Raw genomic sequence first — 54,398 nt, 5'->3', positions numbered from 1 at the left:
GGAGACCGGTGGCCGTCGCCGCGCCGACCTCCCGGGCGGCTCGTCCCCGGCAGGCGCGGCACGAGCCGAGCGCTACGAGCTGGCGGCCTTCTCGCCGTTGAACAGCCGTTCCCGGACCCGCTCCTCCTCGGTGACCTCGATCCGGCGCACCGCGTACCGGAGCATCGGCGGCGCCATCAACGAGGTGACCACGGCGACCAGCACCACGATCGTGTAGCCGGCGGTGGTCAGCACCCCCAGGCGCAGGCCCACCATCGCCACGACGACCTCGATGACGCCGCGCGCGTTCAGCCCGGCGCCGAGCGCCAACCCCTCCCAGTGGCTGAGCTTGCTCAGCCGCGCGCCCAGGTAGGCGCCGACGAACTTGCCCAGCACGGCGATGACCAGCACCACCAGGGCGGCCAGCAGCACCGGGGGCTTGGCCAGCTCCGTCAGGTCCATCCGCAGCCCGGCGGTGGCGAAGAAGATCGGGGCCAGCACGCCCATCACGAACGTGCGCAGCGGCGCGATCTTCTGCCGGTCCAGCAACCCGGAACTGCTGAGCAGCACGCCGCAGATGAACGTGCCCAGGATCGGCTCCAGGCCCAGGGCGTGGGTGCCGGCGGCGGAGGCGAAGAACAGCAGGGCGACCACGGCGACCGTGACCGCCGGGTCGGACGATTTGTTCGCCCAGGTCAGCCCCACCTTCACCACCGGCCGGCCGAGCACCAGGGCGACCACCAGCACGGCCGCCAGGCTGCCGATGGTCAACGCGACGTGACCCGCGCGCATCCCCGCGGTGGCCATGGCCGACACCACCGACAGCAGCGACCAGCCGACGACGTCGTCCACCGCGGCGGCGCTGACCGTGAGCTGCCCGATGTTGCGGTGCAGCAGCTTCATCTCCAGCAGCGTCTTGGCGATCACCGGGATGGCGCTGACGCACATCGCCACGCCCAGGAACAGCGCGAACACCAGCCGCTCGGTGTCGCCGGCCAGGAGGGACGCGGGCAGCACCATGCCCACCGCCACGCCCAGCGCCAACGGGATGAACAGCCCGCCGGCGCTCACCCAGGCCGCCGTGCGCCCCTTGCGGCGCACCAACCCCATGTCGACGTGCATGCCGGTGAACCCGACCAGCATCAGCACGCCGATCTGCCCGACCGCGTCCAGCAGGTGGATCTGCTCGGCGTCGGCCGGGAACAGCCAGTTCGACAGCGGCGGGATCGCGTGCGCGAGCAGCGAGGGACCGAGGAGGACGCCGGCCGCCAGCTCGCCCACCACGGCGGGCAGGTTGAACCGGGACGCGAGCTTGCCCAGCGCGAAGGCGACGCCCAGGAGCACCGTCAGCTGGAGCAGGAAGATGAGCATCGGGTGTGCCGCGATCGGTGTCGGCGGCACCGCCAGGACGGTCATGGTCGGACTACCTCCCCAGTAGGAGCGCGAGAACCCCGAGCTTTCGCCATCACGGGGAGGTGCCGATAGCGAAAATGTGACATCGCCTCGTCCTGCCGAAGCGGCCGGCCGGTGCGGCCTTGACGGCCCCGTCCGGAGCGTGGCCGTCCGGAGCGGGGCCGCCTACGTGGCCTGGCTCGGGCGGCGGTGCAGGAGGCCGAACCTGGCCCACATCGCCTCCGCCGCCTCGATCGACGCGGCGGTGCGCGCCGGGTCCACGGCGGCCAGCTGGGCGACCACGGCCTGCGCGACGGCCATGCCCGCGGTGAGGGAGGGGAAGAACGCGACGCCCTCGGCCGGGACCATCAGCATGGCCTCGGCGGCGGCGGCGAGGGCGGGGCTGGCCGCGTCGGTCACCGCGAACACCCGCGCGCCGCGCGAGCGGGCCTCGTTGGCGGCGAGGACCGTGCTCTCGTACAGCCGCCAGAAGCTGATCGCGACGAGCACGTCGTCGGGGCCGGTGGACGCGACCGCGTTGGCCAGGTCGGCGTCGTTCGCGGACACCGCCACCACGTCGTAGCCGGCCAGCCGCGCGTTGTGGGCGAAGGCGGTGCCCACCGCCGCGTAGCTGCCCGCCGCGATGACCACCGTGCGCCGGGCCGCCGCGACGGCGTGCGCGATCGTCACGACCACGCCCTCGTCGAGCCGCCGGTGCAGCAGCGCGAGGCCGTCGAGGTCGCGGCGCACCGACGCCGAGCCGGGTGAGCCGACGCCGTGGTGCTCGGCGGCCACCTGCGGCGCGCTCAGCGACGACAGGTAGCGGGCGCGCAGCTCCTGCTGGAGCGCGGGCCACCCGGCGAAGCCGAGGGCCTGGGCGGTCCGGGTCACCGTCGCCACGTTCACGCCCGCCAGCTGCGCCAGCTCGGCGGTCGACCCGAACGACGCGCGCCTGGGCTGCGAGAGCAGCACCTCCAGCAGCGCGGCGGCCTTGGGCCGGAGACCGCGCTCGGGCACGCGCCCCCGCAACCAGTCCTCGAAGCCGTCGGCAGCACGGTCCGTCATGTCGCCCCTCCCCGCACGGCGGACACGGTACGCGGTCGCCCCACGTCAAAGATGCAACGACTATTGCGCTTCGCTGAATATGCACTATACGTTGCCTGCCATCCACCCGCTGGTCACGACCCCGAAGGGCGCTCCATGACCTTGTTGGCTCGCTTGGACCGGCTCCCCCTGAGCCGTCCGCACTACGGCCTCCTGCTGATCGGCGGGCTCGGCTACACCTTCGACGGCATGGACTCGGCCGTCGTCGCGTTCCTGCTGCCCAGCGCGCAGCAGGTCTGGGGCCTGGACAACGGCCAGCTCGGCCTCATCGGGTCCGCGACCCCGTTCGGCTTCCTGTTCGGCGCGGCCGTCGCGGGCCTGCTCGGCGACCGCGTCGGCCGCAAGAAGGTCATGATGTACGCGCTGGCCTTCTACGCCGTGTTCTCGGTGGTCGCGGCCTTCTCGCCCAACTACGAGACGTTCCTGGTGGCCCGCGTGCTGGCCGGCGCCGGCGCGGGCGCGGAGAGCGCCATCATCGCGCCGTTCCTGTCCGAGTTCGTCCCCGCCAAGCGGCGCGGCTGGTTCGTCGGCGCGCTGGCCGGGTTCTTCTCGTTCGGCTTCGTGATGGCGGCGCTGATCGGCCGGTTCGTCGTGCCGGTCTCCGAGGACGGCTGGCGCATCGCGCAGCTGATCACCGCGCTGCCGATCGTGATGCTGCTGTGGTGGCGGCGCTCGCTGCCGGAGTCGCCGAGGTTCCTGCTCCAGCAGGGTCGCCACGCCGAGGCGGAGCGGGTCGTCGTCGACCTGGAGCGCCGGGTCCAGAAGGCCACCGGCGAGCCGCTGCCGCCCGTCCCCGAGACGACGGCGCGACCGGTCACCGGGACGCCGAAGGTCACGTTCGGGCGCGCGCTGAAGTTCATGTGGAGCCCCGCGATGGCCAGGCGCACCGCCGTGATCTGGCTGGTCTGGTTCGTCATCACGTTCTCGTACTACGGCTTCTTCTCCTGGATCCCCACCCTGCTGGTCCAGCAGGGCATCACGGTGACCAAGAGCTTCGAGTTCTCGATCATCATCTACCTGGCGCAGATCCCCGGCTACTTCTCCGCCGCCTGGCTGTCGGAGAGGCTGGACCGCAAGAACACCATCGCGATCTACCTGACGGGCTCGGCGATCAGCGCGTTCTGGCTGTCCCAGATGGGGACCCCGCTGACCATCACGGTCGCGGGCGCGGTGCTCTCGTTCTTCCTCAACGGCACCTACGCGGGCGTCTACTCCTACACGCCCGAGGTGTTCCCGACCTGGATCAGGGCCACCGGCACCGGCCTGTCCAGCGCGTTCGGCCGGGTGGGCAGCATCCTCGCGCCCACCATCATCGGCCTGACCGCGGCGAGCCTCGGGTTCGCGGGCGTGTTCGGCATGACCACGGCGGTGCTCGTCGTCGGCGTGGTGTGCGTGCTGGTGTTCGGCCTGTCCACGGCCGGGCGCTCCCTGGAGGACCTGACCGAGCGGGGCGACCCCGCCGAGACCGCGAAGGAGATGGCGAAGTGACCGACCTGGCCGTGCTGGAGGAGAGGGTGCGGGACAGCGTGGGCGTGCGGTTGTTCACCGTGCTGGCCTGGGTGCCCGAACGGCGGGCGCTGCGCCGCGTGCACAGCAGCCACCCCGACCGCTATCCCGTCGGCGGGGAGAAGACCGTCGAGGTCGCCGCCGCGTGGCTGGAGCGCTGCGTCGAGGGCGCGGAGCCGTTCCTCGGCCGCGACGCCGCCGCGGTGCGCGAGGTGTTCGCCGACCACGAGCTGATCGCGGACCTGGGCTGCGGCTCGATCGTCAACGTGCCGGTGGTCGACGAGCGGGACGGGCGGGTGCTCGGTGTGCTCAACATCCTCGACGCCGAGGGCGCCTACGACGACGGGTCGGTCGCCGCCGCGCGGGCCCTGGCGCCGCTCGCCGTGCCGGCGCTGCGCGAGGCCGTCGGGGGTGCCCGATGAGCCTGCTCGTGCGCGACGCGCTGGTCCTCGACCCGGCCACCGGCGAGTACGCCGAGGGCGACCTGCGCTGCGAGGACGGCCGGGTCGTCGAGGCGGGGCCGAACCTGACCGCGCCCGGTGCCCGGGTGCTCGACGCGGGCGGGGCGGTGGTCGTGCCCGGCCTGGTCGACGCGCACGTCCACGTCACCGCCTCCACCGCCGACCTCGGCGCCCTCACCTCGCTGTCGCCGTCCTACGTCGCGGCGCACAGCGCCCGCACCCTGTCTGCGATGCTCGACCGCGGGTTCACCACCGTCCGCGACGCCTCCGGGGCCGACTGGGGCCTGTCGCTGGCGCAGGCCGAGGGCGTCCTGCGCGGGCCGCGCCTGCTGTTCTGCGGCAAGGCGCTGAGCCAGACCGGCGGCCACGGCGACGTGCGCGGTCCCGGCACGGCCGTGCACGACTCGCACCAGTGCTGCGCCGGGCTCGGCCGCGTCGCCGACGGCGTCGACGCGGTGCGCACCGCCGCCCGCGACGAGCTGCGCAAGGGCGCGCACCACATCAAGGTGATGGCCGGCGGCGGCGTCAGCTCGCCGACCGACCGGATCGACTCGACCCAGTACTCCGTGGAGGAGCTGCGCGCGGCCGTGCAGGAGGCGGAGGCCGCCAACCGCTACGTCGCCGCGCACGCCTACACCGCCCGCGCGATCAACCGGGCGCTGGAGGTCGGCGTGCGGTCGGTCGAGCACGGCAACCTGCTCGACGACACCAGCGTCGAGCTGTTCCGCGCGCACGACGCGTTCCTCGTGCCGACCCTCGTCACCTACTGGGCGCTCAAGGAGGAGGGCCGGGAGTTCGGCCTGTCCGAGGCGAGCTGGCGCAAGGTCGACGAGGTCCTCACCGCCGGGCTGGAGGGCCTGGAGCGCGCGGCGCGCGGCGGCGTGAAGCTCGTCTACGGCAGCGACCTGCTCGGCGGGATGCAGCGGCACCAGGCCCACGAGTTCCGCCTGCGCCGCGAGGTGCAGGGCGCGCTCGACGTGCTCCGCTCGGCGACCGTCACCGCGGCCGACCTGCTCGGCCTGACCGGCGAGGTCGGCACCCTGGCGCCGGGCGCGCACGCCGACCTCCTCGTCCTCGACGGCGACCCACTGGAGGACATCGGCGTGCTGGCGAAGCCCGGCGGCGTCCGCCACGTCGTGCAGGCGGGGGTGGTGGTGTCCGGCTCAGGCGGCTGACGGCACCGCCAGGGCCGAGCGCAGCTCCGCGCACAGCTCGGCGAGGGCCTGGGGCGCGCTGCGGCAGGCGTTCGGGAAGCTCAGGTAGCCGTGGGGCATCCCGACGTAGGTCGTGGCGCGCACGGGCACGCCGGCCGACTCCAGGGCGGCGGCGTAGCGCAGGCCGTCGTCGCGGATCGGGTCGTGCTCGGCGACCTGCACCAGCGCCCGGGGCAGCCCGGAGTGGTCCGGCGCGTGCAGCGGCGAGACGTAGGGCTGCGCCGGGTCCGCCGAACCGAGGTAGTGGTCCCGGAAGGCGAAGACGTCGTCCCTGGTCAGGATCGGGGCGTGCGCGTTCTCGTCGATCGACGGGCTGGAGCCGGTCAGGTCGGTCGCCGGGTAGAGCAGCCCCTGGAAGGCCAGGGCGGGGCCGGAGCGGTCGCGGGCCATCAGGGCGACGACGGCGGCGAGGTTCCCGCCCGCGCTGTCGCCCACCACGGCCACCCGCGCCGGGTCCGCGCCGAACTCCCCGGCGCGGGCCACGACGTCGACCAGGGCCGCGTAGCAGTCCTCCGCCGCCGCGGGCCACGGGTGGGTGGGCGCCAGCCGGTAGTCGACCGACACGACGACCGCGCCCACGGCCGCCGCGACGCTGCTGCACAGCCAGTCCGCGGTCTCCAGCGCGCCGAAGACCCAGCCGCCGCCGTGGAAGTTCACCACCAGCGGCAACGGGTCCGCGGTGCGGCGGGCGGGCCGGTAGGAGCGGACGGCCACGGTGCCCGCCTCGCCGGCCGCCCGGCCGTCGGTGAGCACGACACCGGGCGCCACCGCGCCGAGGAGCAGGTCGGTCACCGGGTTGTGGGTCATCTTCCGGCCCTGGGCGCGGGTGATCCGCTCGACGCTCATGCCCGTGACGGACGTCCGCTTCAGGGCCCGCCCCAGCAGCCGCACCCGTAGATCCATCTTCGCCATGCGCCCACTCTCGCACCAGGTCCGGGAGGCCCGCGCGACGAGGTGGTCGGGCGATGAGGTGGTCAGGCGTCGTGCCGGCCCGGCGACACGATCCCGTGCTCGTAGGCGTACACGACGGCGTGGGTGCGGTCGCGCAGGCCGAGCTTGTTGAGCACCCGCGAGACGTGCGTCTTCACCGTGGTCTCCCCCAGGTGCAGCGACCGCGCGATCTCCGCGTTGCTCGCGCCGCGCGCCAGCTCCACCAGCACCTCGTACTCGCGGTCGGTCAGCTCGGCCGGCCGGTGGCCGGGACCGGGCGCGGCGGGCCCGGCGGGTTCGTTGAAGCGGGCGATGACGCGGCGGGTGACCTCGGGCGAGAGCAGGGCGTCGCCGCGCGCCACGATGCGCACCGACTCGACCAGGTCCTCCGGCGAGGCGTTCTTCAGCAGGAACCCGCTCGCCCCGGCGCGCAGCGCCTCGAACAGGTAGTCCTCCCGGTCGAACGTGGTCAGGATGACGACCTTGGCGGTGCTGTCGGAGGCGAGGATGCGCCGGGTCGCCTCCAGCCCGTCCACGCGCGGCATCTGCACGTCCATCAGCACCACGTCGGGGCGCAGCCGTTCGACCAGCTCCACGGCCTCGCCGCCGTCGCGGGCCTCGCCGACGACCTCGATGCCGTCCTCCGTGCCCAGGATGACCCGGAAGCCCGCGCGGACGAGGTCCTGGTCGTCGGCGAGGACGACGCGCAGCGGCGGGGTGGTCGGGTCGGCGGTCACGCGTGCTCCTCGGCGGGGACGGGGTCGGTGGGGACGGGGTCGGACGTGGGCAGGGTGGCGCGGACGAGGTACCCGGCGCCGCGGCGCGGCCCGGCTTCGAGCCGGCCCCCGTGCACGGCGACGCGCTCGCGCATCCCCAGCAGGCCGAACCCGCCGCTCGCGGGGCCGCCGCCGCGGCCGTCGTCGGCGACCTCCACCTCGACGGCGCGGTCCAGGTAGCGGACGCGGACGTCCACCTCGCGGGCGTGCGCGTGCTTGACCACGTTCGTCAGCGCCTCCTGCACCACCCGGTACGCCGAGAGCGCGACGGCGGCGGGCACCGGCCGCACCTCGCCGAACGTGCGGTGCTCGACCTCCAGCCCGGCGGCGCGGGCGTTGGCGACCAGCTCGGGCAGCCGGGTCAGATCCGGTGCGGCGCGCTCGCCCTCGGCGCCGTCGTCGGCACCGGCCCGCAGCACGCCCAGCAGGCCGCGCAGCTCGCCGATGGACCCGCGCGCGGTCTCCTCGACCTGCTTGAGGGCCTCCCGGGCGAGGTCGGGGTCCTTGTCGAGCACGCGGCGCGCCGCGGCGGCCTGGATGCCCATGACGGACACGTGGTGCGCCACCACGTCGTGCAGGTCGCGGGCGATGCGCACGCGTTCGGCGATCAGCGCGCCGCGCGTGTTCTGCTCCTGCGACAACCGCAGCTGCTCGGCGCGGTGCTCCAGCTCGGCCTGCCGGCGCGCGGACACCCACGCCAGGTCGCCCACGACGTAGGCGCCCACGAAGAACACCAGGTTGAACGCGAGGCCGTAGAGCACGGAGGCCAGCACCGGGTCCAGCGGACCGGCCGCGTCGGAGAACGGGCGGGGCGGTCCGATCAGGAACTCCACCAGCCAGAACCCGAGCCAGAGGAACATCACCACGACGACGCCCACGCGCGACCAGCGCGCCACCACCCGGTCGGGCACCCACGCGCCCGCCGTGCAGATCGCGAGGAACAGGGCGACGGACGGCACGATGTTGTCGGCGGTCTGCCTGGCCTGGGCGGCGATGAACAGCGCGCCGACAACCAGCAGCACGACCAGCGGGTAACGCCGGCGCACCACCAGCGGCGCGGTGACCGCCACCGTCCACAGCAGCTGCTCGCCGAGCGAGGGCGGCGACTCGAACGCGAACGCGCCCATGCTGCTGACCAGTACCGTCATGCCCAGTCCGCCGAGCACGACGCCCAGCCCGAGCCACACGTCACGCCGCTGCTCGGCGGGGCCGGGGCGCGGGCGGCGCCACTCGGACCACCGGGGCTCCCCGCCGGTCGCGGTTGCCATGCGCACAACCTAACAACCGGTGTCGCCCGGGGCGGCCGGCGGCCAGGGATGGCGGCGGCGGTGGCGGCCAGGGCGGGCGGTATCCAGGGCGGGCGGCGGCCAAGGCGGGCGGCGGTCGGGGGTGGCCAGGGGTGGCGGCAGCCGGGACAGGCGGCGGCTGGCGGTGGCGGCGGCTGGCGGTGGCCAGGATGACGGCGGCCAGGGGTGACGGCGGCCGGGGCAGGCGGCGGCGGGCGTGGGCGCGATGATGGTGGCGTGCGCAGGCGCGTGTTGCTCTGGTCGGCCGCGGTCGTCACCATCGTGGTCGTGGTCCTCGGTGGCGCGTTCGCGTTCCAGCGCAAGCTCGTGTTCCTGCCGTCCGGCGCGGCGGGCGGGCCGCCGACCGGCGCGCACGAGGTGGTGCTGACCACCGGTGACGGGCTGCGGTTGACGGCCTGGCACTTCCCCGTCGCGGACGCGCGGGCCGCCGTGCTGGTCGCGCCGGGCAACGCGGGCAACCGGTCGCTGCGGGTGCCGCTGGCGCGGGCGCTGACGGCGCGCGGCCTGTCCGTGCTGCTGCTGGAGTACCGGGGCTTCGGCGGCAACCCGGGGTCGCCGACCGAGGAGGGGCTGGCGCTGGACGTGCGGGCGGCGCGGGACTTCCTGGTGCGCTCGACCGGCGCGCCGCTGGTGTACTTCGGGGAGAGCCTGGGGTCGGCGGTGGTCGCGGAGCTGGCCGTCGAGCACCCGCCCGCCGGGGTGGTGCTGCGGTCGCCGTTCACGGACCTGGCGGCGGTGGGTCGGCGGCACTACCCGTTCCTGCCGGTGCGGTGGCTGCTGCTGGACGAGTTCCGCACGGTCGACCACGTGGCCCGCACGTCCGCCCCGGTCACCGTGCTCTGCGGGGACGCGGACTCCGTGGTGCCGCCGGAGCAGAGCCGCGCGGTGGCCGCGGCGGCGGGCGGGCGCGCGGTCGTGGTGCCGGGCGCGGACCACAACGACCGGGTGCTGCTGGACGGCCCCGAGGTCGTGCGGGCGGTGCTGGCCTTCACCGGGTGACGGCGCGGGTCAGCGCGGCCGGGGTCCCGGCGCCCAGGTCGTGGTGAACGCGCCCCACAGCAGGGGCGAGCACGTCGGGTCGCCGGTCTCCTCCCACCGGGTCGCCAGGTCGCGCTGCCACGCGTTGAGCGCGGCGGCCGGGGCGTCGGCGCGGTGGGCCAGGTCGACCGCCCGGATGGTCGGCGGCAGCACCGGCGTCGGCGGGAAGCCCGGCACGAGGCGGCGCAGCCCCTCGTCCGTGGGCAGCGTCCAGCGGGTCGCGGTGACGTGCTCGGCACCGCCGTGGACCATCGCCGTGACCAGCCCGGACGGTTCGGCGAAGCGCAGGTCGCCGCCGCTCTCGCAGGCGATCAGGGCCACCCGGTTGGGGATGCGCCACGGCCGGGGCGGGCCGGGGCGGTGGCCGAGGGCGACGTCCGCGGCGGTCAGCGGCCGGTGGTCGCCGAGGACCGCGGCGCGGCCGGTCGTCGCGGCGGTGCACGACAGGTGCAGGCGGGCGTCGAGGCCGTGGCCGCCGGTGGTGACGTGGCCGACGTAGGTGAAGCGGGCGGCGGTGGCGAGGGCGGCCTCCAACCGGTCGCGGTCCACCTCGACCTCGCGGGGCGCGCCGAGCACCGAGCCGAGGGCCGAGTCGTCGGGGAAGCCCGGCACCTTCGGGTCGACGACCTCCACCACCGCGCCCGCCGGGTCGAACGGGGACACCGCGCGGCCGGGGTCGTTGGCCACCGTCACCGGCGGCAGCACGGAGATGTCGAGGTCGTGCACGGCGCGGCGGCCCTCGTCCACGCGCAGCGCCTCCCACGGCACCAGGGCGGTGGACGGCGACGGGCGCACGCGCAGGTGCGGCCGGACGCCCCGCGCCAGCAGGGGGTTCAGCTCGTCGGCCAGCTGCCGGGGCACCAGCGCGGCGGCGAGCCGGGTGGTCAGGTCGGCCTCGCGGGCGCGGTCCGGCAGGTCGGCGAGGGCGCGGCGCAGCGCGTCGAGCGCGCTCTCCCCCGGCAGCGGCGACGGCACGGCCGCCGCCCACTCCGCCAGCACGCCGGCGACCCGTTCGCGCGGCAGGACCAGCACGCGGGGTTCGGCGGGCAGGTGCTCCCAGCGCCACGACAGGTACAGGTCGTCGGCGTCGACGTACTTGAGCTGCACGGTCACCACGACGCCACCGCCCGGTCCGCGCGCACCGGGAACCCGTACCGCTCGGCCGCCACGTCGATCCAGCGGTCGAGCGCGGACGGCGTCGCCGGGTCCACCCGCACCCTGGGCGGCAGCGCGAAGCCGAGGGGGGCGAACGCCGGGTCGTCGCCACCGGGGAACCCGGAGGCCGCGTACGGCAGGTGGTCCGCGACCGGCGGCGGCACGGGCAGCGAGACCAGCTCACCGCGCTCCACCGGCACGCCCGACGCGCCCAGCGACACCGACCCCGCCACGTGGTCGACGTACTCGGCGGCCAGCGCCACGTCCTCGACGGCCCGGATCGCCAGGAACGCCGACCTCGTCGCGGGCGCGGAGGCCAGCGCCGCCCACCGCTCGCGCAGCGGACCGTGCGGGAAGCGCTGCCGCACGGCCTCGGCGGCCAGGGCGGCGGGCAGCGCCAGGTCCAGCGCCCGTCCGGCCAGCGCCCGCCGCTCCTCCCCCGCCGCGGCCGCCGCGCGGCGCACCAGGGCGTCCGCGCGCCACCACGCCGCGCCGAGCGCCACGTGCCACAGCCCGGCCGACTCGCACACCGCGGCGGCCTCCGCGTAGCGGGACTCGGCCTCGGCGAACCGGCCCAGCGCCTCCAGCGCCGCGCCGCGCACCTGCTGGACGGCCACCACCTCCAGCGGCGTGGCGTCCGCGCCGAGCAGGTCGGCGGCGCGGTCGAGCAGCGCCAGCGCGTCGTGCGGCCGGCCGCGCAGCAGTGCCACCGCGCCCCGCCCATGCAAGCAGACCGCGCGCAGGCGGGGGCTGTCGGCCACCTGCTCGGCCTCGCCGTACAGGGCGTCCGCGCGGTCGGCGTCGGCGGACAGGTAGGCCACCCGCCCGGCGCTCACCAGCGCGGTCACCTCGCCGTCGAGGTCACCGCCGGCGGCGCACAGCTCGCGCGCCAGGGTCAGGTGCTCCAGCGCGCCGGCGAGGTCCCCCGTGCCGCTCGCGACCTCGGCCAGGGTGCGGTGCGTGAACGCGGCGAACAGCGGTGCCTGCGCGTACGCGAGGTCCAGGGCGCGCCGCCCCTCCGCCTCGGCCTCCGCGTACCACCCGCCGGTGGCCAGCACGAGGGCGCGCACGGCCCGGACGACCACCTCCTGGTGGCCCAGCTCCAGGGCCTCGTCCAGGTCGGCCAGCGCCTCCGCCGCCCTGGCCCGCCCGTGCAGCCACCGCGCCCGCGCCACGAGCGCCCCGACCAGGACGGACGACGTGCTGTAGGCGTCACCGACCAGCGCCGTCGCCGCCCGGCCCGCGTCCACCGCCGCGGTGGCCCAGCGGTGCGGGTCGGTCAGGTTCGCCAGGTTCCCGGCCACGCCCGCCCGGCACACCAGGGCTTCGGCGTCGTCGGACACCAGGGTCTCGCGGTAGGCGGCCTCGAAGACCCCGATCGCCCCGGCCACGTCGCCGGAGGCGGCGAGCACCGTGCCCCGGGCGTTCAGCTCGACGGCGCGCGCCCAGCGCTCGTCGGTCAGCCCCGCGCCGGGGGCGTCCGCCAGCCGCCGGTACTCCTCGGCCCGCGCGCCGTCACCGGCCTGCTCGGCGAGCAGCGCCAGGGTGGCGTACAGGTTCGCGACCAGGTGCGGCGCGTGCCGGGAGGCGAGCCGCACGGCCTCCTCCGCCTCCCGGAGCGCCTCGGTCGTCCGCCCGGCCGCGGCCAGCAGCACCACGCGGGTGTCGCGCAGCACGGCTTCCCCCTCGGGGTCGGCGGTCGCCAGCGCCCGTTCGACGTCCCGCCACGCCTCGTCCCACCGGTCCAGGGACCGCAGGACGTCGGCGCGCGCGGCGACCAGGTCGGCCCGCCCCGGTTCCCGCGCCAGGGCCTCGGTCAGCAGGTCGAGGGCGTGCCGCGGGTCGCCGAGCGCCTCCACGACGTGGGCGAGGTTGAGCAGCACGTCGGCGCGCCCGTCGGGCGGGACGGCGTCGAGGGCCGCGGCGAGCGCCGTGCGGGCACCTTCCAGGTCCCCCTGCGCCGCCAGCCCCACGCCGCGGTCGTTCAGGTCCTCCCAGGACGTCACCGGGCGGCCCGCTCGGTGAGCGTCGCGGTCGGCGAGCCGAGCCGGGAGCGGGCGTAGGCGAGGATCGCGGCCCGGCGCTCCCCGGCGTCGGGCGCGGGCGGCGCGGGTTGGGCGAAGTCCGGTGCGTAGACGGTCAGCACCCGCCGTTCGGGCGGCAGCAGCAGCGCGGTGGAGGGCACCGGCGAGGACCCCGTGACGCGGCCCAGGTCGTCGGTGGCGTCGAGCGGCACGTCGAACAGGTCGAACCGCGCCGCCAGCCTCGACCCGGGACCGCCGGTGGGGGCGGCGAGGACGCTGACGTCCAGGAAGGTGCCGCCCTGCCGCCGCACGACGGCCCACTCGGCGGGCGCGGCGGCGTCCACCGCCCCCGCCGGCACCAGCATCCAGTCCACTGCGGACAGTCCGGACAGGACCGTCACGCCGCCCCGGTAGCCGGTGCCGCCCGCCGCGAGCGCGTAGGACGAGCGGGTCGGCGCGGGTTCGGGCACGACGCCGAAGTCCTCGGCCAGCGCGGCGACCCGTGCCGCCAGCACCGGGTCGGGCACCTCCCCCACGACCTCCGCCACCGCCCGCGCCGTCGCGTCCGGGTCGTCCAGCAGGTGCTCGACGGCGGAGGTGGCGACGGCGCGCTCGGCGGCCAGCAGCACCGGGTCCAGCGGCGGCACCCCGGCCGGGAGCGACGCGGGCCACCACGCCCGCGCCCACTCCAGCTGGGCGAGGACCCGGCACGCGTCGCGGACCCGCCAGTCGCCGTCCGCCGGCACGTCCACCTCGTCCGCGCCGGCGAGCACCGCCCCGGCCGCGTCGCCGTAGACCTCCCACAGCCAGTCGGCGGCACGCCCCGGGTCGTCGACCCGCGCGGCGGGCGGCCCGTCCGCCAGCACGTCCCACGCCAGCAGCGCGCCGGCCGCCTCCACCAGCGCGGTGCGCTCGGGCAGCACCGGCCAGTCGCCGACCACCAGGACCCGCTCCCGCGTCACCCTCACGCCCCGGCCCCCCGCTCCAGGACCGACCTCAGCCGGTCGCGCTGGTCCAGCACCACCGACCGCAGCACGCCGTCGAGCACGTCCCACACCTCGTCGGCGGTCACCGGGTCGTGCCGCAGCTCGCGCCCGTGCACCCGCACCCACAGCCGCCGCAGGTACGCCTCGCGCACCGCGTGCACGTCGGCGCGCACCTCCGGCGGCACGTCCAGCGGCGCCCGCAGCGCCCGCCGCACGTACGCCTCCCGCTCCCAGCGCAGCCGCAGCCTGGCCGCCGCGCCGCCCGGTGGGCCCGTCGGGTCGCCCGCCAGGTCGGCCGACGCCTCCCGGCCCAGCACCATCGCCACCCGGCTCTCCTCGTCCGCGAGCTGCCACGCGCCCGCCGACCGGCCGATCTCCCGCCGCACGAGCGCGGGCACGTCGTCCAGCCCGGCCCGCGACGCGGCGTTCGTCAGCGGCAGGAACAGCCGTTCCACGATCGACCGGTCGAACGGCTTGGGCAGGGTCCTGGTGGACGCGCCGGCGCCCAGCTCCGGTCGCCGCGGCCGGTCGCGGTCGGTCAGGCCGTGCGCGAGCGCCACCCCCGGCCGCCCCAGGTCGGCCGCGCCCGCGGTGCCCGTCGCGTGCTCGACCAGGGCCCGGAACAGGGCGCGGTCCGGGGACGCGGCGCAGGTGGCGAGGAAGTCGGCGGTCGCCACCGGCAGCCGGGTGGGCCGCGGCGCGGTCATCGCCTCCCAGGTGGCGTGCAGCAGCCGGGTCAGCTCGCCCGCGTTGGCCGCGTCGGTGACGAAGTCGCGCAGGTCCGCGACGGTCGGCCCCTCCCGGTCGTGCGCCTCGGCCAGCGCGGCGCGGGCGTGCGCCGCCGCGTCCGGGCCCGGTTCGCCGTGCGCGGTGGCCAGCTCGAAGCAGCGCTGGAAGTACAGGTCCTGCGGGTTGCCCTCGGTGATGCGCAGCCGGCGGCGCTCCTTCTTCAGCACCAGGAACCAGCTCGCCGTCGCCGCCAGCACCGGCCCGGCCTCGGCGATGCGGGCGCGCAGGGCGTCGACGTGCTCCACGGCCACCGCGCCCGCCGCGAACCCCGGGTTCAGCACCGGTCTCAGCACCAGCGGGTCCAGCAGCAGCTTGACCGTGCGGGCCAGCGGCCGGCCGGCGGCCCCGCTCAACGGCGCGACCGCGTCACCCAGCTCCGCCCACGCCCGGGCGATCAGCAGGCCGCGCGGCAGCGTCGCCGTCACGGCGTTCGCGGTGGTCACGGCCACGAGCCTAGCCGTTCCTGTGATCGGTAGGAGCGGGTCGCGCCGGACGCTGGCACCACCACGGAGGAGGGAGCACCCGATGTACGGGATGCCGGAGCAGTACTCGCCGATCGCGCCCTACGAGACGCCGCACCGCCGCCGCGGCGGCCTCGTGCGGGTCGTGCGGTTCGTGCTGCCGTTGCCGCTGGTGCTGTTCGCGCTCGCGTTCTTCGGCGGGACCTACCTGCTGATGCCGGAACCGGACGCCGAGGTGCACCCCGGCGTGGCGTTCGCCCGGGTGGAGGGCCGCCCGGCGGTGCTGGTGCCCTACGACCTGCACGGTTCGCGCGGCATGTTCCAGCTGGTCGTGCGGGACATGTTCCAGGTGCGGCTGGCCGCCGTCGACACCGCGTCCGGCGAGCTGCTGTGGGACGCGCAGCTGTCCGACGAACTGGCGTGGGAGGCGTCCGTGCTGGCCGCCGGGGACCGCTACGCCTACCTGGCCACCACCTCCGGGCTGGTGGTCGTGTCGCTGGCGGACGGGTCCGTGGTGGCGGGGGCCGCCGAGGTGGTGGGCGACGCCCACCTGACCGCCCGCACGGCCTACGGCTACGACGCGGAGACCCGGCGCGTGATGGCCCTCGACGCGAACGGCGGCGTGCTCGCCGTGCCGCTGGACACCCTCGCGGCCGTGCCCGCCGAACCCGGGCCGTGGGCGGGCCGGCTGTCCCCGGACAGCGCCCCGCCGCCGCCACCGCCCACCGCCACCGCGGTGCGCCTCGGGCAGGAGGCGGTGGGGCTGCACGACCTGCCGGTGGGCGCCGCCCTGGTCCGCCTGCCCGGCGAGGTGCCGCTCGGCGGCACCGCGTTCCACGGCGCGGCGCTGGTGACCGAGGCCACCCCGGCCGGTCACGTCCTCGTGCAGCACCGGCCGTCGGTCAACGACGCGGGCACCGCGCTCAGCGCCGTCTCGCTGGCCACCGGCCTCGTCACCGGCACCGTCGGCACCGGTTCCCCGGTGGCCCGCGCCCTCACCGGACCGGACGGCGGCACCGCCGTGGTCACCGGCGACGAGGTGGTCCTCGCCCGCCCCGACGGCTCCCTGTCCGTGCTCGACGTCGGCTCGACCGACTTCTTCGGCAACCCCTCCTGAGAGGAACTCACGTGAAGGTCATCGCCTGGACCACCCTCCTCGTCTGCCTGGTGCTCACCGGCGCCTGGGTCGCCAACGGCCTGACCGGCGAGGACGAGTTCGCCTGGCTCAACGGCTGGATGGTCGGCCCGGCCCTGCTGGTGTCGGCCGTGCCCACGGTGTTCGCCGTCTCCCGGTCGGTCGGCGGCAGCCTGGCGGCCCTGCGCGGCGGCGTGCCCCGCGAGTTCCTCGGCGCGCCGATCGGGATCGGCACCGTGCTCGGCATCGCCCGCACCGGGATGAGCGTCAACGACCAGCCGCAGCTCGCCATCCGGCTCCAGGTCGACACCCCCGACGGCCGGTCGTTCCAGGCCACCGCGAAGCAGCTCGTCGACCTCACCGAGCTGGGCGCCGTGCAGCCGGGCGCGATCCTGCCGGTCCGCTACCTGCCCGACGGCCGCGCGGCGCTGGCCACCGACGCGCCGCAGCACGAGCTCCAGCGCGCCCTCGACCTGGTGCAGGTGGCGAAGGGGCACATCACCCCGCAGCAGCTGCGCATCGCCGAGCAGGGCCTGGACGCGCAGGCCGTCGTCCTGGCCATGACCCCGACCGGCGAGGTCCGCGACGGCCGGGTCGTGGTCCGGCTGGCGCTGCGCGTCACCCGCCGGGACGGGTCGGCGTTCGACCTGACGCAGGAGAAGAACCTGCCGCCCAGCGCCGTCCCGCAGCTCCAGGTGGGCATGATCGTGCGGGTGAAGTACCTGCCGCACGACGAGTCCGAGGTGGCGGTGCTGACGACGCTCGCGCCGTGACGGCGTGACCGGGGCGCGGGGCGGGCGGGGCCAGGGGGCTCGCCCGCCCCGCTCCCGTTCCGGCGGGGAGACCACTCGTCGCAGCTCCCGCACCGCTCGTCCCGCTGAACTTGACCGGTTAACAAGACCGCTGCCACGGTCGGCCCACCGCCGCCGACGACGACTGGCGAGGAGAGTTCCGTGGCAGGGCACAGAGGCACGTTGGCGGTGGTCGCCGCGCTCGTGGCGACCACCGCGCTGCAACCGGCGGCCGTCGCGCACGGCGGACCGCACTGGGTCGCCGGGTGGGCGGCGAGCCCGGTGGTGGGCTCGGAGATCCCCTGGAGCACGTGCCCCGCGGGGCGGGGGCTGGCCGACCAGACCGTGCGCAACGTCGTGTTCCTCAGCACCGGCGGCCGGTCGGTGCGGGTCCGCGTGACCAACGCGTTCGGCACCGCGCCGCTGCGGGTCGGGCGGGTGACGGTCGGCGTGCGGCAGGACGGCGACGCGGTCGTGCCGGGCACATTGCGGGGGCTGACGTTCCGGGGCTCGCGCGGCATCACTGTCCCGGCGGGGCGCGAGGTGTTCAGCGACCCGGTCGACCTGCGGGTCGAGGCGCTGTCGACGCTGCTGGTGAGCGCCTACCTGCCGGGGGCCACCGGGCCGCTGACCAACCACCCGTTCACCGCGCAGGGCAACTACCTGGCCGCGGGCGACCGCACGGGCGCGCTGTCCGGCGGGTTCACCGACACGCCGTGCTGGATGGTCGTGGACGGCGTGGACGTCGCGCCCGCCCGCCGGGTGACCGGGACGGTGGTGGCGTTCGGGGACTCGATCACCGACACCGCCAGCACCACCGGCGGCGCGAACCGGCGGTGGCCGGACTTCCTGGCCCGGCGGCTGGACGCCGTGCCCGGCCGGACGCTGTCCGTCGTCAACGCGGGCCTGGGCGGCAACCGGCTCATCGCCGACCGCGAGGGCGAGCCGTACTACGGGGTGGCGGGCGTGACGCGCGTGCGGCGCGACGTGCTCTCGCAGTCCGGCGTCGAGGCCGTGATCGTCCTGGAGGCGGTCAACGACATCGGCTACAGCGCGTCCGCCGAGGACCTGATCGCCGGGCACCGCAGCGTGATCGCCCAGGCGCGGGCGAGGGGCGTCGCGGTCTACGGCGGCACGATCCTGCCGTTCAAGGGCTCGTTCGTCTGGACCGAGGAGCGCGAGGCGACCTGGCGGGCGCTCAACGAGTGGATCAGGACGTCCGGCGAGTTCGACGGCGTGGTCGACTTCGCCGCCGCGACCCACGCGCCGGGCGACGACGCCACCCTCGACCCGGCCTACGACAGCGGCGACCACCTGCACCCGAACGACGCGGGCACCGAGGCGATGGCGAACGCGGTGGACCTGGCGATGCTCCTCGACCGGCGTTGACGCGGGCGGGTGGCCGGGACCCGGGCGGGCGGCCGGCCACCCGCCCGACCGGCGTCACGGGCGCGCGATCACCGAGAACTCCGTCCCGAACGGGTCGGTGAGCACCGCCGACCGGCCGTACGGGGTGTCCTGCGGGTCGGCGGACGTGCCACCGGCGGCCAGTACCGCGGCGACGGTGGCGTCCGTGTCGGCCACCTCGAAGCAGGTCGCCCACGCCGAGGCGGGCGCGCCGGGCAGGCCGAGGACGCCGCCGACCTCGTGACCGTCCGGGCGGCGCAGGAAGGTGAAGTCCCAGTCCGGCAGGTCGTCGTTGCCGTCGAGGGTGAAGTCGAAGACGGCCCGATAGAAGGTCCGGGCGGCCTCGGGCTCGGCGGTCACCAGGTCGTTGCGCACCAACGTGCCCGGCTCGTTCACCAGGCGGCAGCCGGGGTGCGCCCGGCCCTGCCAGAGCCCGAACCGCGCGCCGGTCGGGTCGACGGCGAGGGCCGTGCGCACGAGGTCGCCCACGTCGTGCGGGCCGTCGAGCACCTCGCCGCCGGCGGCCACGACCCGTTTCGCGGTGGCGTCGCAGTCGTCCGTGGCGAGGTGGACGGTCCACCCGCCGCCGTCCGCCTCGCGCAGCCCCGCGACCGGCAGACCGCCCAGCAGGCAGTCGGTCCCGATCGCGGAGGGGGCGAACCGCCAGCCGAACACGGCGCCGTAGAACGCCCGCGCGCCCGCCGGGTCCGCGACCGCGAGGTCGATCCAGGTCGGCGTGCCCAGCGGTTGGTTGCGGTCGACCCTGCTCATCGCGTTCTCCTTCGTCCGGTCCGGCGAAGACGAAGGTAGGGGCGATCGAGGACGGCCACCGTCCTCGATCGACGACGGGTCCGGCGGGACAGGTCGACGGGACCGGTCAGGCCCCGGTGAACGGCGCGGTCAGGCAGGCGACCCGGCCGCCGGCGCTGCCCGCCTGGCCCGGTTCGGTGGCCGTGGCCTCCTTCTCGTGCAGCACGACCGACGCGGGCGCGCGGTCGGTGAAGTCGAACGGCACGGTGGTCTCGCTGGTGGCCGCGCCCTGCGCGTCGGTGGTCAGGTCGAGCCAGATCTCGTTCCGCGGGTTGGCGTACGCCGGGTCCGTGGACGGCTTGTCCGGCGCGGCGGCCGGGTCCTGGTCGTGCTGGAAGTGCGGACCGGCGTCGGCCCCCGTCTTCCCGCACGCCTCGGTGTGCGCGTGCACGGCGTAGCCGCGGTCGGGCTGGAGGCCGTTCACCAGCAGCCGCACGGTGGTCGACCCCTCGCCCTCGGCGACCTGGAGCTCCAGCTCCGCGCCGGGCGGGGCGGCCACCGGGTCGTAGGTGAACGCGGTGTCCGCGGACGCGACCTCGGCCAGCACGCCGACGTGGCGGTTGGTCACCTCGGACGGCGACGTGGACGGCGCGGACCCGGACGTGGACCCGGACGTGGACGACGGCGAGCCCGACGCCGGCGCGGCCGTGTCGTCACCCCCGCCGCACCCGACCGCGGTGCACAGCGCCGCGACCAGCACGATGCCGACGCGCATGGCGGTTTCCCCCTTCGACTGCCCCACTGTGGTCACCGTCCGACTACCCTCGTCACTGCGCGTGAAACATCGGCCGGGGTGGCCGGTCGCACGCCGGTTCGGTGCGCCGAACCGGCCGTCCGCAGCACGACCCCGCACCGGGGAGGTGCCGCGACCGGATCGCCCGGCAACACCGGCGGAGCAGCAGCCGTTCCCGTCTTAGCGCGGTTCAAACCCGGTCCGACCGGATGACTTCGGGCGGCGCGCTGTCCGGTGCAAGCCGGTGGAGGTGGCGCGGCAGGTGTTCTAGCGTCTGCCCGCGTGACCGCCGAACAACGATTAGACCTGGTCGCCCCCAGCGGCGACCGGGTCACCGTGACGTTGCCGGACACCGCTCCGGTGAGCAGTGTCGCCGCCGCCGTGCGGTTCGCGGGCGGGTCCTACGGCACCGGCTTCCAGATCGGACCGCGCGGCTACCACGACTTCGCCTGCACGCACGTCGCGCCCGCCACCACCACCGACCGGTTCCTGGTGCACGGTCGGGAGGTCGTGGTCGCCGAGGCGCACGACGGCGAGTCCTCGGTGGCCACGCTGATGGGCGCCTACCACGAGCTGATGACCGTGTACGCGGGCCCCGCGCCCCGCCGGGAACGGGTCTTCGCCCTGTTCAACTCGCTGCGCGTGGACGACCGGGTACCGGGCATGGTGGTCGCCCCCCGCGCGGCGACGCTGCTCGACGCGATGAGCGAGCACCTCGTGCTCGTGGTGCGCGACTTCGGGTCGGTCGCGGTGCCCGGGCCGCGCCAGGCGCGCGACCACGTCCCGGCGCACGCGGGCGCCCCCACGCGCCACGGCGAGGTGTGGAAGGTCGCGCTGCCCGGCGCGGCGGGCTCGCCCAGGGCGGCGGACCACCTGTTCGTGCTCGGCTGCGCGGCGGGCGTGGCCGAGGTGCAGCTCTCCGGCTCGCCGCACCGGACCGACGCCGAGCGCCTCGACTGGCTGGACGGCATCGGCGTGGCGTGGAGCGCGGCGTGAACCCCGGCACGGCGTTCGCCGTCCTCACCTGGGTCGCGATCCTGGTGCTGTTCCTGGGCCTGGCCGCCGTGCTGCGGGAGGTGCGGCTGCTGCGCGCGGCCGTGGCCCGCGACCCCGGCGGGTTCTCCGCGGCGCAACCGGACCTGGTGCTGGGCCCGCGCTTCGCCGGGCGCGTGGTGCTGGCCGCCGACTCCGGGTGCCCGCTGTGCGTGGCCGTGGCGCGGCGGCTCACCGGCACGAGCCGCGCGCTGCTGCTCACCCACGAGTCGCCGGACGCGTGGGACGCGGGCCTGGAGGTGGCGTCCGACCGCGAGGCGTGGCGGGTCGTGTCGCACCTCGCGCCGCCCGTGCTGATGCTGGTCGGCCCGGACGGGCGGGTGGCGCGCACGGTGCTGCCGGTGCGCGAGGAACAGGTCGACGACGTGCTCGACGAGTGGGGGGTGCGCGATGCCCGCGTTCGACTCGATCCCTGACCTGGACGGTCCCGACCCCGGCGCGGGCCGCAGCACCGCCCTGCGCGACCTGGAACCGGCGCGGCGGCGCACCGTGCTCAAGGCCGTGGCGCTGGGCGCGCTGACCCTCGGGGCCGCCGCGCTGTCCTTCCCGCGCCGCGCCCGCGCCGAGACCGGCCCGAACGCCCTCACCGGCTGGGACCGCACGGACTGCCGCGACGCCTACCCCACCGGCTACCCGGAGGACGGCGACACCGGCGGCGAGTTCACCAACACCTACGCCGCCTGCTACGCCGGGTCGTGGCGCAGCAGCGAGTTCTGCGAGGCGGGCTGGCACAAGTACGGCACGGTCACCGTCGGGGACGTGCAGGTCGACCACATGCCGGTCGCCACCACGTGCGGCACCCTGTCCGCCAAGAACGCCTGGCGCTGGACCACGCCGGACGGCAAGGTCTACCGCTGCTCCGACGGGTTCAGCACCTACTGGGGCGGCGGGCAGACCGGGCAGACGTACCTGACGATCTGCCGGGCCAGGGTCTGATGCCGTGGCACCCGGTCGTCCTCGCCGTCGCGCTCACCGCCGCGTCGGCGGGCGGGGCGGCGTTCGCGCCGTGGCTGTTCCTCGGCGTCACCGCCGGGTTCGCCACGTCCGGCTCCACTTGAAGCCGGAACTCGGCCGACGTGCTGAGCTCGCCGGTCTGGCGAGGCACACCCGCGCTGGCGTTCCGCGCCGGCCTGCTCCTCGGGGGCGCGCTCAGCGCCGCCGCGCTCCTGGTGGTCGGCTCGCTGCTGCGCGTGCCGCTGCCGGGGTGGCTGCGGTGGGCGCTGGTGGCCCTGGCGCTCGTCGCCCTGCTGCTGCGGGAGGCGCGCGTGCTGCGGTTCGCGCTGCCGGAGAACCGGCGGCTGGTGCCGGAGAGCGTGTTCCGGCTGGGCCGCCTGCTCGGTCCGCTCCAGTTCGGCCTGGAGATGGGCACGGGCGTGCGGACCTACCTGCCCAGCGGGCTGCCGTACGCGGCGGCGCTGGCGGTGCTGCTCACCGCGCCGCCGGCGGGCGCGCTGTGGGCGGGCGTCGGGTTCGGCCTGGGCCGGGCGCTGATGACGACGGCCGCGCTGCGCCACCCCGGCGACTGGCACGCCCTGTGGAGCCGCCACTCGGCGCGGCTCGCGGTGCTGCTCGGCTGCGCGTTCCTGGTGTCGCTGGCGGGCGCGGCCCTGACCGGCTGATCGTGTCGAGCTGATCGTCCCGAATGGAGAAAGACCGTGCGTTCGCCCCACCTGCTCCTCGTCCCGCTGCTGGCGGCGGGCGCGCTCACCGCGCCGGCCGCGGCGCCCGCGCGGGCCGCCGCCGTGACCGGGCCGGCGGTCACGCTGGTCACCGGTGACCGGTTGACCCTGCTGCCCGGTCCGAAGGGCCTCGCGGTGCGGGTCGAACCGGCGCCGGGCCGCGAGCACATCGGGTTCCTGCGCGACGGCGACCGGGTCGTGCCGTCCGACGCCCTGCCGCTGCTCGACGCCGGCCGGCTGGACCCCCGGCTGTTCGAGGTCGCGGACCTGCCGCGCGACCGGCCCGCGCCGCTGATCGTCACCGACGCGGGCGGCGACGTGCCCGCGACCCGGTCGCGCGCCCTCCCGAGCGTGCGCGGCGCGGCGGTGGAGCCGGCCGGCGGGTTCTGGTCGTGGTTCACCCGCTCGAACGCCTCGGCCTGGCTGGACGGGGTGTCGAAGCCGACGCTGGACGTGAGCGTGCCGCAGGTCGGCGCGCCCGCGGCGTGGGCCGCCGGGTTCACCGGCGCGGGCGTGACCGTCGGCGTCCTGGACACCGGTGTCGACGCGGACCACCCCGACCTGGTCGGGCGGGTCGTCGAGCAGGCCGACTTCACCGGCTCCGGCACCGCCGACGAGGTCGGCCACGGCACGCACGTCGCCGGGGTCGTCGCGGGCAGCGGCGCGGCGTCCGGCGGGCGCCACCGCGGTGTCGCGCCGGACGCGCGCCTGGTCAGCGGCAAGGTCTGCACCGCGTTCGGCTGCCCCGACTCCGCGGTCATCGCGGGCATGGAGTGGATCGCGACCCGCGCCCCCGTGGTGAACATGAGCCTCGGCGGGGCGTCCAGCGACGGCACGGACCCGGTGTCGCGCGCCCTGAACGACCTCACCGCCCGGCACGGCACGCTGTTCGTGGTCGCCGCGGGCAACGACCGCGCGCTCGACGGGCCCGACCCGCTCGCCTCGGTCACCTCCCCCGCCGCGGCCGACGCCGCGCTCGCCGTGGGCAGCGTCGCGGAGGACGACACGACCAGCCCGTTCTCCCCGCGCCTGCCCCGGCTGCGCGACCACGCGGTGAAGCCCGACATCGCCGCGCCCGGCAGCGACATCGTGTCCGCGCGCGTCCCCGGCACCCCCGCCGGCGACACCGCGCCGGTGGACGAGCACTACGCGGCCCTGTCCGGCACGTCGATGGCCGCGCCGCACGTCGCCGGGGCCGCCGCGCTGCTGCGGCAGCAGCACGGCGACTGGGCGGCGGACCGGCTCAAGCCGCACCTGGTCAGCACCGCGCACCCGACCGCCGACGTGTTCGAGCAGGGCGCGGGCCGGCTGGACGTGGCCCGCGCGGTCGGCCAGGGCGTCAGCGCGTCGGGCGGGGTCGGCTTCGGGTTCCTGCCCTGGCCGCACACCGCGCGCCAGGACCGCGCGGTGACCTACCGCAACGACGGCGCGGCGCCCGTGACGCTCTCGCTGACCACCGACTCCCCGCTGTTCACGCCGTCCGCGCCGCAGGTCGTGGTGCCCGCGCGGGGCACCGCCTCGGTCGTGGTGCACGCGCACCCGGCGGGCGCGTCGGGCCGGCAGGGCGCGCGGCTGACCGGCACCGCGCCCGGTGTCGTAGTGCGCACCGCGCTCACCGCGGTGCTCGAACCGGAGAGCCACGACCTGCGGGTGACCCTGCGCGGGCGCACCGGCACGACCGCGTCGTCCGTGGTGAAGGCCGTGGACACCGCGACCGGCGCGGCGTTCGGCGTGCGGCTGGTCGGCGGCACGGGCGTCGTGCGGCTGCCCAGGGGGCGCTACGACGTCAACGCCGTCGAGCTGTCCGGCGGCAACGACGTCACCGTGCTGTCGCGGCCGGGCGTGACCGTGGACCGGGCCGGCGAGGTGGTGCTCGACGCGACCGCGGGCACGCCGGTCACCACGACCGTGGACCGGGCCGACGCCGAGTTCCGGGTGGGCGAGCTGCTGCTGGTGTCCGGGACGGCCGAGCGGACCTCCGCGCTGGGCTGGTTCGCCCGGCCCGGCCAGCGCGTGCACCTGGTCGCCACCCCCGGCACGGTCACCGACCACGTGTTCTCCTTCTCCTACCGGGTGCTGCTGACCACCCCGGACACCGCCTACAACCTCGCGTTCCTGTCGCGCGGGGCCATCCCGGCGGGCCGGTTCACCGCGCACGACCGCGACCTGGCCCGGGTGGACGCCCGCTACTACGCCCAGGGCGCGCCCGGCGAGGCGCAGCGGTCGGACTACGCGATGATCGACGCCCCCGGCGCGAACAGCGGCATCTTCGAGGCGAACCCGCACACGATCCCGAGCCGCCGCACCGAGTTCTACACCGCGTCGGACGACGTGACGTGGCAGCACCTGACCGCGGTGTTCCCGCCGGGCGCGGAGGACGTGGAGAACAGCGTCTCCTACCGCTCCTACCGGCCCGGCCGGTACTCGACGCACTGGAACCGCGCGCCGCTCGGCCCGGCGTTCGGCGACGCGTCGCTCGGGTTCGGCGTGCAGCGGGTCGACGGGCGGCTGTCGGTGGGCGTCACCCTGCTCTCCGGCGGCGACCCCGACCAGTTCACCCTGATCTCCTACAACGCGACGGGCACCACCGAGCTGTTCCGCGACGGGGTGTCGCTCGGCGTGAGCGACCTGCCGGGCACGGGCGTGTTCGACGTCCCCGAAGCGCCGGGGACGTACACGCTGCGGTCCACCGCCGAGCGCTCGGTGCCGTGGTCGGTGATCGGCACGCGGGCGGACGTGACGTGGACGTTCCGCGAGTCGGGCGGGCCGGCGCCGGTGATGGTGGTGCGCGCGTCGGCCGACGTGGACGAGCAGGGCCGCGCGCCCGCCGGGCGGGTGTTCCCGGTGCGGCTGGTCACGCAGCACCAGCCGGGCGCGCCGACCTCCCGGGTGGTGTCGCTGAAGGTCGAGTCGTCGGCCGACGACGGGGCCACCTGGCGGGCCGCGCCCACCGCGTTCGACGGCCGCGGTTCGGGCGTGGCACTGGTGACCCACCCGGCCGCGCCGGGCTTCACGTCCCTGCGGATCACCGCCCGCGACGCCGCCGGGAACTCGGTGTCGCAGACGGTGGTCCGGGCCTACCGGACGCGGTAGGCGCTCGTCGGGGTGTTCGGGGGCGTCGCCGTCGGCGGCGCCCGCCCGCGGGGGTGGCGGGGCTCAGTCCGTCGCCGGGGCCAGCAGCTGGGCCAGGACGCGCTTCACCGCGACCGTGAACCGGCCCATCACCGTGTCCGGCGCGCCGAGCAGCACCAGCAGCAGCGTGCCGCTCAACGGCTGCACGCCGACGCACCCCCGGTCGCCCTCCAGCACGACGCCCTGGAGCCGGCCGAGGTTGGACGCCTGCACGAACCGGTACCCGATGCCCGCCGACGCGGCGGCCATCGCGGCGACCTGGTCCGCGGTGTCCTCGGGGTGGGGCATGCCGGGACCGAGGTCGGCGGCGATGACGATGCCGTCGCGGCTCGTCACCACCAGGCCGTCCACGCCGTCGACGGCCGCCCGCACCGTGCCGAGCAGTTCCCCCAGGGCCTCGGGGTCCTGGAGCCGGATCTGCACCCGGTCCGCGGTCATACGATCAGCGCCTGCTCGACGCGCCGCAGGTGCAGCCGGGCCAGGGCCAGGTTCGCGCGCGAGCGGTCGAGGACCAGGTAGAGGAAGAGGCGGGTGCCCTTGTCCTCCGCCAGCGGCCGGATGATGTGGTACTGCTTGGCGAGCGTGATCAGGATGTCCTCGATCGCGTCGTCGAGCTGGAGCGACGCGATGGTGCGCAGCTTGGCCCGGACCACCTCGGTGTTGCCCGCGCCCGCCGTTTCGAGGTCCAGCAGCGCGTTGCCGCCCTGCGCGCCGAGCGTCATGCCGCTGTCGTAGTCGACCAGCGACACCCCCACCGCGCCTTCGACCGACATCGCCTCGCGCAACATCTCGTCGATGTTCACCCGCAGGACCTCCACCTCGAACGATCAACCGACACGCACCGTACCCAGTGATCCGCCGATGGGCTGGACGGTCGCCGCACCCGCAAGGCAAATAGGGCGAGAATGTTACGTACCGGAGTGGTGCTGCCCCGTTCGAGGTAGTCGGATGGGACGGGGCCGGTGTGGCGAGGACCACGTCATGCGCATCAGGCGGGTTCACCTGTTCTGGTGTAGAGCCCCGCCGGGCGGGAAACCCAGCGGTGCGCCCCCGATGCGCTGTCCCAGGGGCGTTGGACCACCACCACGAGGAAGCGGTATGCCGGATCACAGCTCGCTGCGGGCCCCCGTCGTCACACCGGCCGCGCATGCCGCCACCGGGGAGGTCGCGCTGGACGCCTCCCCCACGTCCGACAACCTGGCCGCGATGCGCGGCGAGATCGCCCGCGTCCTCGCCGGGTCGGACGAGGAGTTCGTGCAGGACGTGCAGCTCGTCGCGACCGAACTGGCCGCCAACGCCTGCGACCACGCCGCCGCGCCGCGCCACCTCGTGCTGCGCAGCGAGCACGGCGGCACCGGCTCGCACCTGGTCGTCGAGGTGCGCGACGGCACGCCGGACCGGTTGCCGCTGGTCGGCCGCTCCACGCTGGGCGAGCACCGCGGCAACGGGATGCGGATGGTGCTGACGCTGTGCCAGGACTGGGGCGTGCGCCGGATGGCGGAGGCGAAGGTGGTGTGGGCCCGGCTCCCCTTTCCCGTCCTGACCCCGGCGCTCACCGGCTGACCCCGCCCCCGGCGCTCGCCGGCCGCACCCGCACCCGTCCGCGGATCGAGGTTTGCCTTCACCCGTTCGTGGGCATGGATGATCTGTGACTTCCTCGCAGCTGCCCTCGACGGCGACCACCAGCACGACCCCCGGTGACGCGGCGGTGGTCCGCGTCACCGGCGAGATCGACATGTTCACCAGCGACGACCTCTTCCACCGCTGCGCGTCCGCCCTCGACGGCGGCGCGGCGGGTCTCGTCGTGGACCTCTCGGAGGTGACGTTCTTCGCCTCCTCCGGCATCGCCGCGCTCGGCCGGGTCCGTGAGCACAACGCCGCGCCCCGCCGCCCCGTCCACGTGGTCGCGTCGAGAGCGGTGCGGCGCTCCCTGGAGCTGACCGCGATGGACCGCCTCCTGCCCCTGCACGACACCGCCGACGAGGCCCTCGCCGCGGTCCGCTTCGAGGCCCACCTGGACGGTGCGGCCGGCTGAGACCCCGCGGGCGTGGTCCGGCCTCCCCCTGGGCGGGGCTACGCCCGCGGTTCGCCCAGGCGGACCACGACGACGCCGAGCAGGGTCAGCGCTCCGCCGAGCAGCTGGACCGGGCGCGGCGCCTCCCCCAGCAGCAGCCAGGCGAAGACCAGGGTCATCAGCACCTCGGTGAGCGCCACGAACGACGCCAGCCGCGAGCCGAGGCGGCGGGTCGCGGCGATGCCGGTGACGTAGCCGAGCGCCGCGGTCACCACGCCGAGGCCGAGCACCGGCAGCCACCACGGCACGGTGACCCCGTCGAACGACACCGGCCCGGTGGTCGCGCCGAGCGGGACGAAGCCGACCAGGCCCGCCAGGAGCAGTACCAGCCCGCCGAGCAGCAGGCCGCCGGCGGCGAGGGCGCTGCCCGGCAGGGCGTCGTCCTCCCGGGCGGAGAGCACGAAGTAGACCGCCGCCCCCACCATCGCGCCCAGCGCCCACAGGACGCCGACCGCGTCCACCTCCGCGCCGGACAGCAGGTCCAGGACCAGCAGCAGGCCGCCGGCGGCGAGCACCACCCCGAGGACGGTCAGGCGACCGGGCCGCTGCCCGTGCCGCAGCCAGAGCCAGCCGACCACGGCCACCGGCGCGGTGTACTCCACGAGCAGCGCGACCCCGACCTCCATCCGCGCCACCGCGTTGAAGAAGGCCAGCTGGCAGGCCGCGACGGCGACCAGGCCGTAGCCGAGGAGCAGTCCGGCGTTGCGGCGCACCAGGTGCCAACGCCCGCGCAGCCGGACGACGGCCACCGGCAGCAGCACGACACCGGCCAGCAGGACCCGCACCGCGACCGCGGCCGCCGACGTCCACCCGGCCTCCATCAGACCCCGGCCAAGCGGCCCGGACAGGCCGAACGCCGATGCCGACACGGCGGCCAGCCCCAGCCCGGACGTGACCCGACCGGCCGTCTTGTCATGCGTCACGATGCTCATGACCCATGACGCTATGGACGGTGGCGGTAATCTGTCAACATGGTCTTCACCCATGACACGACCGCCGCCCTGCTCGCGGCGGTCGACCTCGTGAACTCGGCGGTGGAGCCGGACACGATGACCGGCCTGGCACAGGTCGACGCGTTCTTCGCGAAGCACGGCTACACCGGCGCGCGGGCCCGCGACGCCCGCGACCTGGAGGCGGTCCGCGCGCTGCGCGCCCCGCTGCGCCGGATGCTGACCAGCGACCGCGACACGGCGGCGGAGCTGGTCAACGAGGTGCTCGCCACCCACCGCGCGGTGCCCAGGCTGGTGCGGCACGACGGGTTCGACTACCACCTGCACGTCGTGCACCCGGACACGCCGCTGGCCGACCGGATCGCCGCCGAGACGGCCATGGCCGTGGTCGACGTGGTCCGGGCCGACGAGATGAGCAGGCTGTCCGTGTGCGCCGACGAGACCTGCGACGGCGTGGTGCTCGACCTGTCCCGCAACCGGTCGCGCCGCTACTGCAGCACCGCGTGCGGCAACCGGCTCGCGGTGGCCGCCTACCGGGCCCGGCGCAGGTGACCCCGGCCCGTCAACCCAGGTCGCGCAGCACCTCGCCGAGGACGGCGACGCCCTCCGCGATGTCGCCCGCCGTGGTCGCGGCGTAGCCGAGGACCAGGCCCGGGTCGCCGGGTCGGGCGCGGTGCCAGGACAGCGGGTGCGCCTTCACGCCCCGGGCCAGGGCGGCGGCGGCCAGGTCCACGTCGGCGAACGGCACGTCGAAGGTGACCATCAGGTGCAGGCCGGCCGCCGCGCCGTGCACGCGCGCCCGCGGCAGGTGCCGGCGGACGGCCCCGATCATCGCGTCGCGGCGCTCGCGGTGGCGGCGGCGCACCAGGCGCAGGTGGCGCTCCAGGTCGCCGTCGCCCATCAGCCGCGCCAGGACCAGCTGCGGCAGCACCGCGTTGCCGAGGTCGGTGTCGCGCTTGGCCGCCACCACCGCGTCCCGGTACCGGGCGGGCGCGAGCAGCCAGCCGGTGCGCAGGGCCGGTGCCAGCAACTTCGACACGCTGCCCGCGTAGCAGACGCCGTCGGCGCGCAGGGACCGCAGCGCGGGCACGGGCGGCCGGTCGTAGCGGTGCTCGGCGTCGTAGTCGTCCTCGATCACCAGGCCGCCGGCGTCCACCCACCGCATCAGCTCGCGCCGCCGCCGCCCGTCGAGGACCACCCCGGTCGGGAACTGGTGCGCGGGCGTGAGCAGGACGGCGGGCGCGCCGGTGGCCACGAGGTCGTCGACGCGGACGCCGTGCCCGTCGACGGGGACCGGCGGGGTGGCCAGGCCCCAGTTGCCCAGCTGCTGCCGGGCGCCCAGCGAGCCCGGGTCCTCCACCGCGACCGCGGTGACGCCGTCGTCCCGCAGCACGCGGGCGAGCAGGGCGAACGCCTGCGCGACCCCGGCGACGACCAGCACGTCGTCGGGGTCGGCGCGGATGCCCCGGTTGCGGGCGAGCCAGGCGGCCACCGCGGCGCGGAACGGCGGCGCGCCGCGCGGGTCGCCGTAGCCGAAGTCGGCCGGTGACAGGTCGGCCAGCACGGACCGCTCGGCGCGCAGCCACGCGGCGCGCGGGAACGCGGCCAGGTCGGGCACGCCGGGCGAGAGGTCGATCCGCGCGGGCACCGCGCGCAGCGCCTCGAAGGCCGCGGCACCCGCGCTGAACACCGGCTCGGGCGGCGGCGCGGGCGGTCCGGGCGGCGGCGCGGGGGTGACCGGGGCGGCGAGCACGACCGTCCCGGCGCGACCGCGACCGGCGACCTGCCCGTCCTCGGTCAGCCGCTGGTACGCCTCGGTGACCACGCCGCGCGACACGCGCAGCTCCGCGGCCAGCGCCCTGGTCGGCGGGAGCCTGCCGCCGACCGGCAGCCTGCCGTCCGCGATGGCCCGCCGCAGCTGCCGGGTGAGCCAGTCCGCGAGGCCGCCGACCGGCGCGTCGGCGAGGTCCAGCTGGAGGAAGTCCGCGCCGGTCGCGAGCCCCCCGGTCGCGGGCCCGCCGGTTTCGGACCTGCCGGTTTTGGACCTGCCGACTGGATCTTCTTTGGACCTGCTCACCGGACCATTGTGCCGGGAGGCTGAGGGCATGCAGGCACTCACCACCCCCACCCGGTCACCGGCGCGCGCCGTCGCCGCCGGCATCACCGCGATGGCCCTGGTCGGCGGCAGCGTCGGGGTCTCCCGCACGCTCGTCGACGCACCGCTGTTCACCACCCAGGCGGTCCGCTACACCGCCGCGATCGCCGTCCTCGCGCTGGTCGCCAGGCTCCTCGGGGTGCCGGTGGTGCGACCGCGCGGCCGGGAGTGGTGGTGGCTGGCGGGCATCGCGGCCACCGGGCTGGTGCTGTTCAACGTGGCCGTGGTGCGCGGGGTCGCGCACGCCGAACCGGCGGTCGTCGCGGTCGCCGTGGCGTGCGTGCCGGTGGTGATCGGGGTCGTCGGCCCGCTGCTGGAGCGGCGGACGCCGCAGGGACCGGTGCTGGTCGCGGCCGTCGTGGTCACGGCGGGCGCCGCGCTGGTCGAGGGCGCCGGGCGGGCGGACGCGGAGGGCGTGGCGTGGGCCGCGGTCGCGATGGCGTGCGAGGCGGCGTTCACGCTGCTGGCGATCCCGGTGCTGGCGCGGCACGGCGCGTGGGGCGTCTCGCTGCACTCGGTCTGGTTGGGCGCGGTGATGTTCGGCGCGCTGGCGCTGGTGGCGGAGGGCGCGGGCGCGGTGGCCTCGGTGACGGCGGCGGAGTGGGCGGCGGTCGCCTACCTGGCCGTGCTGGTCACGGCGGTCGCGTTCGTGCTGTGGTACTCCACGGTCGCCGCGCTCGGCTCGGGGCCGGTCGGCCTGCTCACGGGCGTCGCACCGGTCGCCGCCGCGCTGGCCGGGATCGCGGTGGGCAGCCGCGCGCCGGGACCGCTGGTGTGGGCCGGGATGGCCGTGGTGGTGCTGGGGCTCGCCCTCGGCCTGCGCGGTTCGAACCTGCGCGGCTCGAACCTGCGCGGTCCGGACCTGCGCCGTCCGGGTTCGCACGATCAGGGTTCGCACGGTCCGGACCTGCGGGAACGGGCCGGTGAACCGGCGTGAGGCGACGCGGGCGTTTCCCCGCCCGACCGGCCGGTGAGGTGGGAGAAGGAGGAGGACCACTCCTCTCCACTCTCAACTTATAGCGCACCCCGGGGCTTGCGGCAAGGGCCCGGTGATGCCGCAGAATCGCCGCTCACCACCGGAACCTGCGGAAATGGGTGTCGCGAAGTGCGTGTGCTGTTGTCGACCTACGGGTCGCGGGGGGACGTCGAACCACTGGTCGGTCTCGCGGTGCGGTTGCGGGAAGCCGGCGCCGAGGTGCGGGTGTGCGCGCCGCCGGACGAGGACTTCGTGCGCCGGCTGGCCGGGATCGGCGTGGCGCTGGTGCCGGTCGGGCCGTCGGCGAGCGCGCTGACGACCGCGGCCCCGGCGCCGTCGTCCCTGCCGCGGCGGGCGGCCGAGTTGATCACGAGCCTGTTCGGGCAGGTCACCGCGGCGGCCGAGGGGTGCGACGCGGTGGTGGCGACCGGCGCGCTGCCGGCCGCGGCGGGCGCGCTGTCGGTGGCCGAGCGCCTGGGCGTCCGGGCGGTGTCGGTGACCTTCCAGCAGCTCACGCTGCCGTCGCCGCACCGCCCGCCGCTGGCGTACCCGGGCCGGCCGTTCCCGGAGGGCGTCACCGACAACGGGGCGCTCTGGGACCTGGACGCGCGGAGCATCGACGCGCTGTTCGGCGAGGCGCTCAACGCGAGCCGGGTGTCGGCCGGCCTGCCGCCGGTGGACCGCGTCCGCGACTACGTCGTCGGCGACCGGCCGTGGCTGGCGACGGACCCCGTCCTGGACCCGTGGCGCGGGGCGCCGGAGCTGGACGTCGTGCAGACCGGCGCGTGGTTCGCGCCCGGGTCCCGGCCGCTGCCGGACGAGCTGGTGGCGTTCCTGGACGCCGGCGACCCGCCGGTCTACGTGGGCTTCGGCAGCATGCCGATGCACGGCTCCCCGGACGCCGCCCGCGCGGCGGTGGAGGCGGTCCGGGCGCAGGGCCGCCGCACGGTGCTCTCCCGCGGCTGGGCCGGGCTGGCCCCGGTGGACGACGCCGACGACTGCTTCACCGTCGGCGAGGTCGACCACCGGGCGCTGTTCGGCCGGGTGGCCGCCGTCGTGCACCACGGCGGGGCGGGCACGACGACGACGGCGGCCCGCGCCGGCGCGCCACAGGTGGTGGTGCCCCAGGCGGTGGACCAGCCGTACTGGGCCGGTCGGGTGGCCGCGCTGGGCATCGGCGCGGCGCACGACGGCCCGACCCCGACCGCGGGTTCGCTGTCGGCCGCGCTCGCGACGGCCCTGTCCCCCGCCACCCGCGCCCGGGCCGCCGCCGTGGCCGACGAGGTCCGCGTGGACGGCGCGGCGGTGGCCGCGAGGCTGCTGCTCGACGGGCCCGCTGCCCGACGCCACCGACCGGGAGGGGCCTGAGCGTGATTTGACAGGGGGCGGAGAATGAAAAATCGGCCTGCTCTTCACCGAGGGGTGAACAGCCTGCCGAATCTACTACGAGATTAGCCGTTGCGGGGAGCACGTGTCAACTCAGGGTTATGAAGAAGAGCTGCGGTCCGAACGGGACTACGTGGCCGGGCTCTACGCGCGGCTGGACGCCGAGCGCGCGCGGGTGAAGAACGCGTACGACGCGGCGCTGCGGGGGCGCGACGGCACCCCGGTGGAACGGGATTCCGAGGTGCGCGCGCTGGTCAAGGAGGCGAAGCGGCTGGCCGTGGCCGACAACGGGCTGTGCTTCGGCCGGCTGGACGCGGTGTCGGGCGAGCGCCGGTACATCGGCCGGATCGGCCTGTTCGACGAGGGCGGGGACTACGACCCGGTGCTGCTCGACTGGCGGGCGCCGGCGTCGCGCGCGTTCTACGTCGCCACCGGGGCGAACCCGGAGGGCATGCGCCGCCGCCGCCAGTTCCACGCGCGCGGGCGCCGGGTGGTCGGCTTCACCGACGAGGCGCTCGGCCGCCCCAGCGGTGACGAGGGCGAGGACGCGGCGCTGCTCGCGGCGGTCAACGCGCCGCGCGGCGAGGGCATGCGCGACATCGTGGCGACGATCCAGGCCGAGCAGGACGAGATCATCCGCCTCGACCACCCCGGCGTGCTGGTGATCGAGGGCGGGCCGGGCACCGGGAAGACCGTGGTGGCGCTGCACCGCGTCGCGTACCTGCTCTACACCCAGCGCGAGCGGATGGAGCGGCACGGCGTGCTCGTGGTCGGGCCGAACCCGGCGTTCCTCCACCACATCGGCCGCGTGCTGCCGTCGCTGGGCGAGTCCGACGTGGTGTTCACGACCACCGGCGGCCTCGTGCCCGGCCTGCGGGTCACCGCCGAGGACGCCCCGGACGCGGCGCGGCTCAAGGGGTCGCTGAAGGTCCTGGACGTGCTGGCGGCGGCGGTCGCCGACCGCCAGTGCCTGCCGGAGGAGCCGTTGCCGCTCGAACTGGGCGGCGTCCCGGCGCGGATCGACGCCGAGACCGCGGAGTGGGCCCGGGAGGAGGCGCGCGCGAGCGGGCTGCCGCACAACGAGGCGCGCGCGGTGTTCGCCGAGATCGTCACGTACGTGCTCACCGAGCGGGCCATCCCCCGGATCGGCAAGGGCTGGCTGACCCGGGAGGACCGCACGTCCTGGGAGCGCCTGCGGGTCGAGCTGCGCAAGGAGCTGGCGGAGAGCGACGAGTTCGCCGCCGCGCTGGACGAGCTGTGGCCGGTGCTGACGCCGGAGGACGTGCTGGCGACGCTCCTCTCCTCCCGCGAACGGCTGCGGGCGGCGGGCGGCGACCCGGTGCTGTGGCGCGCGGTCGGCGACGCCTGGACGGTGTCGGACGTGCCGCTGCTCGACGAGCTGGTGGACCTGCTGGGCCGCGACGAGGCGGTCGACCGGGAGGCCGAGCGGCAGCGGCGGGCGGCGACCGCGCACGCCGCCGAGGTGCTGGACAGCTTCGTCGGCCGCCAGGACTCGATGGACGACGAGGACCACCTGTTCGCCACGGACCTGCTCTACGCCGAGGACCTGGCGGAGCGCTTCGTCGAGCAGGACACCCGCGAGCTCGTCGAGCGGGCCGCCGCGGACCGGGACTGGACCTACCGGCACGTCGTGGTCGACGAGGCGCAGGAGCTGTCCGAGATGGACTGGCGGGTGCTGATGCGGCGCTGCCCGGGCCGGTCCTTCACGGTGGTGGGCGACCTCGCGCAACGCCGGTCGCCGGCCGGCGCGACGTCGTGGGAGGCGGTGCTGGAGCCGTACGTGCCCGACCGCTGGGTCTACCGGTCGCTGACCGTGAACTACCGCACGCCCGCGGAGATCATGACGGTCGCCGCCGCGGTGCTCGCCGACTTCGCGCCGGACGTCCGGCCGCCGGACTCGGTCCGCGCGTGCGGCGTGCGGCCGTGGTCGAGGCGGGTCGACGGGGACGGGCTGGCCGCCGCCGTCGCGGAGTTCGCGCGGGAGGAGGCCGGTCGGGAGGGCACCAGCGTCGTGATCGGGCCGCCGGACGTGCCGGGCGCGGTGGCGGCGTCGGAGACGAAGGGCCTGGAGTTCGACGCCGTGCTGGTCGTGGAACCGGAGCGCATCCTCGCCGACGGCCCACGCGGCGCGGCCGAGCTGTACGTCGCCCTCACCCGGGCCACCCAGCGCCTCGGTGTCCTGCACCGGGAGCCGTTGCCGGCGGCGCTGGCCGGGCTGGTCGACGTCGGGACGCCGGCGCGGGCCGGGGACCGGGGGTAGTCGTCGGGGACCGGCGCGGGATTCGCCCTATCGGGGTGTTTAAACCGTTCTCACCCGGATGTGGACGCATGTCCCGCGCCGCTCCCCGCCCGACGTTCGGACCATGGTGCGCCATGAGCACCACTCCTATCTTCGACGCGCTGTTCGAGGCCCACTTCGGTCCCGCCCACCGGACGACCACCGCACCGGGCGCCTGCCCCGAGGTCGTCCAGCACCGCGCGCACGAGCAGCGGCAGCCGCTGCCCAGCCCCCTCCAGCAGTGGTGGGACAGCGCGGCCCCGCCGGTGCGGCACGCCCGTTGAGCGGTGCGGCGGACCGGAACGTCGGCGCGGTGGTGTGACCGGCACCTCCTCGACGGAATGGACGATACGGTCCCGTCCGACGTATGTTGGACGGGACGATACCGTTCCGTCCGATTGAGGAGTCCCGTGTCCACCACCGCACCGCGCCAGGTCGTCGACGAGGCGATGCGCCTGCTCCTGGCCCACGACATGCCCGGTTTCGCCGACCTGTGGGCCGAGGACGGCGTCCTGGAGTTCCCGTTCGCCGCCGCCGGTTCGCCGCGCCGCCTGGAGGGCCGGGCCGCCGTGCACGACTACCTGCGCGGCTACAACGACCTGGTCGCGCCGAGGGCGGTCACCGCGCTGACCCTGCACGAGACCACCGACCCGACGACCGTCGTGGTCGAGTTCGAGGTGGAGGGCGTGGCCGTGCCCACGGGCGCGGACTACCGGATGGCCTACATCGCGGTGATCACCGTCGTCGACGGGGCGATCACCCACTACCGCGACTACTGGAGCCCGAAGGCCGCCGAAGACATGGGCTTCGCGGCATGACGGCCCTGGTCACCGGCGGCACCGGCACGACCGGCAGCCGCGTCGCCGCCCTGCTGCGCCCGACCACCCCGGTGCGCGTCGCCAGTCGCCGCCCGGGCGTGGACCGGGTGCCCTTCGACTGGACCGACCCCGCCACGCACGCGCCCGCGCTGGACGGCGTGGACCGCGTCTACCTCGTCGCGCCGATCGGGGTGGCCGAGCCGGCGCCGCTGGTCGAACCGTTCCTCGCCGCGGCGGCGGACGCGGGCGTGCGCCGCGTCGTGCTGCTCGGCTCCTCCGCGATCGAGGAGGGCGGCACCGGCATGGGCGCGCTCTACCGGCTGGTCCGCTCCGCCGTCCCGGAGTGGGCGGTGCTGCGCCCGTCGTGGTTCATGCAGAACTTCACCGGTGACCACGCCGTCGCGCACTCCCTGCGCGCCGACCGCGAGGTGGTCACCGCCACCGGCGACGGCCGGGTGGCGTTCGTGGACGCCGACGACATCGCCGCGGTCGCGTTCCGCGCGCTCACCGACCCCGAGCCGCACGACGCGGAGCACGTGATCACCGGCCCGGAGGCGTTGAGCTACGCCGACGCCGCCGCGACGATCGCCCGGGTCACCGGGCTGCCCGTCCGGCACCGGTCGGTCGACGTGCCCACCCTGGTCGACCGGCTGGCCGCGGCGGGCCTCCCCCGCACCTTCGCCGCCGTGCTCGCCGGCCTGGACGAGGACATCGGGCGCGGCGCCGAGGACCGGGTCACCGACACCGTGGCCCGGGTGACCGGCCGGCCGCCCCGCTCGTTCGCCGAGCACGTGGCGGCCCACCGGGAGGTGTTCGCCGCGTGACCAGGCGCACGCCGTCCGGCGCGGCCGTCCTCCAGCCGCAGATCACCTCCGCCATCACCGAGGCCGTGCTGGACGAGCTGGCCGAGCACGGCTACGGCCGGCTGTCGATGGAGGCGGTGGCCAAGCGCGCCGGTGTGGGCAAGAGCGCGCTGTACCGCCGCTGGCCGGCCAAGCCGGACATGGTGGTCGCGGTGCTCTCCGAGTTCAGCGTCCCCCTCGCCGAGGTCGCGGACACCGGGTCGCTGCGCGGCGACCTGGTGGCCACGCTGCACGCGATGCGCGACTGGCTGACCCACCCGCGCTTCGCCGCGATACTGCCCGACCTCACCGCCGAGGCCGGGCGCAACCCGGTGCTCGCCGAGGCGGTGCGGACCACGATCGGCGAACCCCGGCGCGCCCTGGGCGCGGCCACCCTGCGCCGCGCGGTCGAGCGCGGCGAGCTGCCCGCCGACCTGGACGTGGAACTCGCCCTCGACCTCGTCGGCGCGCCGCTGTACTGGCGGCTGGCCGTGCGCCGGGTGGAGCTGGGGCCGGACTACCTGGAGCGCCTGGCCGAGCACGTGCTGCGCGCGCTGGGCGCCCGTCCGCCCGGAGGCGGCACGGCGGATCGGCCCGAGGGCGGCACGGCGGATCAGGCCGGGGCCGGCACGGCGGATCAGGCCGGGGCCGGCACGGCGGATCAGGCCGGGGCCGGCACGGCGGATCAGGCCGGGGGCGGCACGGCGAAGTAGCCGCCGCCGACCGCGAGCAGGTAGGGGCCGAGCGCGTCCGCCGGCATCCGGGACTGGGCGAGGGCGAACCCGGTGGCGAAGTCGTCCTGGAACGCCATGAACAGCACGCCCTCGTCCGGCGTGCCCTGCGGTGTCGGCGGGGCCTGGTAGGACCAGGACCGGCGGAGCATCCGGGGCGACGCCGCGCCCGGCGTGCGCGGGTTCATCGCCCGGACGTGCGAGTCCAGCGGGACCGCCGCGCCGGTGGGGTCGGCGGCGAGGTCGGGGACGGCGTGCGCCGGGGTGCCGTCGAGCCACGTGCCGTCCCGCCGGCGGCCGATGACCCGGCTCTGCCGCTCCTCGCTGTCGTGGTCCCACAGCCGGTGCGCCAGGCGGATGACGCGGACCGCCAGCAGGGCCTCGCCGGTCGGCAGCAGGACCGACCGGTCGTTGGTGTGGCCCTCGACGAAGCCGAACGGGTTGCGCTGGAGCGAGTCGTCCACGGTGTCGCGCCGGACCGCGGTCCGCCAGGTGACCCGGGTGTCCGGCAGGGCCTCGCACAGCCCGGTCAGGCGGTCCGCGCACGCGGCCTCGTCGTCGCCCTCCACCTGGAGGAACGCGTCGGTGTTCGCGCGCTCGGGCAGCAGCACCTCGCCCGGGAACGGGGGCATCGCGGTCAGGCCGGGCGTGCCGGGCGACAGGCGCGGGCCGAGGCCGACCAGGACGTCCGGCTCGCCGCGCAGCTCGCGCAGCGGACCGGCCGCGCCCGTGCGCAGGAACGCCACCGCGCCCGCCCGCGCCGGTCGCCGCAGGGCGGGGTGCTCCACCGCGGCGGCGGGCGCGGTGGAGCAGCCGGTCAGGGCGGTGAGGACGGCTCCGGCCAGGAAGGCGCGCCGGGTCGGGCTCATCCGGCGTGGCCCTCGGCGGGCAGGCCCAGCGCCCGGCCGACCTCGCGGTCCACCGTCGCGTACCCCGCCAGGCCCCACGTGCCGCACGGTTCGGTGCGGTGCGCGACCGGCGCGCCCCGCTCGTCGACGTGCTGCCCGTCCGCGGTGCGGAAGCAGTGGCGCGCCAGCAGGTCGTCCCCGGTCAGGTCGTGGTGCGCCACCGGGCGGAAGTAGCCCTTCGACCACGGCAGCCGGTTGATGAACAGGGGCGGGACCAGCAGGGCGTCCGGGCGCAGCCGCGCGGGGTCCGGCACGGCCCCGTCCGACGGCGGCCCGTAGACGTAGACCAGGTTCGCGCCGGGCATCGGCGCGCGCTCGCGCGGCAGGTCCGCCGCCACCACCCGGCCGAACAGGCGCCTGCCGTCGACCAGGTGCAGCGCGAACACGTCGCCCGCGCGCACCGCCTTGCGCGAACCCGGCCCCGCGACCAGGTTCACCGGGGGTACCCGTTGCGGCCCAACCACGCCTCTCCCCACTTCACGGCCTGATCGTAGTAGGGGTGCTTCGGGCTGATGCTGTTGCGGACGTTCTCGCCCCGGTTGCGGTTGATCAGCGCCTGCTCGATGGCACGCGCCTCGCCCCGGGTCACCGAACCGTTGCGGGTCACCGTCTCCAGGTGGTCGAACGCCTTGCCGGCGTGCTCGCCGGCGCGGCGGGAGACGTTGTTGGTGATCCCCGAGTACACCGAGTCGCCGTTGCGGATGCCCCGGTAGACGTCCACGCCCGCCTCGGCGTTGCGGCCCTGGGTCAGCGCGTTCGGGAACGGCGGCATCGCCTTGGACGCCTTGCCCAGCCCGCCCAGCGCGCCGCCGAGCGCGCCCATCGCGCACCCGCCCGCCGCCGCGCCGCCCACGCCGCCCCAGCCCCAGTCGACCTTGCGGCCGGACAGGCGCTGGCCCGCGTAGTTCATGCCGCCTTCGAGCAGGCCGCCGACCAGGCAGCCCACCAGCAGCGGGTTGTGGCCGGACGGGTCGGTGAGGTTGGTGGGCGAGTTCGCCGCGTAGGCGTAGAGGTTCGTGCCGCCCGCGATGCCGATCGGGTCCTCGGAGACGAACCGCTGCAACGCCGGGCTGTAGTAGCGCGCCCGGTGGTGGCTCAGGCCGGTGCCGTCGTCCTGCCGCCCGGTGAACGCAAGGTCCGAGCCCCGCCGGTCGCCGGTCGTGGCGGGCACGCCGAACGGGTCGTAGGCGGTGGTGGCCGCCGTGGTGCCGTCCGCGCGGCCCAGCGCGACCGGCGAGCCGAGCACGTCGGTCAGGGTCGTGTCGGTGACGCCCGCCGCGGTGCGCGCGAACCACTGGTCCGTGCCGGCGGACAGCAGCGACCCGGTGACCTGGCCCGCCGCGTCCAGTTCGGCGACCGCGTTCGCGCCGTCGGTGACGAACCGCGTGGTCGTGCCGCCGACCACGCGGGTGGTGCGGGTGCCCGCCGCGTCGTAGGCGAACGCGCCGGTGAGCCCGACCCGGCTGGTGCCGGTCAACTGGCCCCGCGCGTTCCACGAGTAGGTGGTGGTGCCGTCGCCGGTCAGGTTGCCGTCGGCGTCGTGGGACAGCGCCGCGCCGCCCGCCGAGGTGAGGCGGTTGGCGTCGTCGTGGGCCAGGCCGGTCCGCGCCGCCGGGAGGGCGACGCCGGCGAGGCTGCCGGTGACCGACGTGCGGCGGCCGGCGGCGTCGTAGGTGTAGCCGAGGTCGCCCTTCGGCGTGCCCTGGTGGGCGTAGGCGATGCCGGTGACCTGGCCCGCGGCGTCGTGGGTGTAGGTCTGGGTCCACCCGCCGGGCAGGGTCAGCACGGCCACCCGGCCCGCCGCGTCCCTGGTGGCGGTGGTGCTGTCGCCGCCGCGGGTGACGCCGGTGAACGCGCCGGACGCGTCGTAGGCGTAGGTGGTGGTGGGCAGCCCGGTCACGGTGGTGGACGCCTGCCTGCCCGCCGCGTCGTAGCCGCGGCCGACCGCGCCGTTGGGGCCGGTGACCGAGGTGAGCCGGTCGCGCACGTCGTAGGCGTGGGTGAGCGTGCCGCCCGCGCTGTCCTCCAGCACGGCCAACCGGTCGAGCGCGTCGTAGGTGTAGGTGAGCCGGGACTCCTGCGCGGACGCCCCCGTGACGCCGAACCGGGTCCTCGTCGGCCGGTCGAGCGCGTCGTAGGTGGTCTCGGTGCGCTTGCCGGAGCGGGTGACCGAGGCCGTGGGCCGGCCCGCCGGGTCGTAGGCGGTGGTGGCGGTGCGGCCGAGCGGGTCGGTGGTGGACACCGGCCGGTCCTGGCCGTCGTAGGACCACCGGGTGACCTTGCCGCGCTGGTCGGTGTACGACGTGAGGTTGCCGCCGTCGTCGTGGCCGAACCGGCTCACGCCGCCCAGCGCGTCGGTGACGGTGACCGGCTGGTCGAGCACGTCGTAGGCGGTCAGCGTGGCCGCGCCGGACGGGTCGGTCTCCTGCACGAGCCGCCCCGCCGCGTCCGCGAAGTGCCTCGCGGTGCGGCCCAGCGCGTCGGTGGCCGACACCGCGCCGCCCGCCTCGTAGGCGAACCTCGTGACCGCGCCGCCGGGGTCGGTCACCGTCGCGACCTGCCCGGAGGAGGTCCACGTCGTGGTCGTGACGCGGCCCGCCGGGTCGGTGGCGGTGAGCGGGTTGCCCTTGGCGTCGTAGGTGTAGGTGGTGGTCGCGCCGTCGGCGTCCGTGGTGGACGTCGGCCGGTCGAACGCCCCGTAGGTCGCGCCGCCGCTGGTGAACGCGTCACCGGTGCCCGCGAGCCCGGTGATCGCGGTGACCCGCCCGCCGGCATCGTAGGTGTAGCCGGTGCGCCTGCCGTACGGGTCGACCACGGCGTCGACCCGGTTGTCCGGTCCGCGCACGTAGGTCGTGGTGCGGGCCAGCGGCGTGCCGTGCGCGGCGGTGTCGGACGCCACCATGCGGTTGGCGTCGAAGACGACCCGGCGCACGGACCCGTTGGGCTGGGTCACCCGCGTCTCGGTGATCGCGCCCGCCGCGTCCAGGGTGTAGTCGAACTCGTAGCTGCCGCCGTCGGCGAGGTCCTGCCGCCGCACCCGGCCGTTCGCGTCGTAGGCGACGTCGAGGTAGGCCACTCCCCTGGCGTCGGTGATCCGGGTGACGCGGTTCGCGGTGTCGTAGGCGTAGGTGGTGACCTTGCCCGCCACGTCGGTGACGGTGGCGAGCCGGCCCGCCGCGTCGTAGGTGTAGGACGTGGTGCGGCCGATGTTGTCGCGCGCCCGGCTGACCCGGTTGGTGGCGTCGTACTCCAGGGAGATCCAGCGGCCGTTGGGCGAGGTGATCCGGGTGACCTCGCCGTTCGCGCCGCCGGTGCGGGTGAACGTCACCTGGTTGCCGTTGCGGTCCTGCATCGCGCGCGGCCGGGCGTACCAGGGGAAGAAGTACTTGGTGCCGTCGCGCAGGGTCAGCACCCAGTCGCCGTTGGCCTGGGCGATGGTCGAGCCGGTGAACCGGCCGGGCGAGCCGACCGCGCCGAACACGGCGTCGTTGTAGCCGGTGCCGGGCGAGGTCCGCGCGTAGTGCGCCCGCCCGCCGCCGGGCGTGTAGAGGTCGACCTCCTGGTACTGCTGCTCGGAGGCCAGGAACATGTTGAAGTCGGCGCCGGAGTTCAGGCCGAACTCGCGGACCTTGCCGTCGCCCTGCCAGTACTGGCGGGTCAGCGAGATCGGCAGCGTGTCGTTGAGGCCGAGGTCGGTGTGGGCGTCGGTGAGCAGGCCGGTGGACAGGTCGACCGGGTCGCCGGACAGCTTGTCGACCAGGTCCTGCCACCACGGCTTGTCCGGCTTCGGGTTGCCGGGCGTGTTGAACATCGCGCCGTCGAGCGTCCACAGGCGGGTCTTGTCGTCCGGCACCACGCGGGTGCCGTCGTCGTCGACGCGGCCCTTGCCGTAGACGTACCAGCCCTCGTCGGTCGGGTCGTAGTTCCAGAAGTCGACCTCGGTGCCGGGCGGCAGGTCGGTGTAGTTCGGGTACACCACCGACGCGCCGTCGGGGAAGATCGACGTGCCGCCGGGCTGCACGGTGAAGTAGGTGGGCACGATCCCGTTGCGCGGCAGCGGGTACGGCGGCCGGTCGACCGGGATCGCGGTGATGCCCAGCTCCCGCACGACGTTGCCGTCCTGGTCGCGCACCACGGACCCGGCCGGGACGCGCACCTCCAGGCCGGGCACGTCGGGGGTGGTCAGCACGGTCTCGGCCTTGGTGGGCGCGTCGATCGCCACCGTGTTGCGCATGTCCAGGCGCGGCAGCCACACCGTCGCGTCCAGCGGGGTGGTGACGCCCTTGGCGACCTTGGCGCGGATGCGGAACGTGCCGTGCTTGACCTTCCCGGCCGCGTACCCGTCGACCACGACGGTCGTGGCGTTCTCGCGGACGTCGGCGAGCAGGAAGCGGCCCTGCGCGTCGGTCGTCGTGCGCACCGAGTCGACGCGCACGGGGATGCCCGCGAGCGGCGCGCCGTCGAGGTCGCGGACGTGGCCGCTGACCGCGGTCGTGCCGGGCGGTGCCACGAGGTCCCCCACGGGCACGGGGTCGGCGCGGCGGGTCGACCAGTCGACGCCGTCGAGGTTGCCCTGGTCCGGTGACCAGGCGGGGGCGAGGTCGGGTTCGGGCTCCGGGTCCGGGGTGGCCGCGCTCGACGAGCGCGGGTCGGCGGGCACGCGGCCCGGCTGGGCCTTCGCGGGCCTCGGGTCCTCGACGTGCGGCGCGTCGTCGGGCTTGCGGGGTCGCGGGTGGCGGACCGGGGCCTGCGGTTCGGCGGTGTCGGTCACCTCGGTCCGGGCGGTGGCCGCGCCGGCGGGCAGGGTGGCGGTGAACGTGACGGAGCCGAGCAGCGCCGCCGCGGGCGCCACGACGAGCCGGTAGGTGCCGACCGAGGGCAGCGTGACGTCGAGCGTGGCGTTGCCGTACCTGGCCGCGCCGATCCGGGCGCCGGTGGGGCCGTTGAGCTGCCAGTTCAGGTCGCAGCAGCCGAAGGACGACGACGTGCCCGCGGAGGTGATCACCACGCGCTGGTTCGCGGCGCCGGTGAACGTCGCGTAGCCGTCCTGGCCGGGGTTGGTGAAGGTCGGCGTCCTCGCGGTGCCGTTGAGCGGGAGCGGGCCGAAGTCGAGGTCGTTCGGCACGGTCCAGGTCTTGACCGTCGTGCTGCCGGTCAGGGCGGCGGCCGGGTTCACGTCGATCCGGTAGGTGCCGTCCTGCGGGAGGGCGATGGTGTCGAGGGTGTTGTTGCCGTACTTCGCGGTGCCCACCCGCGTGCCGTTCGGCGCGGTCAACTGCCAGTCCAGGTCGCAGCACCCGAACGACGCCGACGTGCCGCTGGTCTGGACCAGCACCCGCTGACCCGTGGTGCCGGTGAACGTGGTGTAGCCGTTCTGGCCCGGGTTGGCGAAGGTCAGCGTCTTCGCGGTGCCGTCGAGCGGTTGCGCGCCGCCGTCGAAGTCGGCGGGCACGGTCCAGGTCTTGACCGTCGTGCCGCCGATGAGCGCGGCGGCCGGGTTCACGTCGATCCGGTAGGTGCCGTCCTGCGGCAGGGCGATCGTGTCGAGGGTGTTGTTGCCGTACTTCGTGCTGCCCACCCGCGTGCCGTTCGGCGCGGTCAACTGCCAGTCCAGGTCGCAGCACCCGAACGACGCCGACGTGCCGCTGGTCTGGATCAGCACCCGCTGGCCCGTGGTGCCGGTGAAGGTGGTGTAGGCGTTCTGGCCGGGGTTGGCGACGGTGACGGTCTTCGCGGTGCCGTCGGTCGGCTGGGTGCCCGCGTCCAGGTCGGCGGGGACGGTCCACACCTTGGCGGTGGTGCCGCCGGTGAGCGCGGCGGCGGGGTTGAAGTACACCCGGTACGTGCCGTCCTGCGGCAGGGCGATCGTGTCGAGGGTGTTGTTGCCGTACTTCGCGTTCCCCACCCGCGTGCCGTCCGGCGCGATCACCTGCCAGTCCAGGTCGCAGCACCCGAAGGACGCCGACGTCGCGCTCGTCTGGACCAGGATGCGCTGGCCCGTCGTGCCGGCGAACGTCGTGTAGGCGTTCTGACCGGGGTTGGCGACGGTGACGGTCTTCGCCGTGCCGTCCGTCGGCTGGGTGCCCGCGTCCAGGTCCGCCGGTACCGTCCAGACCTTGACCGTCGTGCCGCCGACCAGCGTGCTCGCCGGGTTGATGTACACCCGGTACGTGCCGGTCTGCGGCAGGGCGATCGTGTCGAGGGTGTTGTTGTTGTACTTGGCGTTGCCGACCCGCGTGCCGTCCGGCGCGATCACCTGCCAGTCCAGGTCGCAGCACCCGAAGGACGCCGATGTCGCGCTCGTCTGGACCAGGATGCGCTGACCCGTCGTACCGGCGAACGTCGTGTAGGCGTTCTGGCCCGGGTTGGCGATCGTGACCGCCTTGGCCGTGCCGTCCGTCGGCTGCGCGCCGGCGTCCAGGTCGTCGGGCACGGTCCACGCCTTGACCGTCGTGCCGCCGACGAGGGCGGCGGCCGGGTTGACGACCAGGCGGTAGGTGCCGGTCTGCGGCAGCGCGATCGTGTCGAGGGTGTTGTTGTTGTACTTGGCGTTGCCGACCCGCGTGCCGTCCGGCGCGGCCAACCACCAGTCCAGGTCGCAGCAGCCGAACGACGCCGACGTGCCGGTGGTCTGCACGATCACGCGCTGACCGGTGGTGCCGGCGAACGTCGTGAAGGCGTTGCGGCCGGGGTGGGCGACGGTGACGGTGGTCGGGGTGCCGTCGAGCGCCTGGACGCCCGCGTCGAGGTCGGCGGGGACGTCCCACGCGCTGATCGTCGTGCCGCCGGTGAGGCCGCGGGCCGGGTCGAGCCAGATGCGGTAGGTGCCGGTCTGCGGCAGGGCGATCGTGTCGAGGGTGTTGTTGCCGTACTTGGCGTTGCCGACCCGCGTGCCGTCCGGGGCGATCAGCCACCAGTCCAGGTCGCAGCACCCGAACGAACCGGACGTGGCGCTCGTCTGGACCAGCACCCGTTGCCCGGCGGTGCCCGCGAACGCGGTGAAGGCGTTGCGGCCGGGGTGGGTCGTGGTCACGGGCTTCGGCGTGCCGTCGAGCGGCTGGACGCCCGCGTCGAGGTCGGCGGGGACCCTGTGCACGGTCACCGAGATCGTGCCCGCGTTGGCCGAGGTGTTGCGCAGCACGACCGTCCGCAGGCCGGCCCCGGTGGCGGGACCGGTCTCGATCCAGCCGCTCGTGCCGGGGCACGACGCCGAGCCGGTCTGCCGGTTGCGCTCGTCGTAGGCGCGGGCTTCGAGGCCGCACGAGCCGAACGTGCCGCCGGTCAGGGTCACCGCGAACCGCTCGCCGTCGGCGGCCGGGAAGTGCCGCAGGGCGTGCTTCCCGGCGGGGACCGCGACCTGGGTGGCGGTGTCGACGGGGATGGCGGCGGTCGAGTCGATGTTCTCCGGGGCGACGCCGGCGGGCGGCACGACGAGCACGGCGGCGCTGGTCGCGGTGCCGGCGGGCGTGCTGAACGAGATCGGGCCGGACGCGGAGCCGGGCGGGACGGTGACCACGAGGCTGGTCGCGGTGCGGGCGGTGACCGGGGCGAGCAGGCCGTTGACCCGCACCAGGTTGTTGGCGAACTCGGGGTCGGTGCCGGTGACGGTGAGCGTGACGGACGCGCCGGTGGTGGCGGTCCTCGGCGAGAAGTCGGTGAGGGCGGGCCGGTCGTCGCCGATGACGACGACGCCGTCGAGCGCGGCCGTGCCGTGGGGCGAGGTGACCGACAGCGGGCCGCTGGTGGCCCCCTCGGGGACGGTCACGACGAGCTTGTCCGGCGCGGCGGACGTGACGGTGGCGGCCGTGCCGTTGAAGCGGGCGCCGGTGCCGGTGGCGGTGAAGCCCTTGCCGGTGACCGTGACGGTGTCGCCGGGCCGGACCCGGCTGGGCACGGCCGACAGGACCGCGACGGGGGGCGTGCCGAGCCGTTCGACGCCGGTGGTGTTGCCCGCCGCGTCGTAGCCGTAGCGGACGACCGAGCCGTCGGCGGCGACGACGCCGGTGAGCCGGCCCAGGGCGTCGTAGGCGAAGGACGCGGGGCCGGGCGGCGGCTCGGCGACCTGCTGGACCTGCTGGACCTGTTGTGGCTGGTGGACGGCGGCCTGCGGCGGTCGCGGCTGGGCGGTGGAGTACCCCGAGGCCGTGCCGGCGACGGTGAGGAGCGCCAGGGACAGGGTGGCGAGGCGTCTGGTCGAACGCGGCACGGCGTCTCCTCGGACCGGGGCGAGCGGGGTCGCTGCGCTCGGCGTTTCGCGAGGCGTGCCGGGTTCATTACAGGGGGCGCGCGAAAGCCGAAGCATGATGATCACTCGCGTTCGTCCGGACTGTCCGTTTCGGCACATCAGGGCAGGTCCAGAGCCCGAAACACCGTCCTTCGGGGTGCCGCAGAGCGGGAGGCGCGCGGTCGGCGCGGGCGCTCTTACACCACAGCCCGGTCGGGCAGGTGACGACCAGCTTGCGACTCGCCCACGCGCAGGTGAATAACCTGGGCGTCGTGATCACCGCAGTGTTCGAGACCAGCGCCGACCTCTACCGCGCGATCACCGAGTTCGCCGCCGGCACACCGTCGTGGTTCCAGGACTTCGCCGAGTGGGGCACCGACGGCGGGCTGGTCGTGTTCGCCGTGCTGTTCCTGCTGGCCGCCTGGCGGCTCCGGCGGGCGCCGTCCCGGGTGCTGGCCCCGGCCCTGCTGGCCCCGTTCGCCACCGTGGGCGCGTACGCGATCAGCGAGACGGCCAAGTCGCTCATCGAGGAGGAGCGCCCGTGCCGGGCGGTGGTGGGCGCGCTCCCCCTGGCCGAGTGCCCGCCCGTGGGCGACTGGTCGTTCCCCAGCAACCACGCCACGATCGCCGCCGCGAGCGCGGGCGCCCTGGTCCTGGCGTGGCGGAAGCTGGCGCCCCTCGTCCTCCCGCTGGCCGCGGTCATGGCGCTGTCGCGCGTGTTCGTCGGCGTGCACTACCCGCACGACGTGGCCGTCGGCTACCTGCTGGGCGTCCTCGCCGCCCCCCTGCTGGCCCTGGCGTTCGTACCGGTCGCCACCTCCCTGATCGACCGCTTCCGCCCGCGCCTGCTCCCCTCCCCGACGGCGGACGCGGACACGGTCGTCGTCGGCGCGCTGGACGTCACGGAACGCATCCCCCGCCCCACCCCACCCGGCGACGACGCGACCCACCGCCTGCCGCGCGTGCGCTGACCACCGCCCGCCGACCGCCGCCCGCCGCGATCACGACCGTCCGACCGGGTTTTCCGCACTACTGCGGGATGTTCCCCTGACGCTGGACGACAGGCAGTCGTGGGACCATGCCTCCTTGGAGGACGTGACGAGGAGGGCCTGTGGCGCGTGCTGACCGGGTGACCGCGTCCAACCACGTGGAAGGACAGGTGCTCGGGCCGAGCGTGCAGGCCGGGGTGATCCACGGTGGCGTGCACTTCGCCGCACCGGCGGCCGGGACGGCCTCGGACGAGGTCGTCTCGCTGCTGCGCGCCCAGGTGCAGGCGGCCCAGGAGCTGCCGCGCCTGCTGCCCGGTGCGCGGCACCCCGCGCTGACCGACGTCTACGTGCGCCAGGACCTCGGCAGCGCCGTCGAGGACACCGTGCCCGAGCCGTCGCGGCCGACCCCGATCCTCGACGGCCACGGCCAGCTCGTCGAGGTGCCGGGCCCGCCGGTGGTCAGGGTCGCCGTGCGACCGCCGGTGCGCACCGTGCGCGACGCGCTCGACGGTGCCGACCACCTGGTCGTCACGGGCGGGGCGGGGCAGGGCAAGTCCACGCTGTCCCTCCGGCTCGCCGCCGAGGTCGCCGCGAGCCGTCTCCACGGCGGTGCGGAGCCGATGGGCGAGTCGGTCCTGCCCCTGCGGCTGACCGCGCGCGAGTTGGCCGCCCGGTTGGACCTGCCGTTCCCGGAGGCCCTGGCGGACAGCGTGCGCGCCGATTACGGGGCGTTCCTGCGGAAGCCGGTGTCCGCCGACGTGCTGGCCGAGCGGTTCGATGGTCGCCGGTGGCTGCTGCTCGTCGACGGGCTGGACGAGGTGGCGGACAGCGAGGACCGGTACCGGCTGGTCAAGGTCCTCGCCTCGTGCGCCGCGGACCCGCACTACCGCGTCGTGCTGACCACCCGGCCGATCGAGGGAGCACTCCTCGCACCGCTGTACCGGAAGGGCGCGGTGCGCTACGAGCTCCAGGCGTTCGACGACGAGACGCTGCGCCGCTTCGCGGAGAACTGGTTCGCCGACGAGGGACCGGACCCGGCCGACCGCTTCCTGCGCCAGATCCGCGCCGCGCACCTGGACGACCTGGTCCGCGTGCCGCTCCTGGCCACCATCGCGGCCATCGTCTTCCAGCAGCGCACCGACCTGCCCCTGCCGGACAACCAGTACGAGCTGTACGAGGAGTACTTCTCCTTCCTGCGCACGGTCCGGCCCGCGGACAGCCCGTTCGAACCGCACCGGGCACGCCTGCTGGAGCACCTCGGGCTCGTCCGGGTGCGGACCGACACGTCCCTGGTCTCCGCCGCGCGCGACTGGGTCCGCGACCACGTCTCCCCGGAGCGGCTTCCGGCGGGCTGGCCGGAGGCGCTGACCGCGTTCCTGGTCAACGCGGGTCCCCTGGTCGTCCGGGGCGACGGCGACTTGGCGTTCCTGCACCACAGCTTCGCGGAGCACCTCGCCGCGACCGCCACCGCGAGCCTGCTGCCCGAGACGTTCGCCGCCGACCAGGAGGACTTCGCCCACCTCCTGCACGCCGCCCGTCCCGAGGAGCGCGGGCGCTACGCCCGGTCGGTGGCGCTGCACTACACGCGCCTGCGCCCGGACCAGGCGGACCCGCTGCTGAGGTCCCTGCACGCGGGCAGCGCCGAACAGCACCTGCTGGCCGCGCGCCTGCTGTCCAAGCGCGTGCCCGCGGGCACGCCCACCGTGGACGCGTTCCTCGACACCGTTCGCGGTTGGGCGACCACGACCCACTACCTGGCGGGCGACATCCTCGACCACGCCTGCCGCACCACCCAGCACCCCGGCCTGGCCGTGTGGCTGGTGGGGTTGATGCGGGAGGGAGGTGCGCCCCTGTCGACGCGGTGCAAGGCCGCGGCGGCGTTGTCGGTCCGGCTGCGCGGCGAGCACCTCGCGGAGGCCACCCGGTTCCTCCACGCGCTGGTCGACGACGCGGGTGCCCCGGTCGACGTGCGCCTGGCCGCGGCCGAGGCGCTGTCGGACAGCGGGACGGCCGAGCGCGCCGCCGCCGAACGCGGACTGCGGTCCGTGCTCGACGACGACGCGGGGTCCGGTGCCGACCGCCGCGCGGCCGCCGTGGTCCTGGCCTCGTTCGAGGGGGACGCGCGTGACTTCGCGGTAACCGCGCTGACCCGCCTGCTGGACGACCGCGACACCGCGCCGGAGATCGTGGTCGAGGCGGCCACCGGCCTGGTCGAGATCGGCTCCGAGTTCCACGCGCGGGCGGCCGAAGCCTTCCGGCTCGTGCTGCACGACCGGGTGCACAGCGAAGTGGCGCGCGGTGACGCGGCCCTGGGCATGGCATCGCTCGGGCCCGACGGCGTCGAGGAGGCCGTCACCGCCCTGACCGCTGTGGTGAAGGATCGACGGCGGACGAGGGTGCACCGCGTATCGGCGGCCGAGGTGCTGGGCAGGTTGGGCCAGGACCACCGCCAGGCGGCCGGTGAGAGCGTGTTGGCGATGCTCGCGGAACCGGACGTCACCGCGTTCGACCGCCACTACTGCGTCTCTCGGTTAGCCGGTTTCGGCCCGGCGTTCCGCGCTGAGGCCGAGTACCGGTTGCTCGCGACCATCGCCGATCCCGGCACCGACACCCACCACGTGGTCGCGGCGCTCGACGCGTTGGGCCACCTCGGGGCGGAACACCTGCCCGAGGTGGCCCGGCGGCTGTGGGACCTGCTCGACGAGGTCAGGCCGGACCACGACTTGTTCACGACCCTGCTCGGCCACCTCGCGGATCTCGGTGAACCGCACCGGACGGCCGCGGTCGAGCGCCTGCTGGCCCACTTGGCCGACGGTGGCGCTCCGGCAACAAGTCGGTGCCGCGCCGCGTCCCGGCTGATCGACACCGGACCTGAGGTGCACGCGAAGGTCGCCCGCCACCTGCTGTCCATCGCCGAGGTGCAGGCCGATCCGATCGCCGTCATCGATGCGTGGCGCGAACTGGTGAAACTCGGACCGCAGTTCCATGCCCGCGCGCTCGACGCGCTGCTCCACACGACCCGGCTCGTGAAACCGGAACCCGTCGTTCGGTTCATCCCGATGCACGTCTTCGCGTCGAGCGAAGCGGACAGCGACCTCATCGCCGACGCGATGAGCGTGGTGATCGACGATCCCGACAGGACCTACCGGGAGCGGTTCCCGGCTTTGCACGGTCTGGTCGGGTTGGGGCCGCGCTTCCACCGCCGCACGGCCGACTCGCTGTGCGCGCTCTTGCGCGGCGTGAAGACGATGTACTTCGACTTCCGGTACGCCGCGACGGTGGCGCGTGGTTTGGGGATCGGTCTTCGCGAGGACGTCGCCCAGGTGCTGGTGGAGTTGATGGGCGACCCGAGGACGGACACGGACCGCGTTCACGCCATCCTCCTCGCTCTGGAGGTGATCGGTTTCGCGGACACGTCGACAGCCCGAATCGCCCTGCGCGCGGTGATCGACCACACGAACGACGCACTCAGCCGCCTCGACGCACGGGAGATGCTGCTTTCCCTCGATCCGGGTTCAGCACCCGCTGTGGCGGACCACCTCCTGAGCCCGAGGGGCATCGAGACCGTCGACGCGTGGCAGCACGCCATTGCCCATCTGTCCGCTCTCGGCGTGGAGGTGGCACCGATGCTGCGTGCCCTGCTCACCCACCCCGACGTGGACCGCCGGGTGAGTTGGATGGCCGCGCTGCACCTCGCCACGTCGTTCCCCGAACATCGTGAGGAGGCGCTGGCCGCGCTGCGGCGGCAGTTGGCGAACGCTCACCTGCAGCCAACCGTCCAGTCGGACGCGTTGCGCGAATTGGCCCAGACCGATCCCACCGAACTGGCACGGGTTGTAGAGGGCATAGCGGCTCTGGTCGGAGATGAACGCCTGCGGGTCATCGCACGGTGCAAGAGCGCGGTTTCGCAGGCGCAGGTGGACCGGTACGCCGCCCCCGGCGCACTCGCGCTCCTCGAACGCCTGGCGGACGACCCGAGGCTGAGCCTGGTCGAACGTGCCCAAGCCGTACGTCACATGCTGCAATTGGGATCACAACCCGTCGTGCCACGTCCCCGACTCCTGGCGGTCGCCGCTGCGGAGGCCAAGGCGGGCGCGCAACGCAGGGCGCTCTTCGTCGCACTACCGCGGGGACTTCGCACACAGGTCGAACGCACCTTGCTCGATGATCGCGTACTGCCGATCCGGGAACGGATGCCGGATGCCGACATCTGGGGTGACCTGCCGCTGGCGGGTGAGAGCACAGCATCCGCCCGTGAGGTCCTCACCGCGCCCGAGTTTCTCCCGAGAGAGCGGATCGACGCGGCGTTGAAACTGGCAAAGCTGGATATCCGCACCGTCCCGGAGATGACCGCCTACCTGGAAGGGGTACCCGCCGACTCGCCGGTGTCGACCCGGGCGAAGCAGGCACTGATCCTGCTCGGCACCCCGCGCGGCCGAGAGGTGCGGCGCGACCTCGAACGCACCGCTCAGGACCCGTCGGTCACCCCGCGCCGACGAGCGACCGCCCTCGCGATCCTGCGGGCGACGACGCTCGGACCTCGGCAGTCGCTGACCGAGGAACTCCGTCGGGTCGTCAACAGACCGAACGCCTCGGGGAAGCACCGCGTCGAAGCCCTGTTGGACCTGGGGCCGTTCGACGGTCTCGGTGACTTGCGGGCGCTGCGGGACGATCCCCGAACCCCCTCACCCGTCCGCCGGCAAGCGGCGCATGAATTGACCGAGTACCAACCCGAGGACTGGACCGCCGCCGCCGGGGTGTTCGAGGCGCTCGCGGCCGACCGCGACGAACGGCCCGCCCTCAGGTGGCGCGCGGCCCGGGACCTGGCGGCTCGTGGTCTGGTAGGCAGGGACCGCGCGGTCGAACTGCTGCGGACCATCGCCCGGGACTCGACGCTGCCGGTGGGCGCGCGGGCTCGGGCGGCGGCGACGCTGCGCGAGGTCTCGCCCAACACGGGCGGCGAGGTGTCGGGGTTGCTGCGCGACCTGCTCGTCACGGACGAGCCGCTGCTCCGCCGACTGGTCCTCCTCGCGATCGGCGAGACGCGCCCGGACGAGGCGGCGTTGGAACTTCTCGTCATGGCCCGGGACGAGCGGCACGGGCCGGTGGCGCGGGTGTGGTGCGCGCAGGGAGCCGTGCGGCTGTGGAGGGCGTGCCGGGACGGGGCCTCGGTGGTGGTCCGAGAGGTGGCGTCGGACGTAGGCGTTCCCCGGCACGTCCGACGGCGTGCGGCCTGTTTCCTGGCCCGGTGGAGCGAGGTGTGCCGGGAGGAGGCCCGTGCGGTGATCCGGTCGATCGACGTGGCGGGGCGTGGCTGACCGCGTGGAGCGCCGCCGCCGCTGTCGGTCGCGCGGCTACCCGGCGTTCGGCCCCGGTGCGCTCGCGCGCCTCTCGGTGGACCGCCGGTCGACCGCTTCCGCGACCTCGTCGAGCGCGCGGCGGATCATCGTGCCGTAGCCGTCGTCGCCGAGGGTGTGCTGGTGGCGGCGGGCGGCGGCGAGGTGGTGCCGGGCGGCGGCGAAGGAGGACAGGCGGCGGAGGTCGTCGGCGAGGTTGAGGTGCAGGGAGGGGCGGAACGCCTCGATGCGCAGGCTGTCGTGGTGGCGTTGGACGCGGTCGTCGGTGAGGGCGTCGGCGGCGTCCAGGGCGCGGACGTCCCAGATCAGGGCTTCCGCGGCGTCGTCGTGGAGGTCGGCGGCGTAGTGGGCCAGGACGCAGCGGTGGAACGGGTCGCCGGTCGGGCCGATGCGGTGCCAGAGGTCGAGCAGCCGGGTGCGGGCGGTGGCGGGGTCGCCCTGGTGGCCGAGGGTCACGGCGGCGGTGATCTCGGCCATGATCGGGTCGGGGGTGTCGGCCGTGGTGGAGGTGGAGGTGCTGGGGGCGGGGGTGTCGGTCGCGGTCATCCTGGCTGTCCTTCGGGTTCTGCTCGGAGGGGCATGACGAGGGTGGTGAGGTCGCCGTCGTCGGCGGAGCGGACGACGACGGGGTCGTGCGGTCCGGCGAGGTCGAGCATCACGTCCGGGCCGACCGCCGTGCTGATCGCCGGGTGCAGGGTGGTGGTGGCGAACCCGATCGCGATCGCCGGGCCGGTGACGACGGCGGCGACCGGTGGCGCGGGCGGGGTGCCCGCGGACGAGACGACGACCCCCGAACCGCGCACGTCGAGCCGGACGCGGTGGTCGCG

45 protein-coding genes (1 of these 45 cut by a window edge) are annotated in these 54,398 nt (G+C 75.4%); 25 read left to right on the top strand and 20 right to left on the bottom strand.

Features of this window, described 5'->3' with window-relative positions; all coding sequences use genetic code 11:
- Positions 1–72 precede the first annotated feature (72 nt).
- Together ACR807_RS03685 and ACR807_RS03680 are read right to left on the bottom strand one after the other, a co-directional pair.
- Positions 73–1,395: a cation:proton antiporter gene (locus tag ACR807_RS03685; protein ID WP_438919753.1), complete on the bottom strand. Its 1,323-nt coding sequence runs from the start codon at positions 1,393–1,395 to the stop codon at positions 73–75.
- 162 nt (positions 1,396–1,557) lie between these two features.
- A complete protein-coding gene (locus ACR807_RS03680; protein ID WP_438919752.1) occupies positions 1,558–2,436 on the bottom strand; it encodes a MurR/RpiR family transcriptional regulator in 879 nt (292 codons plus the stop codon).
- A gap of 135 nt (positions 2,437–2,571) precedes the next feature.
- Here ACR807_RS03680 and ACR807_RS03675 point away from each other — a divergent pair, with 135 nt between their 5' ends.
- The 3 genes from ACR807_RS03675 to ACR807_RS03665 are packed head-to-tail and all read left to right on the top strand — an operon-like array spanning position 2,572 to position 5,617.
- Positions 2,572–3,963 carry an MFS transporter gene (locus ACR807_RS03675; RefSeq protein WP_438919751.1) on the top strand — a complete coding sequence of 464 codons (1,392 nt, stop codon included), beginning with the start codon at positions 2,572–2,574 and terminating at the stop codon, positions 3,961–3,963.
- Complete coding sequence (locus tag ACR807_RS03670) at positions 3,960–4,403, top strand: GAF domain-containing protein (RefSeq protein WP_438919750.1); 444 nt, start codon at positions 3,960–3,962, stop codon at positions 4,401–4,403. The genes ACR807_RS03675 and ACR807_RS03670 overlap by 4 nt, the downstream gene beginning before the upstream one ends.
- A complete protein-coding gene (locus ACR807_RS03665; protein WP_438919749.1) occupies positions 4,400–5,617 on the top strand; it encodes a metal-dependent hydrolase family protein in 1,218 nt (405 codons plus the stop codon). The genes ACR807_RS03670 and ACR807_RS03665 overlap by 4 nt, the downstream gene beginning before the upstream one ends.
- On the opposite strand, the gene ACR807_RS03660 is transcribed toward ACR807_RS03665, so the two are convergent.
- The 3 genes from ACR807_RS03660 to ACR807_RS03650 all read right to left on the bottom strand — a co-directional run bounded on the left by ACR807_RS03660 (position 5,606) and on the right by ACR807_RS03650 (position 8,630).
- On the bottom strand, positions 5,606–6,568 hold the full coding sequence (locus ACR807_RS03660; protein ID WP_438919748.1) for an alpha/beta hydrolase: 963 nt from the start codon (positions 6,566–6,568) through the stop codon (positions 5,606–5,608). The two genes, ACR807_RS03665 and ACR807_RS03660, sit on opposite strands and share 12 nt — an antisense overlap.
- Positions 6,569–6,630: 62 nt before the next feature.
- Positions 6,631–7,323 carry a response regulator gene (locus ACR807_RS03655; protein ID WP_438919747.1) on the bottom strand — a complete coding sequence of 231 codons (693 nt, stop codon included), beginning with the start codon at positions 7,321–7,323 and terminating at the stop codon, positions 6,631–6,633.
- Positions 7,320–8,630 (bottom strand): sensor histidine kinase, encoded by a 1,311-nt coding sequence (locus tag ACR807_RS03650; RefSeq protein ID WP_438919746.1) that lies wholly within the window; start codon positions 8,628–8,630, stop codon positions 7,320–7,322. The genes ACR807_RS03655 and ACR807_RS03650 overlap by 4 nt, the downstream gene beginning before the upstream one ends.
- Before the next feature lie 255 nt (positions 8,631–8,885).
- Here ACR807_RS03650 and ACR807_RS03645 point away from each other — a divergent pair, with 255 nt between their 5' ends.
- Complete coding sequence (locus ACR807_RS03645; RefSeq protein WP_438919745.1) at positions 8,886–9,668, top strand: alpha/beta hydrolase; 783 nt, start codon at positions 8,886–8,888, stop codon at positions 9,666–9,668.
- 9 nt (positions 9,669–9,677) lie between these two features.
- On the opposite strand, the gene ACR807_RS03640 is transcribed toward ACR807_RS03645, so the two are convergent.
- The 4 genes from ACR807_RS03640 to ACR807_RS03625 are packed head-to-tail and all read right to left on the bottom strand — an operon-like array spanning position 9,678 to position 15,104.
- On the bottom strand, positions 9,678–10,823 hold the full coding sequence (locus ACR807_RS03640; protein ID WP_438919744.1) for a CHAT domain-containing protein: 1,146 nt from the start codon (positions 10,821–10,823) through the stop codon (positions 9,678–9,680).
- Positions 10,817–12,868 carry a hypothetical protein gene (locus ACR807_RS03635; protein WP_438919743.1) on the bottom strand — a complete coding sequence of 684 codons (2,052 nt, stop codon included), beginning with the start codon at positions 12,866–12,868 and terminating at the stop codon, positions 10,817–10,819. Before ACR807_RS03635 ends, ACR807_RS03640 begins: the two co-directional genes overlap by 7 nt.
- On the bottom strand, positions 12,865–13,854 hold the full coding sequence (locus tag ACR807_RS03630) for a hypothetical protein (protein WP_438919742.1): 990 nt from the start codon (positions 13,852–13,854) through the stop codon (positions 12,865–12,867). The genes ACR807_RS03635 and ACR807_RS03630 overlap by 4 nt, the downstream gene beginning before the upstream one ends.
- Positions 13,851–15,104 carry a hypothetical protein gene (locus ACR807_RS03625; protein ID WP_438919741.1) on the bottom strand — a complete coding sequence of 418 codons (1,254 nt, stop codon included), beginning with the start codon at positions 15,102–15,104 and terminating at the stop codon, positions 13,851–13,853. The genes ACR807_RS03630 and ACR807_RS03625 overlap by 4 nt, the downstream gene beginning before the upstream one ends.
- Positions 15,105–15,186: 82 nt before the next feature.
- Here ACR807_RS03625 and ACR807_RS03620 point away from each other — a divergent pair, with 82 nt between their 5' ends.
- From ACR807_RS03620 to ACR807_RS03610, 3 genes are all read left to right on the top strand, one after another.
- Complete coding sequence (locus tag ACR807_RS03620) at positions 15,187–16,239, top strand: PA2928 family protein (RefSeq protein WP_438919740.1); 1,053 nt, start codon at positions 15,187–15,189, stop codon at positions 16,237–16,239.
- 11 nt (positions 16,240–16,250) lie between these two features.
- On the top strand, positions 16,251–17,030 hold the full coding sequence (locus tag ACR807_RS03615) for a hypothetical protein (RefSeq protein WP_438919739.1): 780 nt from the start codon (positions 16,251–16,253) through the stop codon (positions 17,028–17,030).
- Between the two features lie 180 nt (positions 17,031–17,210).
- On the top strand, positions 17,211–18,437 hold the full coding sequence (locus ACR807_RS03610) for an SGNH/GDSL hydrolase family protein (RefSeq protein WP_438919738.1): 1,227 nt from the start codon (positions 17,211–17,213) through the stop codon (positions 18,435–18,437).
- A 54-nt stretch (positions 18,438–18,491) separates the two neighbouring features.
- Here the strand turns inward: ACR807_RS03610 and ACR807_RS03605 are convergent, their stop codons facing one another.
- Positions 18,492–19,226 carry a VOC family protein gene (locus tag ACR807_RS03605; RefSeq protein ID WP_438919737.1) on the bottom strand — a complete coding sequence of 245 codons (735 nt, stop codon included), beginning with the start codon at positions 19,224–19,226 and terminating at the stop codon, positions 18,492–18,494.
- A gap of 106 nt (positions 19,227–19,332) precedes the next feature.
- The gene (locus tag ACR807_RS03600; RefSeq protein WP_438919736.1) at positions 19,333–19,980 is read right to left on the bottom strand and encodes a superoxide dismutase family protein; all 648 of its coding nucleotides are present in this window, start codon (positions 19,978–19,980) and stop codon (positions 19,333–19,335) included.
- Between the two features lie 300 nt (positions 19,981–20,280).
- Here ACR807_RS03600 and ACR807_RS03595 point away from each other — a divergent pair, with 300 nt between their 5' ends.
- Genes ACR807_RS03595 through ACR807_RS03570 form a run of 6 tightly spaced genes read left to right on the top strand, consistent with a single transcriptional unit; the run spans position 20,281 to position 25,823 of the window.
- On the top strand, positions 20,281–20,994 hold the full coding sequence (locus tag ACR807_RS03595) for a hypothetical protein (protein WP_438919735.1): 714 nt from the start codon (positions 20,281–20,283) through the stop codon (positions 20,992–20,994).
- The gene (locus ACR807_RS03590) at positions 20,991–21,467 is read left to right on the top strand and encodes a hypothetical protein (RefSeq protein ID WP_438919734.1); all 477 of its coding nucleotides are present in this window, start codon (positions 20,991–20,993) and stop codon (positions 21,465–21,467) included. The genes ACR807_RS03595 and ACR807_RS03590 overlap by 4 nt, the downstream gene beginning before the upstream one ends.
- The gene (locus ACR807_RS03585) at positions 21,442–21,987 is read left to right on the top strand and encodes a hypothetical protein (protein ID WP_438919733.1); all 546 of its coding nucleotides are present in this window, start codon (positions 21,442–21,444) and stop codon (positions 21,985–21,987) included. Before ACR807_RS03590 ends, ACR807_RS03585 begins: the two co-directional genes overlap by 26 nt.
- The gene (locus tag ACR807_RS03580) at positions 21,987–22,109 is read left to right on the top strand and encodes a hypothetical protein (RefSeq protein ID WP_438919732.1); all 123 of its coding nucleotides are present in this window, start codon (positions 21,987–21,989) and stop codon (positions 22,107–22,109) included. Before ACR807_RS03585 ends, ACR807_RS03580 begins: the two co-directional genes overlap by 1 nt.
- A gap of 18 nt (positions 22,110–22,127) precedes the next feature.
- Positions 22,128–22,670, top strand: coding sequence for a hypothetical protein (locus tag ACR807_RS03575; protein WP_438919731.1), 543 nt, complete (start codon positions 22,128–22,130; stop codon positions 22,668–22,670).
- 36 nt (positions 22,671–22,706) lie between these two features.
- The gene (locus ACR807_RS03570; RefSeq protein WP_438919730.1) at positions 22,707–25,823 is read left to right on the top strand and encodes a S8 family serine peptidase; all 3,117 of its coding nucleotides are present in this window, start codon (positions 22,707–22,709) and stop codon (positions 25,821–25,823) included.
- Between the two features lie 63 nt (positions 25,824–25,886).
- Here the strand turns inward: ACR807_RS03570 and ACR807_RS03565 are convergent, their stop codons facing one another.
- Positions 25,887–26,300: a roadblock/LC7 domain-containing protein gene (locus ACR807_RS03565; RefSeq protein WP_438919729.1), complete on the bottom strand. Its 414-nt coding sequence runs from the start codon at positions 26,298–26,300 to the stop codon at positions 25,887–25,889.
- Positions 26,297–26,665 (bottom strand): hypothetical protein, encoded by a 369-nt coding sequence (locus ACR807_RS03560; RefSeq protein ID WP_438919728.1) that lies wholly within the window; start codon positions 26,663–26,665, stop codon positions 26,297–26,299. The genes ACR807_RS03565 and ACR807_RS03560 overlap by 4 nt, the downstream gene beginning before the upstream one ends.
- A gap of 295 nt (positions 26,666–26,960) precedes the next feature.
- Here ACR807_RS03560 and ACR807_RS03555 point away from each other — a divergent pair, with 295 nt between their 5' ends.
- Both ACR807_RS03555 and ACR807_RS03550 read left to right on the top strand, forming a co-directional pair.
- On the top strand, positions 26,961–27,425 hold the full coding sequence (locus ACR807_RS03555; protein WP_438919727.1) for an ATP-binding protein: 465 nt from the start codon (positions 26,961–26,963) through the stop codon (positions 27,423–27,425).
- An 85-nt stretch (positions 27,426–27,510) separates the two neighbouring features.
- Entirely contained in the window at positions 27,511–27,897 is a 387-nt protein-coding gene (locus ACR807_RS03550) for an STAS domain-containing protein (RefSeq protein WP_438919726.1), read from the top strand.
- Between the two features lie 38 nt (positions 27,898–27,935).
- On the opposite strand, the gene ACR807_RS03545 is transcribed toward ACR807_RS03550, so the two are convergent.
- Positions 27,936–28,868 (bottom strand): EamA family transporter, encoded by a 933-nt coding sequence (locus ACR807_RS03545; RefSeq protein ID WP_438919725.1) that lies wholly within the window; start codon positions 28,866–28,868, stop codon positions 27,936–27,938.
- 39 nt (positions 28,869–28,907) lie between these two features.
- Between ACR807_RS03545 and ACR807_RS03540 the strand changes: the two genes are divergently transcribed.
- Positions 28,908–29,438, top strand: a complete 531-nt coding sequence (locus ACR807_RS03540) for a CGNR zinc finger domain-containing protein (RefSeq protein WP_438919724.1) — start codon at positions 28,908–28,910, stop codon at positions 29,436–29,438.
- Positions 29,439–29,448: 10 nt separating this feature from the next.
- On the opposite strand, the gene pdxR is transcribed toward ACR807_RS03540, so the two are convergent.
- Positions 29,449–30,963, bottom strand: coding sequence for a MocR-like pyridoxine biosynthesis transcription factor PdxR (gene pdxR / locus ACR807_RS03535; protein ID WP_438919723.1), 1,515 nt, complete (start codon positions 30,961–30,963; stop codon positions 29,449–29,451).
- A gap of 28 nt (positions 30,964–30,991) precedes the next feature.
- Here pdxR and ACR807_RS03530 point away from each other — a divergent pair, with 28 nt between their 5' ends.
- The 7 genes from ACR807_RS03530 (at position 30,992) to ACR807_RS03500 (ending at position 38,075) form a co-directional block, all read left to right on the top strand.
- Positions 30,992–31,978 (top strand): EamA family transporter, encoded by a 987-nt coding sequence (locus ACR807_RS03530; RefSeq protein ID WP_438919722.1) that lies wholly within the window; start codon positions 30,992–30,994, stop codon positions 31,976–31,978.
- A gap of 168 nt (positions 31,979–32,146) precedes the next feature.
- On the top strand, positions 32,147–33,385 hold the full coding sequence (locus ACR807_RS03525) for a glycosyltransferase (protein ID WP_438919721.1): 1,239 nt from the start codon (positions 32,147–32,149) through the stop codon (positions 33,383–33,385).
- 103 nt (positions 33,386–33,488) lie between these two features.
- Positions 33,489–35,684: an RNA polymerase recycling motor ATPase HelR gene (gene helR / locus ACR807_RS03520; RefSeq protein ID WP_438919720.1), complete on the top strand. Its 2,196-nt coding sequence runs from the start codon at positions 33,489–33,491 to the stop codon at positions 35,682–35,684.
- A gap of 113 nt (positions 35,685–35,797) precedes the next feature.
- Complete coding sequence (locus tag ACR807_RS03515) at positions 35,798–35,986, top strand: hypothetical protein (RefSeq protein ID WP_438919719.1); 189 nt, start codon at positions 35,798–35,800, stop codon at positions 35,984–35,986.
- A gap of 126 nt (positions 35,987–36,112) precedes the next feature.
- The gene (locus tag ACR807_RS03510; RefSeq protein ID WP_438919718.1) at positions 36,113–36,520 is read left to right on the top strand and encodes a nuclear transport factor 2 family protein; all 408 of its coding nucleotides are present in this window, start codon (positions 36,113–36,115) and stop codon (positions 36,518–36,520) included.
- Entirely contained in the window at positions 36,517–37,344 is an 828-nt protein-coding gene (locus ACR807_RS03505) for an NAD(P)H-binding protein (RefSeq protein ID WP_438919717.1), read from the top strand. Before ACR807_RS03510 ends, ACR807_RS03505 begins: the two co-directional genes overlap by 4 nt.
- Positions 37,341–38,075: a TetR/AcrR family transcriptional regulator gene (locus tag ACR807_RS03500; protein WP_438919716.1), complete on the top strand. Its 735-nt coding sequence runs from the start codon at positions 37,341–37,343 to the stop codon at positions 38,073–38,075. The genes ACR807_RS03505 and ACR807_RS03500 overlap by 4 nt, the downstream gene beginning before the upstream one ends.
- Here the strand turns inward: ACR807_RS03500 and ACR807_RS03495 are convergent.
- From ACR807_RS03495 to ACR807_RS03485, 3 genes are read right to left on the bottom strand one after another with little or no spacing between them, the layout of a single operon-like run.
- Positions 38,048–38,962, bottom strand: a complete 915-nt coding sequence (locus ACR807_RS03495) for a Dyp-type peroxidase (protein ID WP_438919715.1) — start codon at positions 38,960–38,962, stop codon at positions 38,048–38,050. The two genes, ACR807_RS03500 and ACR807_RS03495, sit on opposite strands and share 28 nt — an antisense overlap.
- Complete coding sequence (locus tag ACR807_RS03490; RefSeq protein WP_438919714.1) at positions 38,959–39,438, bottom strand: Imm26 family immunity protein; 480 nt, start codon at positions 39,436–39,438, stop codon at positions 38,959–38,961. Before ACR807_RS03490 ends, ACR807_RS03495 begins: the two co-directional genes overlap by 4 nt.
- Complete coding sequence (locus ACR807_RS03485; RefSeq protein ID WP_438919713.1) at positions 39,435–47,207, bottom strand: RHS repeat-associated core domain-containing protein; 7,773 nt, start codon at positions 47,205–47,207, stop codon at positions 39,435–39,437. Before ACR807_RS03485 ends, ACR807_RS03490 begins: the two co-directional genes overlap by 4 nt.
- A 290-nt stretch (positions 47,208–47,497) precedes the next feature.
- On the opposite strand from ACR807_RS03485, the gene ACR807_RS03480 reads away from it, so the two are divergent.
- Complete coding sequence (locus tag ACR807_RS03480) at positions 47,498–48,196, top strand: phosphatase PAP2 family protein (protein ID WP_438919712.1); 699 nt, start codon at positions 47,498–47,500, stop codon at positions 48,194–48,196.
- A 140-nt stretch (positions 48,197–48,336) separates the two neighbouring features.
- Positions 48,337–53,532 carry an NACHT domain-containing protein gene (locus ACR807_RS03475; protein ID WP_438919711.1) on the top strand — a complete coding sequence of 1,732 codons (5,196 nt, stop codon included), beginning with the start codon at positions 48,337–48,339 and terminating at the stop codon, positions 53,530–53,532.
- Between the two features lie 36 nt (positions 53,533–53,568).
- On the opposite strand, the gene ACR807_RS03470 is transcribed toward ACR807_RS03475, so the two are convergent.
- Positions 53,569–54,117 (bottom strand): hypothetical protein, encoded by a 549-nt coding sequence (locus ACR807_RS03470; RefSeq protein WP_438919710.1) that lies wholly within the window; start codon positions 54,115–54,117, stop codon positions 53,569–53,571.
- A protein-coding gene (locus ACR807_RS03465; RefSeq protein WP_438919709.1) for a DNA polymerase III subunit beta family protein crosses the window boundary here: on the bottom strand, positions 54,114–54,398 show its 3' end. The gene runs 795 nt beyond the window's last position; only the last 285 of its 1,080 coding nucleotides appear in the window; the start codon falls outside the window, past its right edge; its stop codon occupies positions 54,114–54,116. Before ACR807_RS03465 ends, ACR807_RS03470 begins: the two co-directional genes overlap by 4 nt.

The organism is Saccharothrix sabaoui (assembly GCF_051756985.1).
Taxonomy (GTDB): Bacteria; Actinomycetota; Actinomycetes; order Mycobacteriales; family Pseudonocardiaceae; genus Actinosynnema.
The sequence above is the reverse complement of the archived record's forward strand: the minus strand, read 5'-3'. Positions and strand labels throughout refer to the sequence as shown.

Bases quoted from the DNA above. Each gene is read 5' to 3' on its own strand.
- ACR807_RS03685 (WP_438919753.1), bottom strand. From the start codon at position 1,395: ATGACCGTCCTGGCGGTGCCGCCGACACCGATCGCGGCACACCCGATG.
- ACR807_RS03680 (WP_438919752.1), bottom strand. From the start codon at position 2,436: ATGACGGACCGTGCTGCCGACGGCTTCGAGGACTGGTTGCGGGGGCGC.
- ACR807_RS03675 (WP_438919751.1), top strand. From the start codon at position 2,572: ATGACCTTGTTGGCTCGCTTGGACCGGCTCCCCCTGAGCCGTCCGCAC.
- ACR807_RS03665 (WP_438919749.1), top strand. From the start codon at position 4,400: ATGAGCCTGCTCGTGCGCGACGCGCTGGTCCTCGACCCGGCCACCGGC.
- ACR807_RS03660 (WP_438919748.1), bottom strand. From the start codon at position 6,568: ATGGCGAAGATGGATCTACGGGTGCGGCTGCTGGGGCGGGCCCTGAAG.
- ACR807_RS03650 (WP_438919746.1), bottom strand. From the start codon at position 8,630: ATGGCAACCGCGACCGGCGGGGAGCCCCGGTGGTCCGAGTGGCGCCGC.
- ACR807_RS03620 (WP_438919740.1), top strand. From the start codon at position 15,187: ATGTACGGGATGCCGGAGCAGTACTCGCCGATCGCGCCCTACGAGACG.
- ACR807_RS03605 (WP_438919737.1), bottom strand. From the start codon at position 19,226: ATGAGCAGGGTCGACCGCAACCAACCGCTGGGCACGCCGACCTGGATC.
- ACR807_RS03600 (WP_438919736.1), bottom strand. From the start codon at position 19,980: ATGCGCGTCGGCATCGTGCTGGTCGCGGCGCTGTGCACCGCGGTCGGG.
- ACR807_RS03585 (WP_438919733.1), top strand. From the start codon at position 21,442: ATGCCCGCGTTCGACTCGATCCCTGACCTGGACGGTCCCGACCCCGGC.
- ACR807_RS03580 (WP_438919732.1), top strand. From the start codon at position 21,987: ATGCCGTGGCACCCGGTCGTCCTCGCCGTCGCGCTCACCGCCGCGTCG.
- ACR807_RS03565 (WP_438919729.1), bottom strand. From the start codon at position 26,300: ATGACCGCGGACCGGGTGCAGATCCGGCTCCAGGACCCCGAGGCCCTG.
- ACR807_RS03555 (WP_438919727.1), top strand. From the start codon at position 26,961: ATGCCGGATCACAGCTCGCTGCGGGCCCCCGTCGTCACACCGGCCGCG.
- ACR807_RS03545 (WP_438919725.1), bottom strand. From the start codon at position 28,868: ATGAGCATCGTGACGCATGACAAGACGGCCGGTCGGGTCACGTCCGGG.
- ACR807_RS03540 (WP_438919724.1), top strand. From the start codon at position 28,908: ATGGTCTTCACCCATGACACGACCGCCGCCCTGCTCGCGGCGGTCGAC.
- ACR807_RS03530 (WP_438919722.1), top strand. From the start codon at position 30,992: ATGCAGGCACTCACCACCCCCACCCGGTCACCGGCGCGCGCCGTCGCC.
- ACR807_RS03515 (WP_438919719.1), top strand. From the start codon at position 35,798: ATGAGCACCACTCCTATCTTCGACGCGCTGTTCGAGGCCCACTTCGGT.
- ACR807_RS03505 (WP_438919717.1), top strand. From the start codon at position 36,517: ATGACGGCCCTGGTCACCGGCGGCACCGGCACGACCGGCAGCCGCGTC.
- ACR807_RS03495 (WP_438919715.1), bottom strand. From the start codon at position 38,962: ATGAGCCCGACCCGGCGCGCCTTCCTGGCCGGAGCCGTCCTCACCGCC.
- ACR807_RS03470 (WP_438919710.1), bottom strand. From the start codon at position 54,117: ATGACCGCGACCGACACCCCCGCCCCCAGCACCTCCACCTCCACCACG.